Here is a 56931-nt window from a genome sequence, read left to right on the forward strand (position 1 = left end):
AGGTGGAGGTCGAGAGGCTGTCGATGCTGCTCGTGGCCGTGCTCAGGCCGGACGACGTGGACGTCGACAGGCTGCTCACGTTGCTGTTCGTGGTGCTCAGACCCGTCGACAGGCTCGAGATACCGCTGGTTGCAGTGCTCAGACCGCTCGAGGTGGAGGTCGAGAGGCTGTCGATGCTGCTCGTGGCCGTGCTCAGGCCGGACGACGTGGACGTCGACAGGCTGCTCACATTGCTGTTGGTCGTGCTCAGGCCCGTCGACAGACTGTTGATGCCGCTCGCAGCGGTACTCAAACCGGACGACGTGGACGTCGACAAGCTGCTGACGTTGCTGTTCGTGGTGCTCAGGCCCGTGGACAAGCTGGAGATGCCGCTGGTGGCAGTGCTCAGGCCCGACGACGTCGATGTCGACAGGCTGCTCACGTTGCTGTTCGTCGTGCTCAGGCCCGTGGACAGGCTCGAGATTCCACTGGTCGCAGTGCTCAGGCCGCTCGACGTGGACGTCGAGAGACTGTCGATGCGGCTGTTGGTCGTGCTCAGACCCGACGATGTCGAGGTCGACAAGCTACCCACGTTGCTGTTCGTGGTGCTCAAGCCCGTGGACAGGCTGGAGATGCTGCTCGTGGCCGTGCTCAGGCCGGACGAGGTCGAAGTCGACAGGCTGCTGACGCTGCTGTTGGTCGTGCTCAAGCCCGTCGACAAGCTGGAGATGCCGCTGGTCGCGGTGCTCAGACCCGACGACGTGGAGGTCGACAAGCTGCTGACGTTGCTGTTCGTCGTGCTCAAGCCCGTGGACAGGCTCGAGACTCCGCTGGTCGCCGTGCTCAGACCCGACGACGTCGACGTCGAAAGGCTGCTCACGTTGCTATTCGTAGTGCTCAGGCCTGTGGACAGGCTGGAGATGCCGCTCGTGGCCGTGCTCAGGCCGGACGACGTCGAAGTCGACAGGCTGCTGAGGTTGCTGTTGGTCGTGCTCAAGCCCGTCGACAGACTCGAGATGCCACTGGTCGCCGTGCTCAGACCACTCGACGTCGATGTCGAAAGGCTGTCGATGCGGCTGCTGCTGGTGCTCAATCCGGACGACGTGGAGGTCGACAGGCTGCTGACGTTGCTATTCGTTGTGCTCAACCCCGTGGAGAGGCTGGAGATGCCACTGGCAGCGGTGCTCAGGCCAGACGACGTGGACGTCGAGAGGCTGTCGATGCGGCTGTTGGTCGTGCTCAGACCCGACGACGTCGAAGTCGAGAGGCTGCCGACGTTGCTGTTCGTTGTGCTCAGGCCAGTCGACAGACTCGAGATGCCACTGGTCGCCGTGCTCAGACCGCTCGACGTCGATGTCGAAAGGCTGTCGATGCGGCTGCTGCTGGTGCTCAGCCCGGACGACGTAGAAGTCGACAGGCTACTGACGTTGCTGTTCGTGGTGCTCAGGCCAGTCGACAGGCTGGAGATGCCGCTGGTGGCCGTGCTCAAACCGGACGACGTCGAAGTCGACAGGCTGCTGACGTTGCTGTTGGTCGTGCTCAGGCCGCTTGAAGTCGACGTCGACAGGCTGTCGATGCGGCTGCTGCTGGTGCTCAGGCCCGACGATGTGGACGTCGACAAGCTGCCGACGTTGCTGTTCGTGGTACTCAGACCTGTGGACAGGCTGGAGATCCCGCTCGTCGCTGTGCTGAGGCCCGACGACGTCGACGTCGACAGGCTGTCGATGCGGCTGTTGGTCGTGCTGAGGCCGGTCGACGTGGAGGTCGAAAGACTGCCGACGTTGCTGTTCGTGGTGCTCAGGCCGGTCGACAGGCTCGAGATGCTGCTCGTGGCAGTGCTCAGTCCCGACGACGTCGAAGTCGACAGGCTGTTGATGCGACTGCTCGCCGTGCTCAGGCCCGACGATGTGGATGTCGACAGGCTGGCGACGTTGCTGTTCGTGGTGCTCAGGCCCGTCGACAAGCTGGAAATGCCGCTGGTCGCCGTACTCAAACCGCTCGACGTGGAAGTCGACAGGCTGTCCAGTTCGCTGTTCACCGTACTCAAGCCCGTGGACAGGCTCGAGATGCCGCTGGTCGCCGTGCTCAAACCGGTCGATGTGGAGGTCGAGAGGCTGTTGAGGCGGCTGTTGGTCGTGCTCAGGCCGGACGACGTGGACGTCGACAGGCTGCTCACGTTGCTGTTCGTGGTGCTCAGGCCGGTCGACAGGCTGGAGATGCCGCTCGATGTCGAAGTCGACAGGCTGCTGACATTGCTGTTCGTTGTACTCAGCCCTGACGACGTCGAGGTCGACAGACTGTTGACGCGGCTGTTGGCGGTACTCAGCCCCGAGGACGTGGAGGTCGACAGCGACCCCACCGTGCTGGCGACCGAGTACAACTGGCTGCCATTGATCGCATCGGTCGAGGTGGAGGTCACCTGGCCCGCCGCCACATTGGTGATCTGGCGCTCAGCGCCCGCCGAACCAACGCTCACGACACTGGTCGGTGTGGCGCCGGCAAACCCGCCCAGCACAACCCCGTTGACCGTCGCATTGGCAGTCGGAACCGCCGCGGCGGTCACGCTGTTACTACCAAGCGCGACGCTGTTGTCGTTGCCGGCGCTGGCTCCCGTGCCGATCGCCACGGCGTTGGCGCCGGCGCTCTTCGCGCCGCCATCCACCGTCAGGTTGCCGCCGATGGCCACGCTGTTCGTTCCGCTGGCATTTGTCGCCCGGCCGATGGCCACGGCCTGCTCGCCCGACGCGACCGAGCCACCGTTGCCGGTTCCGTCCCCGCCCCCTACCGCGACCGATGAAGTCCCGCTGGCCTTGGCGTCGTTGCCCAGGGCGTAAGCCCCTTTGCCCGAGGCTTTGGCACCAGAGCCGATTGCCGTCGAGCTGTGAGAGCTCGCCTGGGCGTTGTTCCCGATCGCGAGAGAGTAATCAGCAATTGCATACGCACTGTTGTTGCCCGACGTGCCGCTGCCATTGCCATTGCCAATGGCGATGGCATTGGTCACCGAGTTCGGTGCGTACCCGCCGCCGAGCTGATAGGAAGCGTGTCCCCCCGTCGCGACAGCCATGAGCGTCGCCGCGGCGACTGCCGCTCGAACCAGCTTCGATGTGCTCTTCTTTCCCCTCGCCGAAGTGATTTCAGACGCCGCAACCCAGGCCCCCAGGGCTTCATTCCAGATACTTCGGTAAGACTTGTTCATATTCTTCGAGCTCGGTTCACAGAGGGCGGGCGCGGTATCAACGGCGGAGGAAGGCAACGACCGCCCGCGGTTCGTCGCCCCAGCCAGGGTCGTAGTTACCCTGACGTTCACAATGGACGCGGTAATGTACGCAGCCGTTTACATTTGCAGCCATTTCGGTCTACCGGAAACCGTGAAATGATGATTTAGTTCACAAACTTTCACGATTGGCGACAAATCCGGGCGCGGCGATGTCGCTGTGGAACGTCGATCCGAACGCCCCGCCTAGAATCGCCGCCGCTGTCTGTCACAGCGGTTTTCCTCACAAAAGGTGCCCAATGAAGCCGTTTCTCCCCCGTTTCCTGGCCGCATGCACGCTGGCCCTGGCCGGTTCCTGCGCCCTGGCGCAGGACGGCAACTCCGCCGACGAACTCGTCCAGGCGGGCCTCAGCAGCCTCAAGCAGATCGACGAAAACCGGGCAGGAGAGATATGGGATACCGCGTCGGCGTTTGTGAAGACTCGCTTTCCCAAGGCCGAATTCGTTGCCAACACGCAACGCTCGCGCCAGACCGTGGGCGTCGTGGCCCGCCGTGACTGGGCCAGCGTGACCCGCATCCGCTACCTGGACGACAGCACCGGCATCCCTGCAGGCCTGTACGCCAACGTCGACTTCGCCACCCGCCTGACCAACGACAAGACCGTCTTCGAAAAAGTCAGCTTCCGCCTCGAACCCCAAGGCTGGCGCCTGACCGGCTACGTCCCCCGCGAAAACCAATGACCACCGCCTCGGGTGCCGGCCTGCGCATCGGCATCACGATCGGCCTTCACCACGAGGCCGAGACCCTCTGGAACAACGGCATCAAGCAGAACGCCGTGTTCCTGGCAGAGGCGCTGAAGCACTGCCCGAGCGTCGCCTCGGTGGTGCTGGTCAACACCACCGCCACGCCCATCACCCCCGCCCTGCCCTGGGACCAGGCCCGCTGGCCGACCGTGACCTTCGAGGCGGCCAAGGACAGCGTGGACGTGCTGATCGAGCTGGGCGGCCAGATTGACGCCGACCAGACCGATCACCTCAAGCGCCGCGGCGCGCGGCTGGTGTCGTACTGTTGCGGCTTCGAGTACGTGCACGCGATGGAGTCGATGCTGTTCGGCAAGCCGCTGTGGGGCCGCAACCTGTTCATCAACCAGCGCTACGACGACATCTGGATGGTTCCGCAGGTGGCCCACATCAGCCAGCCGTACTTCGAGGTGCTGCGCCGCGCCGAGGCGCGCGCCGTGCCCTTCGTCTGGAGCCCGGTGTTCCTGCAAGAGCGCACCCGCGCCCTGCCCGACGGCGGCGCCTACCAGCCACGCAGCGGCCCGCGGCGGCTCAGCGTGATGGAGCCAAACATCAACGTCGTGAAGTTCTGCGTCTACCCCATCCTGATCGCCGAGCTGGCCTACCGTGCCCGGCCCGACGCGATCGGGCTGCTGCAGGTCACGAACGTGGAGCGCATGGCCAAGGACAGCATGGAGTTCATCACGCTGATGAACCAGCTCGACCTGGTGCGCCAGCATAAGGCGGTCTTCCTGGGCCGGCACGAAACCCCGGTGTTCCTGGCGCAGAACACCGACATCGTGGTCTCCCACCAGTGGGAGAACCCGCTCAACTACTTCTACCTCGAGACCTGCTGGCAGGGCTATCCGCTGGTGCACAACGCCCACCTGTGCGTGGACCTGGGCTACTACTACGCAGAAAACGACGTGGCCGCAGGCAGCGCCCGCGTGCTCGAGGCCATCGACGGGCACGACGCGCAGGCCCAGGCCTACCGCGACCGGCAGCGCGCGCTCATCGCGCGCTACCTGCCCGGCGACGCGGCGGCCACGCAGACCTACGACACCCTGCTGCAGGGCCTGATGCAGCGCCCTGCCCGCTAGCCAGCCCCTCGTCCCACGGAGCCCCCTCGCATGCTCGACCCGTCCGAACTCCGGAACTTCTACCCCGTGATCGTGACGCCGAGCCACGACGGCAAGTTCTTCCAGAACTACGTGGCATCGCTGCTGAACTTCACCGTGAGCGCCGAGCGTGCCGGCATGAAGGTGCAGGTGCTGATGCACCAGGGCGAAAGCCTGGTCACGCGCGCGCGCAACAACTGCGTGGCCCAGTTCCTAGCCAACACCGAGTGGACCCACCTGTTCTGGATCGACGCAGACATCGGCTTCTCGGCCGAGGCGGCGTTCCGCCTGCTGCTGTCGGGCTACGACATCGCCGCCGGCGTCTACCCGCTCAAGCGCGAAGACTGGCCAGCCGGCGGCGTGGCGGCCGGCACCACGCAGCAGCAGTTCGAGGCCGCGTTCACGCGCTACACAGTCAATGCCAAGGCCGAAGAAGGCGCATCGCAGATCGAGCTCGAGGTGCAGCCCGACGGCTTCATGAAGATGACCGAGGCGCCCACGGGCTTCATGGCGATCCGGCGCCAGGTGTTCGAGCGGCTCATGGCCGCCTACCCCGACCTGCAGTACGTGCCCGACAGCATCGGCGAAGCCGACCGCGGGCTGCACTACCGCTTCTTCGACGTGATGGTCGACCCGGTCACGCGGCGCTACCTGTCGGAAGACTACGGCTTCTGCCGGCTGTGGTCGGGGCTGGGCGAGTCGATCTACATCGATGCCAACTCGAACCTGACCCACCAGGGCGCCAAGCTGTACCGCGGCGATTTCGCCCATTCGCTGCAGGCCTCGCTGCCCTACGCGGTGGGCGGCCCCGCCGGCATGGCGATGGTGCTGAAGGGCCAGGAGCACCTGAAGCCGAATCCGCCGCCGGGCTGACACCGACAGCGAACGCCCATGAAAAAGCCCCGCCGAAGCGGGGCTTTTTCATGAGGCCGGCGAATCGCTCGCCGGCTGCAACGACCCTCAGGCCGTGACCGTGTCCGCCACGCCCTTGTAGTCCTCGATCTTGTCGAAGTTCAGGTACTGGTAGATCTGCGCGCTGGACGCGTCGATCACGCCCGTGGCGGCCATGTACTCCTCGCGGGTCGGGATGCGACCCAGGCGCGAGCAGATGGCGGCCAGTTCGGCCGAGCCCAGGTACACGTTCGTGTTCTTGCCCAGGCGGTTCGGGAAGTTGCGGGTGCTGGTCGACATCACCGTCGCGCCTTCGCGCACCTGTGCCTGGTTGCCCATGCACAGCGAGCAGCCCGGCATTTCGGTGCGCGCGCCGGCGTTGCCGAACACGCCGTAGTGGCCTTCTTCGGTGAGCTGCTGCGCGTCCATCTTGGTCGGCGGTGCGATCCACAGCTTGACCGGGATGTCGCGCTTGCCTTCGAGCAGCTTCGACGCGGCGCGGAAGTGGCCGATGTTGGTCATGCACGAGCCGATGAACACTTCGTCGATGGTGGCACCGGCCACGTCGCTCAGCGTCTTCACGTCGTCCGGGTCGTTCGGGCAGGCCACGATGGGTTCGTGGATCTCGGCCAGGTCGATCTCGATGACGGCCGCGTACTCGGCGTCGGCATCGCCCTTGAGCAACTGCGGATCCTTGAGCCAGGCTTCCTGCGCGGCGATGCGGCGTGCCAGCGTGCGGGCGTCGGCGTAGCCTTCGGCAATCATCCACTTCATCAGCGTGATGTTGCTGTTGATGTACTCCTGGATCGGTTCCTTGTTCAGGTGCACCGTGCAGCCGGCGGCCGAGCGTTCGGCCGAGGCGTCGCTCAGCTCGAAAGCTTGTTCGACCTTCAGGTCGGGCAGGCCTTCGATCTCGAGGATGCGGCCCGAAAAGATGTTCTTCTTGCCTTGCTTGGCCACGGTCAGCAGGCCCGACTTGATGGCGTACAGCGGAATGGCGTTGACCAGGTCGCGCAGCGTGACGCCGGGCTGCATCTTGCCCTTGAAGCGCACGAGCACCGACTCGGGCATGTCCAGCGGCATCACGCCGGTGGCGGCCGCAAAGGCCACGAGGCCGGAGCCTGCGGGGAAGCTGATGCCGATGGGGAAGCGGGTGTGGCTGTCGCCGCCCGTGCCCACGGTGTCGGGCGTCAGCAGGCGGTTGAGCCAGCTGTGGATCACGCCGTCGCCCGGACGCAGCGACACGCCGCCGCGGTTGGCCATGAACTCGGGCAGTTCGTGGTGCATCTTGACGTCGACCTTCTTGGGGTACGCCGCTGTGTGGCAGAACGACTGCATCACGAGGTCGGCCGAGAAGCCCAGGCAGGCCAAGTCCTTCAGTTCGTCGCGGGTCATCGGGCCGGTGGTGTCCTGCGAGCCGACCGAGGTCATCTTGGGTTCGCAGTACGTGCCCGGACGCACGCCCTGGCCTTCGGGCAGGCCGCAGGCGCGACCGACCATCTTCTGTGCCAGCGAGAAGCCCTTCTTGGTGTCGACCGGGCTTTGCGGCAGGCGGAACAGCGTGGAGACGGGCAGGCCCAGGGCCTCGCGCGCCTTGGCGGTCAGGCCGCGGCCGATGATCAGCGGAATGCGGCCGCCGGCGCGCACTTCGTCGAACAGCACGTCGCTCTTGACCTGGAATTCGGCGATGACCTGGCCGTCCTTCAGGGCCTTGCCTTCGTAGGGGCGCAGCTCGACCACGTCGCCCATGTTCATCTGCGTCACGTCGAGCTCGATGGGCAGTGCGCCCGAGTCTTCCATCGTGTTGTAGAAGATGGGAGCAATCTTGCCGCCGAGGCAGACGCCGCCGAAACGCTTGTTCGGCACGAAGGGAATGTCTTCGCCGGTGAACCACAGCACCGAGTTGGTGGCGCTCTTGCGCGACGAACCCGTGCCGACCACGTCGCCGGCGTAGGCCACGAGGTGGCCGCGCGCGCGCAGGTCTTCGATGAATTTCACCGGGCCGCGCTTGCCGTCTTCTTCAGGGACGATGCCGGGGCGGGCGTTCTTGTGCATCGCCAGGGCGTGCATCGGAATGTCGGGACGCGTCGTCGCATCAGGAGCGGGCGACAGGTCGTCGGTGTTGATTTCGCCAGCCACCTTGAAGATGCTGACGGTGATGCTCTGCGGCACTTCGGGGCGGCTGGTGAACCACTCGGCGTCGGCCCAGCTTTGCAGCACGCCCTTGGCGTGGGCGTTGCCCTTGTCGGCCTTTTCCTTGACGTCGTGGAACTGGTCGAACATCAGCAGGGTCTTCTTCAGGCCTTCGGCTGCGACAGCGCCGACTTCGGCGTCATCCAGCAGGTCGATCATGGGGCTGATGTTGTAGCCGCCGAGCATGGTGCCGAGCAGTTCAGTGGCGCGGGCGCGCGAGATGAACGCGTTCTTCTCGGTGCCGTGGGCCACGGCCGCGAGGTAGCTCGCCTTGACCTTGGCGGCGTCGTCGACGCCGGCGGGCACACGGTAGGTGAGCAGGTCCAGCAGGAAGGCGCCGTCCTTGGCGTTCGCGCTCTTCAGGAGCTCGATCGCTTCGGCGGTCTGCTTCGCGCTCAGGGGCAGCGGCGGGATACCGAGCGCGGCGCGTTCGGCAACATGATCAACGTAGGCTTGCAACATCTTCTTTTCTCCGGAAACTAGGCTATCGGGCGTGCGCTGCGGTCTCAAGCGGCCAAGCAAGAGCCGCGCCGCACCCCGGGTTCGGTGCTCTTCTTACTTCTTGGCTGCGTCGGCACCTTCGAAAAGGGCCTTCGGCGGGTTCTTCTTCATCTCGTCGGCAAAGGCGACCTGGGCGGCGGTCTGGCATTCGTCGGCAATGCGCAGGCCGGCCTTCTGGTTCATCAGCATCGACTTGTTGCCCAGCTGGAGCCACATGGCGCCGGCACGCGGGTCTTCGAGGCGGATGGCGCCGGTGCGGCTTTCGACCGGGTGCATGCGGTACTTCAGGCCCTTGGTGGTCACGGTGAAGAAGCCGGGCTTCTTCTCGTCGGGCGTGACGGTCACGTCGGCGCCGAGTTCGCACTGGGCCTTGCCGATGGACACGCGCTGCGCCACGGCCAGGTCGGACTCGGACAGCACGATGTTGGTGTCGTCGGCGATCGGCGTGACCTCTTCGACAGCCTTGGCCGCCTTGCGGGTGACCTGGCGCTTCGGCGGGGTCTTCTTGGCTTCGGCCTTGGCCGCGGCCGGCTTGGTGGCGGTGGCGTTCTGGGCCACGGCGGCGAAAGGCAGGGCCAGCGCAACGGCGGCGATCAGTGCAATTTTCTTCATGAGCGGGGTTCCTTCAGGCTGATTCAGTGGGTTTCAGGAGACCGCGATGCAAACCAGGCTTTCGCCTCGGAGGGCAACGCGCGCCCTGTTGCGTGGGCGCGCGTCAGGACCTGCCAGAAGTGGCGGTAGCTCGCGCGGTCGTGCAATGTGCCATCAATTTGTGTCGGTGCCCAATCCGCGTCTGCGGCTTTTGTAATGATTTTTGTGGCAATTTGAATCTGCGCCTCGTCGGGCGCGAAGGCCTCGAGGATCGGCCGGATCTGGTTCGGGTGGATGCTCCACATGCGCGTGTAGCCGAATTCGGTGGCCGCCTTGCGGGCCGCCAGGCGCATCGCCTCGGTGTCGTTGAACTCGGTGACCACGCAATGCGAGGGCACCTTGCCGTAGGCATGCGCCGCCGAGGCCAGTGCCAGCTTGGCGCGCACGACCAGCGGGTGGCTGAACTGCCCCGCCGCGCCCATGCCGTCGGCGGGAATGGCGCCGGCATGCGCCGACACGAAATCCATCAGGCCGAAGCTCAGCGACTGCACGCGCGGATGCGCGGCAATTTCGAAGGCGTTGTGCACCGCCAGGGGCGATTCGATGAGCACGTGCAGCGGCAACGCGGCGGCATCGGCCGCGTCGAGCGCGGCAACAGCCTGACACACATCGGCCACGGATTCGACCTTGGGCATCATGAGGTGGCTCAGCCGCTGGCCGGCGCGTCCGGCGATGGTGACCACGTCGCCAGCGAATGCGGGGTGATCGACGGGATGCACGCGCACGCCGACGCGCATGCCGGGCTTCGCGGCCAGCGCGAGCTCGGTGACGAGCGCGGCATGCTCCGCCTCGCCGCCGACCGGGGCGCCGTCTTCGCAGTCGAGGGTGACGTCGAACACGCAGGCGCCGAACTCCTGCGCCATCTCGGCCTGGAGCGCGAGGCTCTTCTTCATGCGGGCTTCGACGCCGCTGTAGTGGTCGCACACCGGCAGGGTCACGGCGCCGGCCTGTGCGCCGAGCAGCACGTCCGCGGGATGGGCAGCGGCGGTCTTCGTCGTCATGCGTCTTTTTTCTTGTGCGCCACGATGAACATGCGCGGGAATGCAAGCAGGCGCTTGCCGTCGGTGCGCACCGGGTAGGCCTCGTTGACCCGGCGTTCGTATTCGGCGAGATAGCTCGCCTGCAGATCGGGCGGCAACCGGTCGACGAAGGGCTTCAGGCCCGTGCCGCGCACCCATTCGACGATGGAAGCGGCATCGGCCATGCGGTGCTGATAAATGGTGTGCCAGACATCGACGTTGGCCGCCTGCGGCGCCAGCAGGTCGTAGTAACCGCCGAGCGGCAGCAACAAGGTGCGCAGCTTGTCGGCGTCGCCGATGGGCTCAGCCCAGGGCGCTTCGGCCGCCACCGCACGCATCAGGCGGTGCGTGGGCTCCTGGCGGTTGTCGGGCATCTGGACGGCGAGCACGCCGCCCGGGGCCAGCGCGTCGAACAGGCGGGGGATCAGCGTCTCGTGATCCGGCACCCATTGCAGGGACGCGTTGGCATAAATGAGATCGGGCGCTTCTGTTTCACGCGGCGCCCAGGTCGCGATGTCGCTCAACTCGAAGCGCGCCGCCGGCAGGCGCTCGCGCGCGCTGACCAACATGGCTTCGGAGTTGTCGGTGCCCGTGACTTGCGCCTTCGGGAACCGACGTGCCAGCAGCTCGGTGGAATTGCCCGGACCGCATCCGAGGTCGACCACATGGGCGGCCTCGGCAAGCGGGACCCGCGCCAGGAGTTCCTGTGCGGGCCGGGTGCGCTCGTCCTCGTAGCGACGGTAGAGCGCGGGGTTCCAGTCGAGCATGCTGGCGGGTTTGCTTTACAGCAGGTGGGCGACGCCGGCGCGTTCGCCTTCGAGCTCTTCGAGCGTCTTGTTGATGCGCTCCTGGCTGAAGGCGTCGATCTCGAGGCCTTCGACCAGCTTGTACTCACCGTTTTCGCAGGTGACCGGGAAGCCGAACATCACGTCCTTCGGAATGCCGTACTGGCCGTCCGACGGGATGCCCATCGTGACCCACTTGCCGTTGGTGCCCAGGGCCCAGTCGCGCATGTGGTCGATGGCGGCGTTGGCAGCCGAAGCCGCCGACGACAGGCCGCGTGCTTCGATGATGGCCGCGCCGCGCTTGCCGACGGTCGGCAGGAAGGTGTTGGCGTTCCATTCCTGGTCGTTGATCATCTTGGCGACGCTTTCGCCGTTGATGGTCGCAAAGCGGTAGTCGGCGTACATCGTGGGCGAGTGGTTGCCCCAGACGGTGAGCTTCTCGATGTCGGCCACGGCCTTGCCGGTCTTGGCAGCGATCTGGCTGGCAGCGCGGTTGTGGTCCAGGCGCAGCATGGCGGTGAAGTTCTTGCGCGGCAGGTCCGGTGCCGACTTCATGGCGATGTAGGCGTTGGTGTTGGCGGGGTTGCCGACGACCAGCACCTTCACGTTGCGCGAGGCGACGGCGTTCAGCGCCTTGCCCTGTGCCGTGAAGATGGCGCCGTTGACGGCCAGCAGCTCGGCACGTTCCATGCCGGGGCCGCGGGGGCGCGAACCGACCAGCAGGGCGTAGTCGGCGTCCTTGAAGGCGGTCATCGGGTCGCCGTGGGCCTCCATGCCGGCCAGCAGCGGGAAGGCGCAGTCGTCGAGCTCCATCATCACGCCCTTGAGCGCCTTCTGGGCCTTCTCGTCGGGGATTTCGAGCAGTTGCAGGATGACCGGCTGGTCTTTGCCGAGCATTTCGCCGGAAGCGATACGGAACAACAGGGCGTAACCGATTTGACCGGCGGCACCGGTAACGGCAACGCGGACAGGCTTTTTGCTCATGGGAAGACTCCAGAAGGTGGTGAAACGGGTTAGCGCTCTCGTGGGGCGCCGCGGTCCAGCGGGGGGAAGCTTTCCCGCGGCGCGGGACCGGCCAGCATTTTAAGCCGATTCGACAAAGGCCGTCTTATGTCTTATATAAGATATCCTCTGGGGGTCCGCCACGGCGCACCCCACCGCTGCCATGAACACGCCCTCCACCCTCGACGAGCCCACGACGCCGTCCTTCAGTCCGCTCTACCAGCAGATCAAGACCCTGATCCTGCAGAGCCTGCAGGCCGGCGAGTGGAAGCCGGGCGAGCCCATCCCCAGCGAGATGGACCTGGCCGTGCGGTACCGCGTGAGCCAAGGCACGGTGCGCAAGGCGATCGACGAGCTGGCGGCCGAAAACCTGGTGGTGCGCCGCCAGGGCAAGGGCACCTTCGTGGCCACGCATGCCGAGCAGCATGTGCAGTACCGTTTTCTCAAGCTCGTGCCCGACGCCGGCAGCCCGAGCGCCGAAGGCCCGGCCGAGCGCACCATCGTCGACTGCAAGCGCCTGCGCGCCTCGGCCGACGTGGCGCGTGCGCTGAGCCTGCGCACCGGCGACGCCGTGCTGCAGGTGCGCCGCGTGCTCGCCTACGGCGGCGTGCCGACCATCCTCGAAGACCTCTGGCTGCCCGGCGCGCCCTTCAAGGGACTCACGGCCGACCGGCTGCGTGCCTGGCCCGGTCCGATGTACGCGATGTTCGAGACCGAGTTCGGCGTACGCATGGTGCGCGCCGAAGAAAAGATCCGCGCCGTGCTGCCCGATGCCGAACAGGCGCAGCTGCTCGACGTGCCGCTGCAGATGCCGCTGTTGAGCGTGGAGCGCGTGGCGCACACGTACCACGACATGCCGATGGAACTGCGCCGCGGCCTGTACCGCACCGACACCCACCACTACCGCAACCAGCTGGGCTGATCCGATGGCGCCGAAGAACCTCGCCCGCGCGGGCACAAACGCGCACACTCAGCCCGCGCAACGCAGCCTCGAGCCCCGAGCATCCGACTGCCGCAGTGCGTTGACTCCTGCGCGTCCGATGCGCGATGGTGCATTGCAATAGAATTTTGCGTTGTTTGCATTCCGCAGAAGAAACAAAAGCGTTCGCTCTCAGAACAAGCCAACAAGTCACAAAGCCACGAAAGCCATCTCCCTATGACAGAGCTTGCAACTCCCCCCCGGCCGCCGCGTCGCGAATTCCGGAACATCAACGCCTTCACCGATCTCACGACCTACCGGCTGCCGCCGGCCGGCATCGTGTCGATCCTGCACCGCGTGAGCGGTGTGCTGATGTTCCTGCTGATGCCCTTCATCATCTGGATGTTCGACACCTCGCTGTCATCTGACTATTCGTTCGCGAAATTCAAGTCTGCTTTCAACATCGGCGTCGGCTTCGCTCCGGGATGGTTCTTCAAGCTCGTCGCACTGGCGCTCATCTGGGCCTACCTGCACCACTTCATCGCCGGCCTGCGTCACCTCTGGATGGACGTGAGCCACTCCGCCGTGACCAAGGAGTTCGGCCACAGCTCGGCCATCTTCACGCTGCTCGCGAGCATCATCCTCACGCTGGTGCTTGGCGCCAAGCTGTTCGGCCTGTACTGAGAAGGAGCCACCCATGTCTGTGAATTACGGCTCCAAGCGCATCGTCGTCGGCGCGCACTACGGTCTGCGCGACTGGCTCAGCCAACGCATCACCGGCGCCCTGATGGCGCTGTTCACGATCATCCTGCTCGCACAGCTGATCTTCTCGCGCGGCCCCATCGGTTACGACCTGTGGGCCGGCATCTTCGCCGCACAGTGGATGAAGGTCCTGACCTTCTCCGTGATCGTTGCCCTGCTCTATCACGTGTGGGTCGGCATGCGCGACGTGTGGATGGACTACGTCCAGCCTGTCGCCATCCGTCTCGTGCTGCAAGTTTTCACCATCGTCTGGCTTGTCGGTTGTGCGGGTTGGGCCATTCAAGTGCTTTGGAAGATCTGACCCACCATGACCTACACAAAAGAAAACATCACCAAGCGCAAGTTCGACGTCGTGATCGTCGGTGCCGGCGGCTCCGGCATGCGCGCCTCGCTGCAACTCGCCCGTGCCGGCCTCAACGTGGCCGTGCTTTCCAAGGTGTTCCCGACCCGTTCGCACACCGTCGCGGCCCAGGGTGGCGTGGGCGCCTCGCTCGGCAACATGAGCGAGGACAACTGGCACTACCACTTCTACGACACGATCAAGGGTTCCGACTGGCTCGGCGACCAGGACGCGATCGAGTTCATGTGCCGTGAAGCACCGAAGGTCGTGTACGAGCTCGAACACTTCGGCATGCCCTTCGACCGCAACCCCGACGGCACGATCTACCAGCGTCCGTTCGGCGGCCACACGGCCAACTACGGCGAGAAGGCCGTGCAGCGCGCCTGCGCCGCGGCCGACCGCACCGGCCACGCGATGCTGCACACGCTCTACCAGAAGAACGTCGAAGCCCGCACCCAGTTCTTCGTCGAATGGATGGCGCTCGACCTCATCCGTGACGACGAAGGCGACGTGGTCGGTGTCACGGCCCTCGAGATGGAAACCGGCGACCTGCACATCCTGCAGGCCAAGACCGTGCTGCTGGCCACCGGCGGCGCAGGCCGCATCTTCGGTGCGTCCACCAACGCGTTCATCAACACCGGCGACGGCCTGGGCATGGCCGCACGTTCGGGCATCCCGCTGCAGGACATGGAGTTCTGGCAGTTCCACCCCACCGGCGTGGCCGGCGCGGGCGTGCTGCTGACCGAAGGCTGCCGCGGCGAAGGCGCCATCCTGCTGAACAGCAACGGCGAACGCTTCATGGAGCGCTATGCGCCCACCCTGAAGGACCTGGCCCCGCGCGACTTCGTGTCGCGCTCGATGGACCAGGAAATCAAGGAAGGCCGTGGCTGTGGTCCCAACAAGGACTACATCCACATGAAGCTGGACCACCTGGGCGCCGACACCATCCACAAGCGGCTGCCGTCGGTCTACGAGATCGGCATCAACTTCGCCAACGTCGACGTCACCAAGGAACCGATTCCCGTGGTGCCCACCATCCACTACCAGATGGGCGGCATTCCGACGAACATCAACGGCCAGGTCGTCATCCAGAAGGGTGAAGACAACAGCGCCGTGGTCAACGGCCTGTACGCGGTGGGCGAATGCTCCTGCGTGAGCGTGCACGGCGCCAACCGCCTGGGCACCAACTCGCTGCTCGACCTCCTGGTGTTCGGCCGCGCGGCCGGCAACCACATCGTCGAGTTCAACGACAAGCTCAAGGAACACAAGGAACTGCCCAAGGATGCGGCCGACCGCACCCTGCAGCGCCTGAACGAACTCGAAGCCTCCACCGGCGGCGAGTACGCCCAGGACGTGGCCGGCGAGATCCGCGCCGTCATGCAGCAGCATGCCGCCGTGTTCCGCAAGCAGGCCTCGATGGACGAAGGCGTGGTCAAGATCGCCGCCGTGCGCGAGCGCGTCAAGTCGATCGGCCTGAAGGACAAGTCCAAGGTGTTCAACACCGCCCGCATCGAAGCGCTGGAAGTCGACAACCTGATCGAAGTGGCGCAGGCCACCATGGTCTCGGCCGCCGCCCGCAAGGAATGCCGCGGCGCCCACACGGTGGAAGACTACGAGCGTCCCGCGGACGACCCGGTCGCACCGCTTGGCCGCGACGACGCCAACTGGATGAAGCACACGCTCTGGTACAGCGCGGACAACCGCCTCTCGTACAAGCCCGTCAAGCTGCAGCCGCTGACGGTGGCATCCGTGCCGCCCAAGGTCCGCACGTTCTAAGAATATTTACAAGGTCCATACGATGAAGCGCACATTCCAGATCTACCGCTACGACCCGGACAAGGACGCCAAGCCCTACATGCAGACGGTCGAGGTCGAACTCGACGGCCACGAACGCATGCTGCTGGACGCCCTGATGAAGCTCAAGGCGCAGGATCCCACGCTGTCGTTCCGCCGCTCGTGCCGCGAAGGCGTCTGCGGCTCCGACGCGATGAACATCAACGGCAAGAACGGTCTGGCCTGCCTGACCAACATGAACACGCTCAAGGGCACCGTCGTGCTCAAGCCGCTGCCGGGCCTGCCCGTCATCCGCGACCTGATCGTCGACATGACCCAGTTCTTCAAGCAGTACAACTCGATCAAGCCGTACCTGCAGAACGACACCGTGCCGCCCGAGAAGGAGCGTCTGCAGTCGCCCGAAGAGCGTGAAGAGCTCGACGGCCTGTACGAGTGCATCCTGTGCGCGAGCTGCTCCACGAGCTGCCCGAGCTTCTGGTGGAACCCCGACAAGTTCGTCGGCCCGGCCGGCCTGCTGCAGGCCTACCGCTTCATCGCCGACAGCCGCGACGAAGCCACCGCCGAGCGCCTGGACAACCTGGAAGACCCGTACCGCCTGTTCCGCTGCCACACGATCATGAACTGCGTGGACGTGTGCCCGAAGAGCCTGAACCCGACCAAGGCCATCGGCAAGATCAAGGAACTGATGGTGCGTCGCGCCATCTGACGGTTTTTCCGAGAAGCCTTACTTATGTCGACCCCCGCCAACGCCCCCGATACGCTGCTCGGCGAACGTGCGCTGAGCAAGCTCAAGTGGCGTTGCCGGCGCGGCCTGCTGGAGAACGACCTGTTCATCGCCCGCTTCTTCGAGCGGCACGAATCCCACATGACCGTCGGTCAAGCGGGAGCGATGGAGACATTGATGGACCTGTCGGACAACGACCTCCTCGACCTGCTGCTGTGCAGAAAGGAGCCCGAGCCCGCATGGGCCGGGGCCGAGGTGGTCGCATTGCTGCAGCTGATGCGTACCGACGGCGCTCAGCGTCCTGCCATTTTTTCTCCTTCGTCCTGAATCCACCTCTGAAAGTAAACCGAAATGAAAGCATCCGATACCAAGGCCACGCTGTCGTTCAGCAATGGCGGCGACAACGTCGAACTGCCGATCTACAAGGGCACCATCGGGCCCGACGTGATCGACATCCGCAAGCTGTATGCACAGACCGGCATGTTCACGTACGACCCGGGCTTCATGTCGACCGCCGCCTGCCAGTCGGCCATCACCTACATCGACGGTGACAAGGGCGAGCTGCTGTACCGCGGCTACCCCATCGAGCAGCTCGCGACCAACTGCGACTTCATGGAGACCTGCCACCTGCTGCTGTACGGTGAACTGCCGGACGCAGGCAAGAAGGCCAGCTTCACCAAGCTCGTGACCAACCACACGATGGTCAACGAGCAGATGCAGTTCTTCCTGCGCGGCTTCCGCCGTGATGCCCATCCGATGGCCATCATGACCGGCCTCGTGGGCGCCCTGTCGGCCTTCTATCACGACAGCACGGACATCAACAATCCCGAGCACCGCGAGATCGCCGCGATCCGCCTGATCGCGAAGATGCCCACGCTCGTGGCCATGGCCTACAAGTACACCGTCGGCCAGCCGTACATGTACCCGAAGAACGAACTCAGCTATGCAGGCAACTTCCTGCACATGATGTTCGCCACGCCGTGCGAAGAGTACAAGGTGAACCCGGTGCTCGAGCGCGCGCTCGACCGCATCTTCATCCTGCACGCAGACCACGAGCAGAACGCCTCGACCTCGACCGTGCGCCTGTGCGGCTCGTCGGGCACGAACCCCTTCGCGGCCATTGCAGCCGGCGTGGCGTGCCTGTGGGGCCCGGCCCACGGCGGCGCCAACGAAGCGGCGCTGAACATGCTGTACGACATCCAGCGCGAAGGCGGCGTGGAAAAGATCGGCGAGTTCATCAAGAAGGTCAAGGACAAGAACTCGAACGTCAAGCTGATGGGCTTCGGCCATCGCGTGTACAAGAACTACGACCCGCGCGCCAAGTTGATGCAGGAAACCTGCAACGAAGTGCTGACCGAGCTGGGCCTGGAAAACGACCCGCTGTTCAAGCTCGCCAAGGAACTCGAGAAGATCGCCCTGGAAGACGAGTACTTCGTGTCGCGCAAGCTGTACCCGAACGTCGACTTCTACTCGGGCATCGTGCAGCGCGCCATCGGCATCCCCGTGCCGCTGTTCACCGCGATCTTCGCGCTGGCCCGCACGGTCGGCTGGATCGCCCAGCTGAACGAAATGATCGGCGACCCCGAGTACAAGATCGGCCGCCCGCGCCAGCTGTTCGAAGGCTCGCCCAAGCGTGACGTGAAGCCGATCTCGGCTCGCTGATCGACCGGCTGCGGAACCTCCGCTCCCTGAAAAAAGCTGCCTCCGGGCAGCTTTTTTATTGCCCGTTCGGCATGCCCCTCCTCGCCAGCCGGCAGCGAGGTCATCGCGCATCGCGATGGCAAGGGCTTCAAAACAGGAAGAAAATAGCAAACTCATCGCCAAACGCGATGCCCAAGCCCCATGAGCACGTCCGAACGCAACTTTGCCCGCCGCATCGACCTCACGTCGTTGCAGCTGTTCGTGGCCGTGTGCGAGCTGGGCAGCATCGGGCGTGCGGCGGAGCGCGAGTTCATTGCGGCCTCGGCCGTCAGCAAGCGGCTGTCCGACCTGGAGGCCACGCTCGGCACCGCCCTGCTCTACCGCCATGCGCGCGGCGTCGACCTCACGCCGGCTGGCGAGAGCCTGCTGCACCACGCGCGCTCGGTGCTCTACAGCCTCGAGAAGATGCAAGGCGAGCTCAGCGAATACGCCGACGGCGTGCGCGGGCACGTGCGGGTGCACGCCAACATCTCGGCCATCGTGCAGTTCCTGCCGGAAGACCTGGGCGTGTTCTCGCGCGCGCACGAGGCCATCAAGATCGACCTCGAGGAGCACCTGAGCAGCGAAGTGATCCGCGCGGTGCAGGAAGGCGCGGCCGACCTCGGCGTGTGCCACGTGGCCGGCGGCGCGGGCGAGCTGCAGAGCCTTTCGTACCGCCACGACCGCCTCGCGCTGATCGTTCCCGAGGGGCACGCGCTGGCCGCGCACGACACGATCGATTTCGTCGACTCGCTGGCCTTCGACCACGTCGGCCTGCACACCAACAGCTCGATCTACGTGGCGATGCACGAAGCGGCCCTGAGCGCCGGCCGCAGCGTGAAGCTGCGCATCCACGTCACGGGCCTGGACGCCATGTGCCGGATGATCGACAACGGCCTGGGCATCGGCGTGATGCCGCAGCGCGCCTTCGAACTCATGCACAACGGCATCGGCCGCGGCCTCGTGAGCGTGACGCTCAACGACGCCTGGGCGGCGCGCGAGATCCGCCTGGTCGCGCGCGACTTCTCCACCCTGCCGGTGGCGGCGCGCACGCTGGTGAACCACCTGCACGCGGCGGCCGATTCGGCCGACGCCACCGAACGACTCGCGGCCTAGACCGCGTCGACAGACAATCCATTTCCCCACGAAAGACAAGAGACCGACATGGCACGCACGCTCTACGACAAGATCTGGGACGAACACGTCGTCCACACCGAGGAAGACGGCACCGCGATCCTCTACATCGACCGCCACCTGGTGCACGAAGTGACCAGCCCGCAAGCCTTCGAAGGCCTGCGCGAGGCCGGCCGCAAGCTGTGGCGCATCAGCTCGGTCGTGGCCACCGCCGACCACAACACGCCGACCACCGGCTGGGAGCGCGGCTATGAAGGCATTGCCGACCCGACCAGCAAGGAACAGGTCACCACGCTGGACCACAACATCGCCGAGTTCGGCGCCGCCGCGTTCTTCCCGTTCCTGAGCAAGCGCCAGGGCATCGTGCACGTGATCGGCCCGGAAAGCGGCGCGACGCTGCCGGGCATGACGGTGGTCTGCGGCGACTCGCACACCTCCACGCACGGCGCGTTCGGCGCGCTGGCGCACGGCATCGGCACCAGCGAGGTCGAGCACGTGATGGCCACGCAGACGCTGCTGGGCAAGAAGGCCAAGAACATGCTCGTGAAGGTCGAAGGCAATCTGCCTTTGGGCTGCACCGCCAAGGACATCGTGCTGGCCATCATCGGCAAGATCGGCACCGCCGGCGGCACGGGCTACACGATCGAATTCGCGGGCTCCGCGATTCGCGACCTGAGCATGGAAGGCCGCATGACGGTCTGCAACATGGCCATCGAGGCCGGCGCACGCGCCGGGCTGGTGGCGGTCGACGAGAAGACCGTCAGCTACGTGAAGGGCCGTCCGCTCGCGCCCACCGGCGTTGAATGGGACCAGGCCGTAAGCTACTGGCGCACGCTGCAGTCCGACCCCGGCGCGACCTTCGACGCCGTGGTCGAGCTCGACGCTGCGCAGATCCAGCCGCAGGTCACCTGGGGCACCTCACCCGAAATGGTGGTCGAGATCAACGGCCGCGTGCCCGACCCCGACAAGGAAAAGGACGCCAGCAAGCGCAGCGCCATCGAGCGCGCGCTGGTCTACATGGGCCTGGAGCCCAACAAGGCCATGAACGACATCTTCATCGACAAGGTGTTCATCGGCTCGTGCACCAACAGCCGCATCGAGGACATGCGCGAAGCCGCCGCCGTGGTGAAGAAGCTCGGCCAGAAAGTGGCCAAGAACGTGAAGCTCGCGATGGTCGTGCCCGGCTCGGGCGTGGTGAAGGAACAGGCCGAGCGCGAAGGGCTCGATGTGATCTTCAAGGCCGCAGGCTTCGAATGGCGCGAGCCCGGCTGCTCGATGTGCCTGGCGATGAATGCCGACCGCCTGGAGCCCGGCGAGCGTTGCGCATCGACCAGCAACCGCAACTTCGAAGGCCGCCAGGGCGCCGGTGGCCGCACCCACCTCGTGAGCCCGGCCATGGCCGCCGCCGCCGCGGTGCACGGCCACTTCGTCGACGTGCGCACCTTCGCCTGATCTGGAGACATCACATGCAGAAATTCACCGTGCACAAGGGCCTCGTGGCCCCCATGGACCGCGAGAACGTCGACACCGACGCGATCATTCCCAAGCAGTTCCTCAAGTCGATCAAGAAGACCGGCTTCGGCGTGAACCTGTTCGACGAGTGGCGCTACCTGGACGCCGGCTTTCCGGGCCAGGACCCGGCCAGCCGCAAGCCGAACCCCGACTTCGTGCTGAACCAGCCGCGCTACGCCGGCGCCTCGGTGCTGCTGGCGCGCAAGAACTTCGGCTGCGGCTCGTCGCGCGAGCACGCGCCGTGGGCGCTCGACCAGTACGGCTTTCGCGCGATCATTGCGCCGAGCTACGCCGACATCTTCTTCAACAACAGCTTCAAGAACGGCCTGCTGCCGATCGTGCTGCCCGAGTCGCAGGTCTCGCAGCTGTTCGACGAAGCCTTCGCCTTCCCAGGCTATACGCTGACCATCGACCTGGAACGCCAGGTGGTCGTGAAGCCCGACGGCCAGGAGTTCGCGTTCGACGTGCAGGCCTTCCGCAAGTACTGCCTGATCAACGGGCTGGACGACATCGGCCTGACGCTGCGCCACAAGGACAAGATCAAGGCCTTCGAGACCGAGCGCCTGGCGCAGAAGCCCTGGCTCGCGCACACGATGATCTCGTGATCGGCGGCCTTTCCGTTTTCAAAAAAAACTCAGACCAACTTATGAAAATCGCAGTTCTCCCGGGTGACGGCATCGGCACCGAAATCGTGGCGGAAGCCGTCAGGGTGCTCGAAGTCCTCGACCTGAAGTTCGAGATGGAATCGGCTCTGGTCGGCGGCGCGGCCTACGAGGCGCACGGCCACCCGCTGCCCGAATCGACGCTGAAGCTCGCCAAGGACGCCGACGCGGTGCTGTTCGGCGCCGTCGGCGACTGGAAGTACGACAAGCTCGACCGCCCGCTGCGACCCGAGCAGGCCATCCTGGGGCTGCGCAAGAACCTGGGCCTGTTCGCCAACTTCCGCCCGGCCATCTGCTACGAGCAGCTGGTGGGCGCCTCGAGCCTGAAGCCCGAGCTGATCGCGGGCCTGGACATCCTCATCATTCGCGAGCTGACCGGCGACATCTATTTCGGCCAGCCGCGCGGACGCCGCATCGCCACCGACGGCCACTTCCCGGGCGCCGAGGAAGCCTTCGACACGATGCGCTACTCGCGCCCCGAGGTCGAGCGCATCGCCCGCGTGGCCTTCGAGGCGGCCCGCAAGCGCAGCAAGCGCGTGACCAGCGTGGACAAGGCCAACGTGCTGGAGACCTTCCAGTTCTGGAAGGACATCGTGACCGAGGTCGGCAAGGAATACCCCGACGTCGAGCTCGACCACATGTACGTCGACAACGCGGCCATGCAGCTCGTGAAGGCGCCCAAGAAGTTCGACGTGGTGGTCACCGGCAACATGTTCGGCGACATCCTCTCGGACGAGGCCGCGATGCTCACCGGTTCCATCGGCATGCTGCCCTCGGCCTCGCTCAATGCGAGCAACCAGGGCCTGTACGAGCCCAGCCACGGCAGCGCGCCCGACATTGCTGGCAAAGGGGTTGCCAATCCTTTGGCTACAATCCTGTCCGCTGCCATGATGCTCCGCTTCTCCCTCAACCAGCCCGAAGCTGCCGACCGTATCGAGTCGGCGGTCAAGCACGTGCTCGCCTCTGGGCTGCGCACGGGCGACATCTGGTCCGAAGGCACGAAGCGCGTCGGCACCCGCGAAATGGGCGACGCGGTCGTAGCAGCCATCACCAAAAAGACGATTACCGGCTAACCGCAGCCCGCTTCGTCACGCCCTCCCCCGGCCGACGAGTCGGGGGCAAAAAAGACTGATTTTTTCTTTCTTCACTAAGGGCAAACTGAAATGGCGAACGCATCCAAGCAACCTCTGGTCGGCCTCGTGGGCTGGCGCGGCATGGTCGGCTCGGTCCTCATGGACCGCATGCAGGCCGAAGGCGACTTCGGCCTCATCGAGCCGGTCTTCTTCTCGACCTCGAACGCGGGCGGCAAGGCCCCGGCGATGGCCAAGAACGAAACCACGCTCAAGGATGCGAACGACATCGAGGCACTGAAGAAGTGCGACATCGTCATCACCTGCCAGGGCGGCGACTACACCAGCGAGGTGTTCCCCAAGCTGCGCGCCGCCGGCTGGAACGGCCACTGGATCGACGCGGCCTCCACGCTGCGCATGAACGATGACGCGATCATCGTGCTCGACCCCGTCAACCTGCCCGTGATCCAGAACGCGCTCGCCAAGGGCGGCAAGAACTGGGTCGGCGGCAACTGCACCGTCAGCTGCATGCTCATGGGCGTGGGCGCCCTCTACAAGGCCGGCCTGGTCGAGTGGATGACCAGCATGACCTACCAGGCAGCCTCGGGCGGCGGCGCGCAGCACATGCGCGAGCTGCTGACCCAGTTCGGCACCCTGAACGCCGAAGTGCGTGCGCTGCTCGACGACCCGAAGTCGGCCATCCTCGAGATCGACCGCAAGGTGCTGCACAAGCAGCAGAACCTGAGCGCCTCCGAAATCGCCAACTTCGGCGCCCCGCTGGGCGGCTCGCTGATCCCCTGGATCGACAAGGACCTGGGCGACGGCATGTCCAAGGAAGAGTGGAAGGGCGGCGCCGAGACCAACAAGATCCTCGGCCAGGGCGCGGGCTTCGGCACCGCCGCCACGCCGGTGGACGGCTTCTGCGTGCGCATCGGCGCGATGCGCTGCCACAGCCAGGCCCTGACCTTCAAGCTCAAGAAGGACGTGCCGGTGGCCGACATCGAAGCGATGATCGCCGCCGACAACCCCTGGGCCAAGGTCGTGCCGAACACGCGCGAAGCCACCGTGAAGGACCTGACGCCGGTGGCCGTGACGGGCACCATGGACATCCCGGTCGGCCGCATCCGCAAGCTGGCGATGGGCCCCGAGTACGTCGGCGCCTTCACCATCGGCGACCAGCTGCTGTGGGGCGCCGCCGAACCGCTGCGCCGCATGCTGCGCATCCTGCTCGAAGCCTGATGCGGGCAGCTCAGGCCCTTGAAATACAAAAATGTTGCCGAAAGGCAACACAGGATGTCATCGGAAGTATGCGCGCACTGGGTAGATCAGGCGCATTGCCTTGTCAGTGCATGTTGATGATGCTAACGTCCTCTTACAAATTCAGGGCCTGAGCCGCCCCTATCAGCATGACAAGACATCTGTTGCCCGCGGCCCGCCCTTCGGCCGCCCGCCCCGCCCTGCCGTCGAATGGCTGGCGCCTTTCCATCCTGGGTGCCGCTGCGGCCCTGACGCTGGGACTGGCCAGCGCCGACGCCAGCGCCTTCGCGCTGGGACCGCTGCGGGTGCAGTCGGCACTGGGCGAACCGCTGCGCGCCGAGATCGATGTCACTGAAATGGCCGCCAACGAGGCGGAAGGCCTGAAGATCAACATCGCCACGGCCGAAGCCTTCAAGAACGCAGGCATCCCCTACAACGCGGCCCTCGGCGACGTGAAAGCCACGCTGCAGCGCCGCGCCGGCGGCCAGTACGTGGTGCGCCTGGCCGGCAACCGCCCGCTCAACGACCCCTTCATCGACCTGCTGCTCGAAGCCAACGGCGCCTCGGGCCGCATCGTGCGCGACTACACCGTGCTGCTCGATCCGCCGGCCACGCGCCAAGCGGCAGCCGCACCGGTGACGCCCATCGCACCGCAGATCGCCACGCCGGTCGAGCGCCCCGCGCCCGCCCCGCGCGTGCGGCGCGAACCCGCGCCTGCAGTGGCCGCGACGCCCGCACCCGCTGCGACTGCGCCGGCCCCTGCGGCCGCACCGGCTCCTGCGCCGGCACGTGCCGTCGTCGCCGCGCCCAGTGGCGGCAGTGGCGAGCAAGTCACAACGCGCCGTGGCGACACCGCCGGCAAGATCGCCTCGGCCCACAAGCCCGCCGATGTCTCGCTCGACCAGATGCTGGTCGCGCTGCTGAACGCCAACCCCGACGCCTTCGTCGGCGGCAACGTCAACCGGATGAAGGCCGGTGCCGTGCTCGACCTGCCGAACGCCGCCGCAGCAGCCGCCGTGCCGGCCGCCGACGCACGCCGCACGATCACCGCGCAAAGCCGCGACTTCGGCAGCTACCGCCAGCGCCTCGCCGAAAACGCTCCGACCACCAACGTCGCCGCCGCGAGCCGCCAGGCCTCGGGCAAGCTGCAGGCCAGCGTGGAAGACCGCAATGCCGCCGCCAGCGCGCCCGACAAGCTCACGGTGTCGCAAGGCAACGCCGCCGCGCGCGCCGCCGATGAAAAGGTCGCCCAAGCCCGCCAGGCGCAGGACAGCAGCAACCGCGTCGCGGAACTCACGAAGAACATCAACGAGCTGAACAAGCTCAAGGCCGGCACCGGCACGGGCACCGGATCGTCCGCTGCCGCCGCCGCGCCCGCAGCGCCGGCCGCCACGCCCGGCATCGCCGTTCCCGCACCGCTGACTGGTGCCACGACGCCGACGCCAGCGGTCGCGGCCGCTCCTGTGCCCGCCGCGGCCCCTGCCGCCGCAGCCACCGCACCGGCAACGCCGACGCCGGCAGCCGCACCAACCGCTCCCGCTGCAACGGCCCCCGTCGCCGCGGCCTCTGCTGCAGCAGCCGCCGCACCGTCGGCCACCGACGCAGCCGCCCTGCCCGTGGCAGCCGCAGCCAGCGCTGCAGCCGCCGCCGCGCCTGTCGTCGCACCCAAGCCCGTGGTCAAGGCGGCCCCGCCGCCGCCCCCGCCGGAACGCAGCTTCCTCGAGGAGCTGCTCGACAACCCGCTGATGCTCGCGGGCGCCGCGCTGATCGCGCTGCTGGTCGGCTTCCTGCTGTACCGCGTGCTGGGCCGCCGCCGCGAAGAAATGAGCGAAAGCGTGTTCCTCGAGAGCCGCATCCCCAAGGACTCGTTCTTCGGCGCCAGCGGCGGCGAATCGGTCGACACCAAGAACCGCGGCGACTCCACCGTGTCGTCGCTGTCGTACTCGCCGAGCCAGCTCGACGCGGGCGATGTCGATCCGGTCGCCGAAGCCGACGTCTACCTCGCCTACGGCCGCGACCTGCAGGCCGAGGAAATCCTGCGTGAAGCGCTGCGCCTGAACCCGGACCGCACCGCCATCCACCTCAAGCTGCTCGAAATCCACGCCAAGCGCCGCGATGTGCGCGCCTTCGACGGCCTGGCCACCGAAGTGCACAAGCTGACCAACGGCGCGGGCTCCGAATGGAACCGCGTGGTCGACATGGGCAAGGACCTCGACCCGGGCAACCCGCTGTACGAATCGGGCACGGGCACGGGCACCGCGCGTGGCGCCAGCCAGGCCGAAACCGCCGCATTCGCCGGCGCGCTGGCCGCCGCCGCCAAGCCGGCTGCTGTCGCCGCGGCCGCCGTCGTGGCACCGCCGCCCCCGGCCGCACCGCCCGTGGCGTCGGCCCCGCCGGCCTTCATGCCCTCGGTCGCGCCGCTGGACTTCGACCTCGACCTGACCCAGCCGCCCGCACCGGCGCCCGCCCCCGTGGGTGCCAGCCTGCCGAAGTCGGTCTACGCACCGACGGCTGCACCGGCCCCGCTGAGCAACGGCCATGCCGCAGCGCCGGTCGACCTCGAAAACGATTTCGACACGGCCCCCGGCGCGCTGACGGCCCACACGCGCCCCTCGTCGCTGAACGACGCGGAGCACAACACCCGCCCGGCCATGCTGCGCGACACGCTGCCTGCCGACTCGGGCTTCATCGAGTTCGACATGAGCGCCCTCGCCGGCCTGCCGGCCCGCTCCGCCGCCGCCGAAGCACCGCGCTCTGCGGCCGTGGCCACCTCGCCGTCCGCCCTGGACGACGACGGTGACGACAACCCGCACGCCGTGAAGCTCTCGCTGGCCCGCGAACTGCAGGCCATCGGCGACGTCGAAGGCGCGCGCTCGCTGGTCGAGGAAGTCGAAGCCGAAAGCGCCGGCGACCTCAAGTCGCAAGCCAAGCAGCTGCTCGCCGAACTGCGCTGAGCCGGTTGCCGACTGCCCTTCTGATCGCTTCGTGAGGCTGGCACTCGGCATCCGCTACAACGGCCAGGCATACGAGGGCTGGCAGAGCCAGCGCTCGGGCCGCACGGTGCAGGACAAGCTCGAAGCCGCCCTCGCGAAGTTCGCCGGCCTGCCCGCCGGCAGCCGGGTCAGCACGCTGTGCGCCGGCCGCACCGACGCCGGCGTACACGGGCTGATGCAGGTGGTGCACTTCGACACCGACATCGAACGCGATCCGTTCTCCTGGATGCGCGGCACCAATCGCTACCTGCCCGACGACATCGCGGTGCAGTGGGCGCACCCGGTGCCCGACGAATTCCATTGCCGCGCCAGCGCCCTGGCACGCCGCTACGTCTACGTGCTCTCGCAGTCGCCCGTGCGGCCCAGCCTCGACGCGGGCCGGGTCGGCTGGTCGATGTACCCGCTCGACGGCGATGCGATGCGCGCCGCGGCGGCGCTGCTGGTGGGCCGGCACGACTTCAGCTCGTTCCGCGCCTCCGCCTGCCAGGCCCTCTCACCGGTCAAGGACCTGCGGCGCCTCGAGATCACGCGCGTGGGCGACGGCGAACGCTGCCGCTGGCACTTCGAGTTCGAGGCCGATGCCTTCCTGCACCACATGATCCGCAATCTGATGGGCAGCCTGGTGCGCATTGGCCGCGGCGACGAGCGGCCCGAATGGATCACCGAGGTGCTCGAGGCGCGCAGCCGCAAGGTCGCGGCGCCCACCTTTTCCGCCGATGGCCTGTACTTCCTCGGCCCGTTGTACGACGCCAAGTGGGGTCTGCCGGCCGAGGCCACGTTCCAGGGCGAGCGGGCTTCGTATGATGGCCCGCCATGACATCTCCCGCCCCCCTCGCCCCGCGCACCCGCATCAAGATCTGTGGCCTCACGCGTGAGGCCGACGTCGACGCGGCGGTCGAGGCCGGCGCCGACGCGATCGGTTTCGTGCTCTACCCGAAGAGCCCACGCGCCGTGAGCGTCGAGCGCGCCGCCGAACTGGCCTCGCGCCTGCCGCCCTTCATCACGCCGGTGCTGCTGTTCGTGAACGCGGACGCCCCCGAAGTCCTGGCCTCCCTGGCCCGCGTGAAGGGCGCCATCGCGCAGTTCCACGGGGAAGAAACGCCCGAACAGTGCGAGGAAGCCACCGGTCCGGGACGCTTTCGTTACATGCGCGCCGCCCGGATTCCACTGGGGGCTGCCGGGGCCGGCTTCGACCTCGTAAAATACGCGTCCGATTACTCCCGCGCCCAGGCCATCCTGCTCGACGCCCATGTCGAAGGTTATGGCGGAGGCGGCAAGGCTTTCGATTGGTCACTTCTTCCACCCGCCGTCGACGCTCACCTCGTCTTGAGTGGTGGGCTCACACCTGCAAACGTGAGCGATGGCATTCACAGCCTGCGGACGCGCTGCAAGACGCTGTCCGTTGATGTGAGCTCGGGCGTCGAAATCGACGGTCCCGGGCACAAGGGCCTCAAGGACGCCGGAAAGATCCGGGCATTCGTCGCCGCCGTGAGAGCCGCAGATGCGGCGAACACTGTCAAAGCCTCGGCAGCCGACGCTTCGTCCTTCTCCAGTTAGCCGCCGCACCCGATCGCACTCGGGCTGCGGCCCATCGATCGAGAACCATGCAAAGCCAATTCCAGGACTACCAGCAACCCGACGCCAGCGGCCATTTCGGCCCCTACGGCGGCACCTTCGCGAGCGAAACGCTCACGCACGCGATCAACGAGCTGCGCGACGCGTACGCCAAGTTCAAGGACGACCCGGCCTTCCTGGCCGAGTTCCACTACGAGCTGAAGCACTTCGTCGGCCGCCCCTCGCCGATCTACCACGCCGCGCGCACCAGCCGCGAAATGGGCGGCGCGCAGATCTACCTGAAGCGCGAAGACCTGAACCACACCGGCGCGCACAAGATCAACAACGTGATCGGCCAGGCGATGCTCGCGCGCCGCATGGGCAAGCCCCGCGTGATCGCCGAGACCGGCGCCGGCCAGCACGGCGTGGCCACGGCCACCATCTGCGCGCGCTACGGCCTCGAATGCGTGGTCTACATGGGCAGCCAGGACGTGAAGCGCCAGAGCCCCAACGTCTATCGCATGAACCTGCTGGGCGCGACCGTCGTGCCCGTCGAATCCGGCAGCAAGACGCTGAAGGACGCGCTCAACGAGGCCATGCGCGACTGGGTCACCAACGTCGAAAACACCTTCTACATCATCGGCACGGTGGCGGGCCCGCACCCCTACCCGACGATGGTGCGCGACTTCCAGAGCGTGATCGGCACCGAGTGCATCGCGCAGATGCCCGCCATGCTGGCGGCCGACGGCATCACCGGTGAAGCCGAGGGCAGGCAGCCCGACGTGGTGGTCGCCTGCGTGGGCGGCGGCAGCAACGCGATCGGCATCTTCCACCCCTACATTCCGTTCGCGGGCACGCGCCTCATCGGCGTGGAAGCGGCCGGTGAAGGCCTGGACAGCGGCAAGCACGCCGCCTCGATCCTGCGCGGCAGCCCCGGCGTGCTGCACGGCAACCGCACCTACCTGCTGCAGAACGACGACGGCCAGATCACCGAAACGCACAGCGTCAGCGCCGGCCTCGACTACCCGGGCGTGGGCCCCGAGCACGCCTACCTGGCCGACATCGGCCGTGCCGAGTACGTCGGCATCACCGACGTCGAGGCGCTCGAAGCCTTCCACTACCTGTGCCGCACGGAGGGCATCATTCCCGCGCTCGAATCCAGCCACGCCATGGCCTACGCCCTGAAGCTCGCCAAGACCATGCGCCCCGACCAGTCGATCCTCGTGAACCTCTCGGGCCGCGGCGACAAGGACATCGGCACCGTCGCCGACCTGTCGGGCGTCGATTTCTACGACCGCCCCTCGATGCGCGGTCTGAGCGTGAAGGGAGGCAAGTGATGAGCCGCATTGCCGCCAAGTTCCAGGCCCTGCAAACGCAAGGCCGTCGCGCGCTGATCCCTTACGTCACCGCCGGTTTCCCCTTCGCCGACATCACGCCTGAACTCATGCACGGCATGGTCGAGGCGGGCGCCGACGTGATCGAGCTGGGCGTGCCCTTCTCCGACCCGATGGCCGACGGCCCCGTGATCCAGAAGGCCGGCGAGGCCGCGCTGGCGCTGGGCGTCGGCATGAAGCAGGTGCTCGCCATGGTGGCGGCCTTCCGCGCCAAAGACACGACCACGCCGGTCGTGCTCATGGGTTACGCCAACCCGGTCGAGCGCTACGACCTCGTGCACGGCAAGAAGGCCTTCATCCGCGACGCGGCCGCGGCCGGCGTCGATGGCCTGCTGGTCGTCGACTACCCGCCCGAGGAATGCGAGGACTTCGCCGCCGACCTGAAAGCCGCCGGCATCGACCTGATCTTCCTGCTGGCCCCCACCAGCACCCCCGAGCGCATGGCTCAGGTGGCGCGCATCGCGAGCGGCTACGTGTACTACGTGTCGCTCAAGGGCGTGACCGGCGCCGGCCACCTCGACACCGAGGCGGTCGGGCGCATGATCCCGCGCATCCGCGAGCACGTGAGCATCCCCGTCGGCGTGGGCTTCGGCATCCGCGACGCGCGCACGGCGCAGGCCATCGGCTCGGCGGCGGACGCCGTGGTCATCGGCACCAAGATCATTCAACTCATCGAAGACCAGCCCCGCGACAACGTGGTGCCCACGGTGCGCGAATTCCTGGCCGGCATCCGGGAGGCGCTCGACGCGCTGCCGGCCGCCACGGCCAAGAACGCGGCTGGTCGATAATCACTGCCCTCACAAGGAGCCCCCATGAGCTGGCTTGAAAAACTGCTACCCGCCAAGATCGCACAAACCGACCCGTCCGAGCGCCGCCAGGTGCCCGAGGGCCTGTGGATCAAATGCCCGGCCTGCGAGACCGTTCTGTACAAGACCGACCTCGAGCACAACCAGAACGTCTGCCCGAGCTGCAGCCACCACCACCGCATCGGCGCCCGCGCGCGCCTGGATGCCTTCCTGGACGCCGAAGGCCGCTACGAAGTCGGCCAGGAAGTGCTGCCGGTCGACGCCCTGAAGTTCAAGGACAGCCGCAAGTACCCCGAGCGCCTGAAAGAAGCCCTGGAGAACACCGGCGAGACCGACGCGCTGGTCGTCATGGGCGGCTCGGTCCACAGCATCAGCGTGGTCGTGGCCTGCTTCGAGTTCGAGTTCATGGGCGGTTCCATGGGCAGCGTGGTCGGCGAGCGCTTCGTGCGCGGCGTCGAGACCGCCATCGAGCAGAAGGTGCCGTTCATCTGCTTCACCGCCACCGGTGGCGCGCGCATGCAGGAAGGCCTGCTCTCGCTGATGCAGATGGCCAAGACCAACGCCGCGCTCACGCGCCTGGCGAAGAAGGGCCTGCCCTACATCAGCGTGCTGACCGATCCGACCATGGGCGGCGTGAGCGCCGGCTTCGCCTTCGTGGGCGATGTGGTGATCGCCGAGCCCAAGGCGCTGATCGGCTTTGCCGGCCCGCGCGTGATCGAGTCGACCGTGCGCGTGACCCTGCCCGAAGGCTTCCAGCGCGCCGAGTTCCTGCAGACCAAGGGCGCGATCGACTTCATCAGCGACCGCCGCGAACTGCGCAAGACCATCGCCAGCACGCTGGCCATGCTGCTGCGCCAGCCGGCCGACGCGGTGCTCTGACCTTCACCGTAGCTCAGGCTTCGGCCTGAACGCCCGCACGCCGAAAGGCGGTGCGGGCGTTTTGCTGTCTGGGGTCCCCCGACGCGTCAGGCGCCGAGCCGGAACGCAAAGACCAGCAGGTTGCCCAGCACGATCGCCACCACCTGCAGCACCACGATGGCGGCCAGCGGCGACAGGTCGACACCGCCGATCAGCGGAATGAAGCGGCGGAACGGCCGCACCAGCGGCTCGGCCAGGCGCGAGATCAGGTCGAGCAGCATCGGCGAAGCGCCGGGAATCCACGACAGCACCGCGTACACCACCAGCAGCGCCGTCAGGCCCGACACCGCCAGCTGCAACAGGCCGACCAGCGACACCAGCGGCAGCGCCGTGATCCGCGCCAGGCTGCCGGCCAGCAGCCACAGCACCAGGAACTTGAGCATCACCAGCAGCCAGGCCGCGATCAGGCTCGCGAGGTCCCAGCGCTTCACCGCGGGCACGATGCGCCGCAGCGGCAGCACGATCCAGTCGGTGATGGCGAACACGAAACGCCCCAGCGGATTGCCGAAGGGCACGCGGTGGTATTGCATGTACAGGCGCAGCAGGCAGGCGCCGCCGAGCAGGCCGACGATCACGTCGAGAAGAAACGAGGGTATCTGGTACAACATGTCGGATGGGCAGGGAGGTGCGCACGCGCGCGACTGCTCCGATTCTGGACCACAAGCCTCGCCCCCGGCCACACCGCCCTACGGAACCCCATGCCTTTGCTCAGCGTCGTGCTCCCCACCTTCAACAGCGGCGAGTTCCTCATCGAGACGCTGCCGTCGCTGCAGGCACAGACCTTCACCGACTTCGAGCTGCTGGTCATGGACGACGCCAGCACCGACGGTACCTGGGAGCGCCTGACCGCCTTCGACGACCCGCGCATCCGGCGGCACCGCAACGCCTGCAACGTCGGCCTGCCGGCCAACATGAACCTCGCGATGGCGATGGCCCGGGGCACCTACCTGGCGCGCGTCGACCACGACGACTGCGCCACGCCGGAGCGCTTCGCCAAGCAGGTCGCGTTCCTGGAAAGCAACCCGTCGGTCACCGTCGTCGGCAGCCAGCTCGAGCACTTCCAGGACCAGGCCGGCGTCACCGGCCTGCCGCTGGACGACGCGACGATCAAGGCCCGCATGGTGGAGGGCTACGACTACCTCGCGAACCAGAGCACGACCGGGCGGCTGGACTTCTACCGCGCCCACGGGCTGCAGTTCGACCCCAACCTCTACGCCGTCGACGACCTCGGGTTCTGGGTCGACTGCATGCTGCACGGCGCGCGCTTCGCGAACCTGCCCGAGCCGCTGACGCGCTACCGCATCCACCCGGGCATGACCTCCCGCACCTTGCCGCGCGACCGGCTCTACGCCTCGAAGGACCGCATCTACCGGCGCCTGCTGCCGCTGGTCTTCCCGCGCCTGCGGGGCCGCGAGTGCGAACAGCTGCTCACGCTCTACCGCAACCCCGGCGACATGCCCCAGACGCTGGCCCACCTGGTCGACCTGCATCGCGCGGCGCACAGCGCCCTGTCCGAGGTCGACACGCGCTGGGGCCAGAGCGCCGGCGAGTGCCAGCAGTCGATCCTGAACCTGCTCAACCACGCGCGCCACGCGTTCCAGATGCAGGGGATACTGCGGCCCGAACACGCGACCGTCCTCAACCTGATCCTTCAACCCAGCTGACCGCGGCGACTGGCCCGGCCCTTTCAACGTGCGCATTCCTCTCTTTCCGCTCGGTACGGTTCTGTTTCCCGGCGGCCTGCTGCCGCTGCGTGTCTTCGAGGTCCGCTACCTCGACATGGTCGGCAAGTGCCGCAAGGCCGGCACCCCGTTCGGCGTCGTCAGCCTGACGAGCGGCGCCGAAGTGCGCAAGGCCGGGGCCGAAGCCGAAAGCTTTGCCGCCGTCGGCACGCTCGCCGACATCCGCACCTTCGACGCGCCGCAAAGCGGCCTGCTGCAGATCGAATGCGTCGGCACGCAGCGCTTTCGCGTGCGCAGCAGCGAGCTGCAGAAGCACGGCCTGTGGATCGCCGAGGTCGACGCCGTCGCCGACGATGTCGACCTCGAGATCCCCGACGACCTGCGCCACACCGCCACCGCGCTGCGCCGCCTGATCGACACCCTCGAAGAGCGCCGCCACGCGCAGGGCGACACCGTGCGCCTGCCGATCGGCGCGCCCTACCGCCTCGACGACTGCGGGTGGGTGGCCAACCGCTGGTGCGAGCTGGTGCCGATGCAGCTGGAACTCAAGCAGCGCCTGATGGAACTCGACAGCCCGTTGATGCGCCTGGAGCTGGTCAGCGACCTGCTGGCGCGCACCGGTATCACCGACTAGACACGGCCCGCTGCGAGATGAGCCCGGCGCCGGTCCGCTTCCACTCGATCCTGCTGCGCGCAGGCGCGGAGGCCTTCGCAGAGAATCACCGCGCCTACTGCGCCCGCTGGGGCTACACGCACCGCCTGCACGCCATCGGCACGCCGCACAACAGCGCGCGCACGCTGCTGGTCTACAAGTACAGCGTGGTGAGCGCCGCGCTGGCCGATGCGCCCGATGACACGCTGCTGGTCTTCGCGGACGACGACGCCGCCTTTCTCGCGCCCCTGCCGGCCCCCGCCGTGATCGGCGACGCGCCCTACTGGATCGCCGAGAACGAGCACCACCACCGCCCCGAAGGCAGCTGCTTCATGCTGCGCGCGGGCCCCGAGGCGACGGACCTGGTGGCCCAAGTGCTCGAACGCCTGCGCACCGCGCCCGACGCAGGCACCGACCGCTGGGCGCACCGGGAGCTCGAAGGCTTGGCGGCCCATCCGCACCACCAGCTCATCGACGGCCGGCACTACCCCAACCTGCTGTTCGCCCGCTTCGGCCACTACCTGCCGGAGGTCTCGGCCTTCGTGCTCTCGTTCAATCCCGCGGTCCACATCGATGTCCAGGACATGCGGGTGCGGGGCCTCTTCGTCGCGCACCTGAACACGGTGCTCGCGCGCGACGGCCAGCTCTACGACGATCTGCCGCCGGCACCCACGGGCCAGCCGGACTACGAAGTGCGCAACCCCGGCCGCCCCGTCGCCTTGCTGACCAGCTACACGCCCAACATCGCCGGCTATGCCACGCTGTCGGAGCGCAACATCGCCGCGTACGCCGACCACCACGGCTACACCCACCACGTCTACCGGGACCTGCCCGCCGAGCTGCGGGGCCGGGTGGCCGGCAACTGGATCAAGCCCCGGCTGCTGCTCAAGCACCTGGCCGAACACGAGCAGGTCGCGTGGGTCGATGCCGACATCCTCATCCACGACCGCGCACGGCCGCTCGCGTCCCTGCTGCGTGGCCGGCCGGTGGCGCTGGCGCGCGACGTGTCGGGCTACGAGTTCAACAGCGGCTTCATGGTCTTCACGAACACGCCGGCCTGCATCGCCTACTTGGAGCGCGTGCAAGCGCTGATCGACGCCGTGCAGGACAAGCGCGGCGTCTACGCCTCGGGCGGTGACCAGGCCTTCTTCGTCGCCGCCTGGGCCGAGGCCGGTGGCGACGCGGCCATGCCGCGTTCCGACGGCGTGTCCTTCAATTCGCACCCCGCGCTGTACGACGGCGACAGCTTCATGCTGCACTACATGGGCTACCCGGATCGTCTGCGCACGCTGGTGATGCAGCACGACGCACAGCAGATCGCGGGCCGCCACGCAGACGCGCCAGACGCCACGACACCGCCGAACGGCTGAAAACGCTGAGGGTAATGCTCCACTTTTGATAGCAACCCTCACAGAACTGACGGGCGCTTCAGGCCGATTCCGCTCAAGGCCGATGGGCTAAAATGCACGGCCCGCGCACCCCCTCCCTCTTCTTGCTGCGCCCCCACACGCCTCCCATGTCCGACGAACAACTGCCCTCCTCTTCTCCCACGGCCACGGCCGACGACAACCAGCTCATCGTCGAACGCCGCGAAAAGCTCAAGCTGCTGCGCACCGCGCAGACCGAAGGCAAGGGGGTCGCGTTCCCGAACGACTTCAAACCCGGCCACCGCGCCGCGGCGCTAGTCGAACAGCATGGCGGCACCGAGCCCGAGGCGCTCGAAGCACAGGCCGTCGCCGTCAGCGTGGCCGGCCGCATGATGCTCAAGCGCGTGATGGGCAAGGCCAGCTTCGCGACCGTGCAGGACGCCACCGGCCGCATCCAGCTGTACGTGACGCGCGACGCCATCGGCGAAGAGGCGTACGCCGACTTCAAGCGCTGGGACCTCGGCGACATCCTCGGTGCCGAAGGCACGCTCATGAAGACCAAGACCGGCGAGCTGTCGATCAAGGTCAGCCGCCTGCGCCTGCTCACCAAGAGCCTGCGCCCGCTGCCCGACAAGTTCCACGGCATGGCCGACCAGGAGCAGAAGTACCGTCAGCGCTATGTCGACCTGATCACCGACGAGTCGGCCCGCGTGCGCTTCACCGCGCGCAGCAAGGCCGTGAGCGCGCTGCGCGAGTTCATGGTGGCCAACGACTTCCTCGAAGTCGAGACGCCCATGCTGCACCCGATCCCGGGCGGTGCGAACGCCAAGCCCTTCAAGACGCACCACAACGCGCTCGACCAGGAGATGTTCCTGCGCATCGCGCCCGAGCTGTACCTCAAGCGCCTGATCGTCGGCGGCTTCGAGCGCGTGTTCGAGATCAACCGGAGCTACCGCAACGAGGGCATCTCGGTGCGGCACAACCCCGAGTTCACGATGATGGAGTTCTACGCGGCCTACTGGAACTACCGCGACCTGATGGACTTCACCGAGACACTGATCCGCACCATCGCCGACAAGGCCGTGGGCACGCAGCAGCTCACCTACGGCGGCAAGGCCGTCGACCTCACGCAGCCCTTCGAGCGCCTGACGATCCGCGAAGCGATCCTCAAGCACACCGATGCCGGTGATGGCGTGGACGACACCGCCTGGCTCATCAACGCCCTGCGCAAGCTCGGCCTGAGCGAAGAAAAGGACAAGCTCTCGCAGCGCAGCCTCGCCGGCCTGCAGGTGATGTACTTCGAGGAGACCGTGGAAGAGAAGCTCTGGCAGCCGACCTTCATCATGGAGCACCCGACCGAGATCTCGCCGCTGGCACGCGCCAACGACGAGCGCCCCGAGGTCACCGAGCGCTTCGAGCTGTACATCACGGGCCGCGAGTTCGGCAACGGCTTCAGCGAGCTGAACGACGCCGAAGACCAGGCCGCGCGCTTCAACGCGCAGGTGGCCGCCAAGGACAGCGGCGACGACGAAGCCATGTTCTACGACCACGACTTCGTGCGCGCCCTCGAATACGGCATGCCGCCCACCGGCGGCTGCGGTATCGGCATCGACCGCCTGATGATGCTGCTGACCGATTCGCCGAGCATCCGCGACGTGATCCTGTTCCCGGCGCTGCGCCGGGAAGGCTGACCCACCCGACGGGGACGCTGTCCGTGACCGACTTTCTCTGGCAAGACCGCGACAAGAAGGAATACGTCTACCCGTTCAACCCCAGGCCCGAGTGCCTGGACATGATCCAGCGTCCTCCCACGGTCGCCCTCGACATCGGTTGCGGCTCCGGTGGCGTGGGCCACGAACTGCGCCGGCGCCACCCCGGCTGCGAACTCTGGGGCTGCGAGTTCAACGCCTCGGCGGCGCAGGTGGCGCGCGAACATTTCGACAAGGTCGTCGAGCAGGACGTGGAAACCGTCGACTTCGCCGCGATGGGCCTCACGCGCCCCTTCGACCTCGTGTGCCTGTTCGACGTGCTCGAGCACCTCGTCAATCCGTGGCAGCTGCTCAGCGGCCTGAAGCGCATCGTCGCGCCGGATGCGCAGATATTGGTCAGCCTGCCGAATGCGTCCAACCTGCCGATGCTGTACGACGCCATGCGCGGGCATTGGCGCTACACCCATTGGGGCCTGCTCGACTTCACGCACCTGCGCTTCTTCACGGACTTCGACGCGCGCAAGATGTTCTACCAGACGGGCTTTCGCGTGATCGACCACCGGCTCGACTACCTCGGCGAAGGCCGCGGCATCTACGAGCGCCACCAGGCAGAGCCCTTCCCTCTGGTGCTGACGCTGGGCGGGCTCTCCCTGCAGGTCGCATCGGCCGACGACCTGGCGCGGCTGTGCGCCGACCGCAACCTCTACCTGCTCAGCCCGCACCACGGCGACTTCCGCGACGACAGCGAGCGCGAGATGGCGTCGAACAGCTACCCCACGACCTACACCTTCGGCGGCTGAAGCGCGGCGCGTGCCGCCCGCTCAGCCCAGGCGCTTGGAGCGCGCGTCGACGTCCGCCATGTACACCGACCGGTAGGGCTCCCCGAGCCCCACGAAGTGCACCAGCAGGCTGTCGTCGCCCGCCAGGTGTGGCGGCGTGTTGATGCTCAGCAGGTCGGTCACGACCGCATCGCCGATCAGGCCGTGTTCGCCCAGCACCACGTTCGTGTAGTACTGGTCGCCCTGGCTGGCGTACACGGTCGACTTGTCGTCGACGCCGGTGATGCGCTCCCACAGCTGCGTGAGCAGTTCGAGGTTGCGCTCGGTGTGGCGGAACCCCATCACGCCCGAGTTGACGTCCCACGCGCCGATGTCCTTGGCGAACAGCAGGTCGCGGCCTTCGAGCAGCGGCTCGATGCGTTGGGTCTGGTTGACGAACAGCGTGTCGGCGTCGATCCACACCACCCACTGGTGCTGCGCGAGATGCCGCTTCACGAGCCAGCTCTTCACCCAGGCGCCGCTGATCGACGGATCGAGCTCGCCCGGGATCGCGCGGTAGACGTGGTAGCCGTACCCGTGCCGCTCGCAGTAGCGCCGCACGTTGTGCTCCGACACGCGCGCATAGTCATTGATGTGGTGCGTGTAGAGCGTGACGAAGGCGATGGGCGCCTGCGGGTTGACGCATGAATAGGCGTCTTCCGAGATCGCCGGGTAGGCCGGCGGTGGCAGCACGGGCTCGCCGTCGATCAGCGCCGCGTTCACCCGGCGCACCAGCAGGCGCTGCAGGTTCGCGTCGTGCAGCAGCTCTTCCACCACCCGGCCCTCGGCATCCAGCTCCACCAGGGGCGCCAGGTGCACCACGAAGATGCGGGCGGTGAACCAGTTCGCGATGCGCCACGAGACGTTCACGTAGCAGTCGCCGATGAGCCCGTTGCACGACAGCATGCCGGCCGGCTGCAGCAGCGCCGCGGCGTCGAGGCGGGGCGTGACGCGCGCCACCACCTGGCTGGCCGCCCGGATGAGCGCATGCAGCAGCGCGCGGTTGGCCGCCGTGTTGCGCAGGATCATCAGGTTGACGAGCGGCAGGCCCTTGGGCCCGTCCACCACGAGCAGGTCGCGGCCTTCCAGGAGCGTGTCGACGGCCACCGGGTGGAACACCACCGAATCGCCGTCGAGAAAGAGCAGCCAGTCGCCTTCGTCGAGCCCGCGCAGGCGGCGCAGCATCTCGGCGTACTTGGCGCAGTCGCGCAGCGCGGGATGCCCGGCACGCTCGCTCTCCACCCAGGCATGGGGGTAGCCGAAACGGCGGCAGTAGTGGCCGTGGTTGCGCAGCACCGGCTCGTCGAGCCGGTCGAAGAAGGTCAGGCACAGCGGCATCGACGGCGTCCGGGTGGGGTGGTCATTGGGGCGCAGTCTATCGCGCGCTCCGGCCGACCCTCTACACTCTTGGGCCCTCCGATTTCCTGCTTGAATGAATCCCCTACGCACCCCGGCCATCGGCATCGATTTCGGCACTTCGAATTCCGCGGTTTCCTTTGCCTCCCCCGGCGAGGCCGCGCGCCTGCTGCCCATCGAGGGCAGCGCCACCACGCTGCCGACCGCCCTCTTCTTCAACGCCGAGGACCGCAGCACGCACTTCGGCCGCGACGCCATCGCGCTGTACCTGTCCGGCGTCGAAGGCCGGCTCATGCGCTCGCTCAAGAGCCTGCTCGGCAGCCCGCTGATGCAGGAGAAAACCGCCGTCTACGACGGACTGGTCAGCTTCGAGGACATCATCGCGCGCTTTTTGCACGAACTGGTGACGCGCGCCGAACGCGAGCTGGGCCAGCGCCCCGAGCGCGTGGTCATCGGCCGCCCGGTGCACTTCGTCGACGACGACGCCAAGCGCGACCAGCGCGCCGAGGAAAGCATGCGCCACGCCGCGCGCGCCGCCGGCCTGCGCGACGTGTCCTTCCAGTACGAGCCCATTGCGGCGGCCTTCGACTACGAGCAGCGCGTCACGCGCGAGTCGCTGATCCTGATCGTCGACATCGGCGGCGGCACCTCCGACTTCACCGTGGTGCGCCTGGGCCCCGAGCGCATGGCGCGCGCCGACCGCGCCGACGACGTGCTGGCCACCAGCGGCGTGCACATCGGCGGCACCGACTTCGACCAGCGCCTGAACCTGGAGCGCGTGATGCCGCTGCTCGGGCTGCGCCACCTCGGCCCGAGCGGGCGCGAGGTGCCCAGCAAGGTGTTCTTCGAGTTGTCGTCCTGGCACCTGATCAACTGGCTCTACGCCCCGAAGGCCGTGCGCCAGGCGCGCGAGCTGCGCACCAGCTACAGCGACCGCCAGCTGCACGACCGCCTGATGACGGTGCTCGAGGAGCGCCACGGCCACCGCATCGCCAGCGAGGTCGAGCAGGCCAAGATCAACGGCTCGGTCAGCGACGCCGAGGTGCAGATCGACCTGTCGTGCATCGAGGCGGGGCTGGCCTCGGCGCTGACGCCGACCGACATGGCGCAGCAGCTCGCGGCACCGCTGGAGAACGTGGTGGCCTGCGCCCACGCCTGCGTGAAACGCGCCGGCCTGCGCAGCGGCGACCTCGACGCCATCTACCTCACCGGCGGCTCGTCGGCCCTGCGCCCGTTCCAGCGGGCGCTGCGCGCGAGCTTCGCCGGCGTGCCGCTGATCGAGGGCGACCTGCTCGGCGGCGTGGCGGCCGGGCTCGCCTATTCGGCACGCACGGCGGGGTGAGCCACCGATGAAGTACCTGTCCGCGTACCCGCCCGCGCTGCTGGCGCAGGTGAGCGAGCTGATGGCCGCCGACAAGCTCGGCGCCTTGCTGCGCGGACGCTACGCCGGCCTGCACGACATCCGCACCGACCGCGCGCTGTACGACTACGCCTGCGAGCTCAAGGGCGAGTACATGCGCAAGGCCGAGCCGCTGGCCAAGGCCGTGTTCGACAACAAGCTGCACGTGGTGCGCCATGCGCTGGGCACCCACACCACCATCGCGCGCGTGCAGGGCAGCAAGCTCAAGACCAAGCGCGAGATCCGCGTGGCCAGCCTGTTCAAGACCGTGCCGCTCGAATGGCTGCGCATGATCGTCGTGCACGAGCTGGCCCACACGCGCGAGAAGAACCACGACAAGCCCTTCTACGCGCTGTGCACGCACATGGAGCCCGAGTACCACCGCTTCGAGTTCGAGTTGCGCCTGTACCTGACGCACCTGGAGGCGGGCGGTGCGCCTCTGTGGCCCGCGGCGGTGGGCGCGCCGGCCGCGGACTGACCCGGTACAGTCGTCGCCCATGACCCTGCCACGGCTGCACTTCACGTCCCTGTCCGAAGACGCGGTCTGCGGCGACATCGTGCGGACCTACCGCCTGGCGGCCGAGCGGCTGGGCTACCCGACGAGCTACACGCCGGCGAACATCGATCCCGGCGCGATCAACATCCTGTTCTTCTTCTGGAACTTCCCCTGGAAGAGCCTCGAGCCGTTCCACCCGAATTGCATCGTCGTCAACTTCGAGCCGATGGTCGAAGGCACGCATGCCTGGAACGACCGCTACCTCGACCTGCTCCCGCGCTGCTACCTGTGGGAGTACAGCAAGACCAACTTCCATCGCCACCGCGAGCTCGGCTACCAGAACGCCGACTACGTGCCGCTGGGCTGGGAGCCCGACGCGGCCCGCATCCTGCCGTTGTCGGAAGTCCTGCCCGAGGAGGAGCGCGACATCGACGTCTGCTTCTTCGGTTCGTTCACGCAGCGCCGGATCGACGTGCTCGAGGCGCTGATGGCGCGCGGCCTGCGCGTCGAGATGACGCGCGGCGGGTTCTGGACCCAGGCCGAGCGCGAAGACCGCATGCGCCGCGCCAAGGTCATGCTGAACCTGCACAACTGGGAAGCGTCCCGCGTGGTCGAGACGCCGCGGCTGTCGATCCTGCTGCGCCATCGCAAGGCCGTGGTCTGCGAGCTCTACCCCGACAGCGAGATCGACCCCGCCTTCCGCGATGCGGTGGTGGGCGTGCCCTACGACCAGCTGGTCGACACCGTGGTCGCGCTGGTCGCGGATGCGCCGCGCCGCGCGCAGCTCGAACGCGACGGGCTCGGCACGCTCGAGCGGGCCTTCGCGCCGCCGGACATCGGCCCCGCGCTCGAACGCTACTTCGCCTGGCGCGCCCAGCAGCCCGACCGCGTGCCACCCGTGGCGATGCCGCGTGTGACGGTCTGCCTCACCGTCAGCGTGGTACCCGACGGCAGCCGTGACGACTGGCTGCAGGACCTGCGCGACTGGGCCGCACAGGCCGATGTGGCGCTGGAGCTGGTCGTGGTGGCGGCGGGTCTGCCTGCGTCAGCTGAAAGCGAGGCGCGCGCCATCGCCCCCGACCTGCGCTGGATCGCGCTGCCCGTGCCCTGCGACCGCGCCACCTTGCGCAACCTCGCGCTCGCGCAGGCCACCGGCGATCACGTCGTCTTCGCCGATACGGGCGACCGCGCCCTGCCCGGTCGCCTGCAGCGGCAGGCCGCGCTGCTCGCCGCCTGCCCGGACCTGGACATCGTCGGCTGCTGGAGCGAAACGGCGGCCGGGCCGCTGAAGTACGCCCAGCGGCACGACGAGATCGTGGCCGAAGCGCTGGGCCCCGAGCCGCTGCGGCTGTCGGCCTGCCTGGTGCGCCGCCGCTTCCTGGAACGCACCGGCGTGCGCCACGACCCCGAGTTCGCTGTCCATGATGCGCTGCAGATGCTGTGCCGCTGCATCGTGGCCGGTGCGCGCTTCGCGGTCATTCCCGAGCTGCTGCACCGCGCGGCACCGGTCGCGCCGCCGACTGACCTGGCGTACGCCGCTTCGCTCGCCATGCGGGCGCGGCGCGCGGTGCTGCGTCACTTGTTGCCGCGCAGCCGTGTGGAAGACATCGACCTCATCGCCCAGCTCTACGCGCACCTGTGGCCGCCGCAGCGCGACTTTGCCGAACAGTTGCTGCGCACCGTGGCGCAGGCCTGCGCGGCGCTTGCGCCCGTCGGCACGCCGCGGATCGACGCTGAAATGCTGACGCGCGCGCTGCGCACCGAAACCCTGCGGCTGCTGCAGGTGTTCTTCCAGGCCGGCCTGGCCGACAAGCCCTGGCTGGAATCGCTGTTCGAGACGCCCGAGGTGGCCGCCTTGCTCGGCCCCGCGGCGAATCAGTTGCCGGTACGGCCCTTCCGCGACTGAGCGCCGGCCAGCAGGCGCTGCGCCTGCGCGTAGCGCGACGAGGCCGTGAGCGCCTGCCAACCCAGCGCTTCGTCGCCCGGCAGCAGCGACCGGCGCCGCGCTTCGCTGGCCGCATCGCCCTGCCAGCGCCCGTCGGCCGCCGCGGCGGTGAAGCCGTCGAGCATCTCGTCCAGCGGCCGGCCTTCGCCGATGCTCTGGTTGCACAGCAGCGCCAGGTCGCAACCCGCTGCAAGGGCCGCCAGCACGCCGTCGGTGTAACTCAGCAATTGGCCATCGATGTAGCGCCCGGCTTCCATGCTCAGGTCGTCGCTGAACACCACGCCGTCGAACGCAAAGCGCTGGCGCAGGATGTCCTTCAGCCATTTCTCGGAGAAACCCGCCGGCCGCTTGTCGACCTTCGGGTAGATCACATGCGCGGGCATCACGGCCGCGAGCGTGCCGCCCAGCCAGTCGTAGGGTCGTGCGTCGTCGGCCAGGATGGCTTTCAGGCTACGCCGGTCGACCGGAATTTCGACGTGCGAATCGGCCTGGACGAAGCCATGCCCCGGAAAGTGCTTGCCGCAGTTGCGCATGCCCATCTGCAGCATGCCGTGCATCACGCTCTTGGCGAGCAGCGCGACCACGCGCGGGTCGCGGTGGAAGCTGCGGTCGCCGATCACGCTGCTGCCGCCGTAGTCCAGATCGAGCACCGGCGCGAAGCTGAAGTCGACGCCGCAGGCGCGCAGTTCGCCGGCCAGCACCTGCCCGGCCGCAGTGGCGACCTGCGTAGCGCGCAGGGCATCGTGCATCCACAGCTCGCCCAGGCTGCGCATCGAGGGCAGCCGCGTGAAGCCGTCGGTGCGAAAGCGCTGCACGCGGCCGCCTTCGTGGTCGACGCAGATCAGCAGGTCGGGCCGAATCGCCTTGATCTCGGCGTTCAGCGCGGTCATCTGCGCGCGGTCCTGCCAGTTGCGGGTGAAGTGGATCACGCCGCCCACATGCGGGTTGGCGAGGCGCCGGCGGTCGGCGGCGGTGAGTTCGGTGCCGGCCACATCGATGAGGAGCGGCGCGTGGGTCAGTTCGGTCATGTCGGTCGGTCGATCAGTCGGCGTGGCGCCGGGGGTCGTTCAGGCCTTTTCCACCACCACGAAGCTGGCGGCGTACTCGGTTTCGTCGGTAACGGTCACGTGTGCCGTCAGGCCCTGCGCCTCGAACCAGTCTTTGAGTTCGCCGTGCAGGACGATCACCGGCTTGCCGCTGCGCAGGTTGGCGATCTCGCACAGGCGCCAGCTCATCGGCATGCGCATGCCCAGGCCGATGGCCTTGCTGAAGGCTTCCTTGGCGGAAAAACGCGTGGCGAGGTAGCTCAGGCCGCGCTTGGGCCAACGCGCAGCGCGGGCCTGCCAGATGGCGAACTCGGCGTCGCTCAGCACCCGGCGGGCGAAGCGTTCGCCCTGGCGCTCGAAGGTGGCCGCGATGCGGCGCACATCGCAGATGTCGGTCCCGATGCCGTAGATCATGCGGCGTCGGCGATGCAGCGCAGGTAGTCGCGCGTGGTCGCGGCGTACCCGAGTTCGAGCGCATCGGCGACGAAGGCATGGCCGATCGACACCTCGTGCACGCCGCGCACCGCGCGCAGGAACGGCGTGAGGTTGTCGCGGCTCAGGTCGTGGCCAGCATTGACGCCCAGTCCCGCCGCATGGGCGGCCTGCGCCGCGGCCACGTAGCGCGCGAGCACGGCGGCTTCCTGCGGCGTGCCGCGCGAGGCGGCGTAGCCTTCGGTGTAGAGCTCGACGCGGTCGGCGCCCACGGCCTTGACCGCGGCCATCATCTCGGGGATCGGGTCCATGAACAGGCTCACGCGCACGCCCAGCGCCTTGGCTTCGGCGATCAGCGGGCGCAGGCGCTCGGCGTCTTCCGGGAAGCTCCAGCCGTGGTCGCTGGTCGACTGGGTTTCGCTGTCGGGCACGAAGGTGGCCTGGTGCGGCTTGAGCTCGCGCACGAAGTCCATCAGGTTGTGGAAGGGGTTGCCTTCGATGTTGAACTCGATGCCCGGCCAGTCCTTGGCGAGCAGTTCCGACAGGTCGCTCACGTCGTGCGCGCGGATGTGGCGCGCGTCGGGGCGCGGGTGCACGGTGATGCCTTGCGCGCCTGCGGCCAGGCAGGCCTGGGCGGCGCCCACCACGCTGGGGATGCCGAGGTGGCGCGTGTTGCGCACCAAGGCCACCTTGTTGAGGTTGACCGACAGGGCCGTGGTGGTGCGAGGGAGGGAGGACGAGGTATCGCTCATGGACGCAATCGCTTTCTTCTCTTCGTTCATGCGCCGCCCGCGCCGGCCCGAAGGTCGTCGGTGGGGGTGACGGCAAGCCAGTGACAGTAGCCGCCGAGCGTCGTCCTGTCGATGTCGCCGGGCGCCATGTGGTCGTAGGCGCCGGCACGGAAATGATGCTTGGACCAGTACTGGTCGGTGTGCCAGCCGTGGATGTGCAGCACGTCGCCGCCCAGCCTGCGGTCGGTGTACGGCAGGTGGTCGAGCAGGCCCAGCGAGCAGCGCTGGGGGTAGGTGCGCCGCAGCGCCAGCTCGCCGGCGTACATGGTGAGCACGTTCTTGCACCAGCCGGGCCACTCGCCCTGGAAGTCGCGAAACTCTTCGTCGAGCAGCTTGTGGCAGTAGTCGAGTTGGGCTTGCACGAAGTTGCCCACGAACTCGGTCGGCCCGAGCACCGAGGCGCCCACGTTGTGCAGCCCCGAATGCGGAAAGCCCCAGCGCGCGCTGCACTCGGACAGCTTGCGGCGCACCTCTTCCTGGTACGCATAGGCGCCGAAGCCGAAGCACAGGCCGGTCGGCTCGAAGCTGGCCAGCGCCGGCGTGACGAAGGTGTCGCAGTCGGTCTTGAGGATCGCGTCGTAGTTGCGGCACACGGCGAGCACCGCCGGGTCGCACAGGTTCGCGATCGAATTGATGTAGCCGTAGCCCGCCCATTCGGCGTGCTGGTCGGCGTAGGGCAGGCCCGGAATCACGACGATGCGGTCGTCGGCGGGCAGCTGCGCGATGACGTTCGGGTGGCACACCGCGATCAGCTCGCCGCCGCGCGCGAAGACGCCGGAGACGATCATGCTCCGGTACAGCCAGTGGAACTCGTCGACGATTTCTTTCTTGTCGTCGACGTAGACGAGGACACCCAGACGCATGGCTTCGGTTCTCAGGTTGGCGTTTCGATCGATCGTGCGCCGGGCTAGAGCGCTTGCAGGTCTCTCATCATTTGCCGCGTGCGCAGCGTGGTCACGCCGCAATGGTAGTTGAGCAAGGCCCGCAGCTGGTTGCGCAGGGCACTGTTGCTGCCGGCGCTCATCGTCGCGACCTCGCGCAGGGTGGCGGTGAACGGGGTGCGGTCGTCGAGCACGCTCTGCAGCACCTGCCAGTCGGCGCCGGGCAGCGCGGCCTCGTCCTTGGCCGCCTGGCGCAGGCCGGCTTCGGGCACGAGGGTGTAGCGCGTGCGGGCCGCCAGCGGCTCCAGGGTGAGCGTCTGCACGTCGAGCGAGGGCAGCAGGCCGACCGAACGCAGCAGCAGCAGCTCGAAGGCACGCAGCGCGGCGGCCTGCGTCGCGGCCTGGGCGCCCGCGTGGTCGCCGGCCAGCACCTGCACCACGCCGGCGTAGGCGTCGAACAGCGCCTCGTGCGCGTCGTCGCGCGCCAGCAGGCGCAGCAGGAGTTCGTTGACGTAGTAGCCCGAGAGCAGCGCCTCGCCGGTCGGCATGACGTGGCCGCCCATCCATTCAGCGCCTTTCAGCGTGCGGATCTCGGCGTCGCCGCCGTAGTTGAGCTGCAGCGGCTGCAGCGGCAGCAGCACGGGACGGAAATTGGAACTCGGCCGCTTCGCCCCCTTGGCCACGAGCGCGATGCGCCCATGGTGGCGGGTGAAGACCTCGAGGATCAGGCTCGACTCGCTCCAGTCGTAGCGATGGAGCACGTAAGCCGGTTCATGCGAAACGCGATGAGCGGCAGCCACTTCATTCGTAGCCGAAGGAGCGCACGCGCGCCTCGTCGTCGGCCCAGCCCGAGCGCACCTTCACCCACAGCTCGAGGAACACCTTGGCGTCGGCCAGCTTCTCGAGCTCGACGCGGGTTTCCATGCCGATGCGCTTGATGCGCTCGCCCTTGTCGCCGATCACCATGGCCTTGTGGCCGTCGCGCTCGACCACGATGGTGGCGGCAATGCGCAGCAGGCGCTTCTGGCCCTTCTTCTGGGGCGGCTCTTCCTCGAACTTGTCGATGATGACGGTCGAGGTGTAGGGCAGCTCGTCGCCCGTGAGACGGAAGAGCTTTTCGCGCACCAGTTCGCCGGCGAGGAATTTCTCGCTGCGGTCGGTGAGCTCGTCTTCGTCGTAGAACCAGGGCTGCTCGGGCAGGTATTTCTCGCAGATGCCGAACAGGCGCTCGACGTCCTTCGAGTTCTTGGCCGACATCGGCACGAACTCCGCGAAGCTGTGCTTGGCCTGCATCGTCTGCAGCCACGGCGCGATGTCGCCGCGGCGGTGCACGTTGTCCAGCTTGTTGGCCAGCAGCACCGTGGGGATGCCCTTGCCCAGCAGCTTGAGCACGCGCTCGTCGGCCGGCGTGAAGCTGCCGGCCTCGACCACGAACAGGATCAGGTCGACGTCGCCGACCGCGCCCTGCACGGTCTTGTTGAGCGACTTGTTGAGCGCATTGGCATGCAGGGTCTGGAAACCCGGCGTGTCGACGAACACGAACTGCGTGGCGCCCAGCGTGCGCATGCCGGTGATGCGATGGCGCGTGGTCTGCGCCTTGCGCGAGGTGATGCTGATCTTCTGGCCGACGAGCGCATTGAGCAGCGTCGACTTGCCCACATTGGGCTTGCCGACGATGGCGATCAGGCCGCAGTGCTGCGGCCCGGTGGCAGGCGTGTCGCCTGCGGTGTCTTCGGGTCCCGCTGCGGGATTGGTTACATCGTTCATTCTGATTTCACGCGGCGCCGCGTGCCTTGAGCCGGATCAACATGGCGGCCGCGGCAGCTTGCTCGCCGGCGCGGCGCGAGCCGCCGATGCCGCGCTCGCGAAGGCCCAGCTCGGGCACCTCGCACTCGACATCGAAGGTCTGCTTGTGCGCTGCACCCAGCGTCGCTGCCACGCGGTACACCGGCAGCTTCATTTTGTGGCCCTGCAGCCATTCCTGCAATTCGGTCTTCGGGTCTTTCGCGGCGGCTTCCATGCGCGGATTGATCTCGACCGCCTCGTAGAGCCGGTGCACCAGCGCCTGCGCGGCGGCGAAGCCGGCGTCCAGGTAGACCGCGCCGATCAGCGCCTCGAGCGCGTCGGCCAGGATGGAAGGCCGGTTCGGGCCGCCCGAGCGGGCTTCGCCTTCGCCCAGGCGCAGCAGCGGCGACAGCGCCAGCCCCAGCGCGAGCCGGTGCAACGTGTCCTGCTTGACCAAGTTGGCCCGCACGCGCGACAGGTCGCCCTCGGGCAGTTCCGAGAGACGGATGTACAGCAGGTGCGAGACGGCCAGGTTCAGCACCGAGTCGCCGAGAAACTCGAGGCGCTCGTTGTGGTCGGCCGAGAAACTGCGGTGCGTGAGCGCGAGCTGGAGCAGGCGCGGGTCCGAGAACGTGTACTGAAGGCGCGCCTGCAGCGCGACGAGGCTGCCGTCCACCTTCTTGTTCGACACCGCGGTCAGCGGGACGCGCCCTTGTATTTGAGCGTCAGGTAGGCCGGCCCGAACAGGGGGATCTCGCGCTCGTACGCATACGACACGACGACCTTGTCGCCCACCTTCTTGATCTCGAGGTCCCGGCCGCTGACCGACTTGAAGTCGTCGATGGCCTGGGCGCGGTCGAAGATCGCGCGGATCTCGGGCACCGTGGCGCCTTCCTTGGCCTTGTTGGCGGCCTTGTCGATCGCCTGCCATTCGATCAGCGTCGGAATGACCTGCGCGACGACAACGCCCACGCAGCCCAGCACCGCCGCGACGAACACCAGGCCGATGAACGAGATGCCGCGCTGGTGCGCGGCACTGCCACGGACGGACCGACTGTTGGTTCTCATGCCCTCTTACCCCTCGAACAGTAACGTTGACTGTTGATTAATTATTGAAACGGACCGATGCGACCGAGATCGCCGAAGTTCATCCAGACGAAGAAGGCCCTGCCCACGATGTTCTTGTCCGGTACGAATCCCCAGAAACGGGAATCGGCCGAATTATCGCGGTTGTCGCCCATCATGAAGTAGTTGCCTTCGGGCACTTTGCACACCACGCCCTCGACCGAGTAGCGGCAGTTCTCGCGGAACGGGAAGTCGCTGGCACCCGGCACGAAGGCGGGGGCGTTCTCGTCGTTGAGGATCTTGTGCTGCTTGCCGCCCAGGTCTTCGTCGAATTGCTTCAGGATGCGCATCGACTCGCCATCGAGGTAGTCGGCGATCGGGGCCTTGCCCACCGGCTGGCCGTTGATCGTGAGCTTCTTGTTCAGGTAGGCCACCTCGTCGCCCGGGATGCCGACCACGCGCTTGATGTAGTCCATGCTGGGCTTGGGCGGGTAGCGGAACACCACCACGTCGCCGCGCGCCAGCGGCGTGCCGTCGGTGAGCTTGGTGTTGACGACCGGCAGGCGCAGGCCGTAGGTGAACTTGTTGACCAGGATCAGGTCGCCGGTCAGCAGCGTGGGCATCATCGAGCCCGAGGGAATCTTGAAGGGCTCGTACAGGAACGAGCGCAGCAAGAACACCACCAGGATCACGGGGAACAGGCCCGCCGTCCAGTCGAGCCACCAGGGCTGCATCAGCAGGCGCTCGCTGGCCTTGGCGTCGGTGGTGTCGACCTGGGTGATGCCCTGCCCCGCCAGCCGCGTGTTGCGTTCGGCGATGGAGCTCTCGAGCGTGGCGGCGGCGCGTTCGCGCTGCGGCAGGAAGTAGAAGCGCTCGGCCAGCCAGTAGACCCCGGTGACCACCGTGGCCACGAACAGCAGCAGCGCGAAGTTGCCTTCGAGCGCGCCGAAATACCAGGCGCCGACGTAGCTGGCGAACGCCGCGAGAACCAGGGTGGTGAGGTATGCCATGTTCGTGGTGATCAGTCTTCGACTTGCAGAATCGCGAGGAAGGCCTCTTGCGGGACTTCGACGGAGCCGATCTGCTTCATTCTTTTCTTGCCCGCTTTCTGCTTCTCGAGCAGCTTCTTCTTGCGGGAGATGTCGCCGCCGTAGCACTTGGCGAGCACGTTCTTGCGAAGCGCCTTGATTGTCTCACGCGCAATGATCGTGACCCCGATGGCCGCCTGGATCGCCACGTCGTACATCTGGCGCGAAATGATCTCGCGCATCTTCGAGACCACGGCACGGCCGCGGTACTGCGACTGGCTGCGGTGCACGATGATCGACAGCGCATCGACCTTGTCGCCGTTGAGCAGGATGTCGACCTTCACCACGTCGGAGGCGCGGTACTCCTTGAACTCGTAGTCCATGGAGGCGTAGCCGCGGCTCACCGACTTCAGCTTGTCGAAGAAGTCGAGCACGATTTCGCCCAGCGGCATCTCGTAGGTCAGCATGACCTGGCGGCCGTGGTAGGCCATGTTCAGCTGCACGCCGCGCTTCTGGTTGGCCAGCGTCATGACGGAGCCGACGTATTCCTGCGGCATGTACAGGTGCACGGTGACGATGGGCTCACGGATCTCCGCCATCTTGCCGACGTCGGGCATCTTGGACGGGTTCTCGACCATGATCACTTCGCCGTCGTTGCGCACCACCTGGTAGACCACGCTCGGCGCGGTCGTGATCAGGTCCTGGTCGAACTCGCGCTCCAGACGCTCCTGCACGATCTCCATGTGCAGCAGGCCCAGGAAGCCGCAGCGGAAGCCGAAGCCCAGCGCCTGGCTCACTTCGGGTTCGTAGCGCAGCGACGAATCGTTGAGCTTGAGCTTCTCGAGCGCGTCGCGCAGCGAGTCGTACTCGCTGGCTTCGGTCGGGTACAGGCCCGCGAACACCTGCGGCTGGATCTCCTTGAAGCCGGGCAGCGCCTCGGTGGCCGTGGCGGCGGCGCCACCGGTGCCGGGCCGGATCAGCGTGACCGTGTCGCCGACCTTGGCCGCCTGCAGTTCCTTGATGCCCGCGATGATGTAGCCCACCTCGCCGGCTTCGAGCGACGCGCGCGCTTCGTTGGCGGGCGTGAAAACGCCGATGCTGTCGGCGTTGTACATCGCACCCGACGCCATCATCTTGATGCGCTCGCCCTTCACAAGGCGACCGTCGACCACGCGCACCAGCATCACGACGCCGACGTACGGGTCGAACCAGCTGTCGATGATCATCGCGCGCAGCGGACCGTCGGGATTGCCGCGCGGTGCGGGCATGCGCGCGACGATGGTCTCGAGGATGTCGTCGATGCCGACACCGGTTTTTGCGGAGCACGGAATCGCGTCGGTCGCGTCGATGCCGATCACGTCTTCGATTTCAGTGCGCGCGTTGTCGAGGTCTGCGTTCGGCAGATCGATCTTGTTGAGCACCGGGATCACTTCGACGCCGAGGTCGAGCGCGGTGTAGCAGTTGGCCACCGTCTGCGCTTCGACGCCTTGCGATGCATCGACAACGAGCAATGCGCCTTCGCATGCGGACAGCGAGCGGCTCACTTCGTACGAGAAGTCGACGTGGCCCGGCGTGTCGATCAGATTGAGGTTGTAGACCTGTCCATCGCGTGCCTTGTAGTGCAGCGCGGCGGTCTGCGCCTTGATGGTTATCCCACGCTCTTTTTCGATGTCCATCGAGTCGAGCACCTGCGCTTCCATCTCGCGTTCCGCGAGGCCACCGCAACGTTGGATCAAACGGTCTGCGAGCGTCGACTTGCCATGATCGATGTGCGCAATGATCGAAAAATTTCTGATGTGATTCATCAACGGGAACGCTTAAGTACTTGAATTGGCTCGGGCGCCGAGGGGCGGGGCCAAGAAAAAAGGGCGCGTCTTCTGGAGACGCGCCCTGAACCAACAAGCAATGGCAACTGCAGTAGTTGGAACTTCATTGTAGGCAAAAAGGGAAGCACGTACATCCGGGAACAGGGTCCAAAGGGCTCGTTGCAGGTCCACAACATCAAAGATACTCACAACTTATCAACAGGATCGGTGGAGCAGTAGCTGAACAACTTGTGGGCGATCTGTGGAGCACCGGTGGACGGCTGTGTGACATCTCGCATCGTGAAGGCCATCGCCCTCTTTATGCGCTGACTGGCCGCCAGGAGCTGTCTATTCTACCGAAATTCGTCCTTAGCCCTTTTATAAGTTAGTGAACGCAAACAAATCTTGTCGTTTTCGAGGCCCCGGATTTTTTTAGAGGCCGGCGCCGAAGCGTCGTAAACACCTCGAAAAAATGGCCCCAAACCCGACTGCCGGGTGGGGCCACTTGACGCCGCCGCCGTATCAGCGTGCGGGTCGGATCAGGGCGTACTGCGCCCAGTCGCCCCGGCGGTAGAGCACGCTGAGCGACTTGGCCTTGTCCGCCTTGGTGACCGCCGCCTCGAATTCGCGGGCATTCGCCACCTCGAGATTGCCCACCGCGAGGATGACGTCACCCTCACGCAGGCCGGCCCGTGCCGCGGCGTCGTTGGCGGCATCGACCTTCACGCCGCCCTTCAGCTTGAGCTCTTTCTTCTGCGCATCGCTGAGGTCGCTGACCGCGAGGCCGAGCGACTTGAGGGCCGCGGAAGCAGACGGCTTCGCAGCCGGCTCATCGCGGTCGGTTGCGCGCTTGGCGGGCTTGTCGGGCTCGATCTCGGCGATGGTCACGCTGAGGTCGCGCGAGCTGCCACGGCGGAACACGGTCAACGTGCTCTTGGTGCCCGGCTTGGTGTTGCCCACAAGGCGCGGCAGGTCGCTCGGCTTTTCGATCGCCTTGCCGTCGAACTTGGTGATGACGTCGCCCGGCTCCACACCGGCCTTCTCGCCCGGCGACCCGGCTTCGACGCCGCGCACCAGCGCGCCCTGCGCCTTGCCCAGGCCGATGGCTTCGGCCACGTCCTTGGTGACCTGGTCGATCTGCACGCCGATGCGCCCGCGCGAGACGCGCCCCGAGGTGCGCAGCTGCTCGCTGACGCGGATCGCCTCGTCGATCGGGATCGAGAACGAGATGCCCATGAAGCCGCCCGAACGCGAATAGATCTGGCTGTTGATGCCCACCACTTCGCCGCGCATGTTGATCAGCGGGCCGCCCGAGTTGCCGGGGTTGATGGCCACGTCGGTCTGGATGAACGGCAGGTACTCGCCCGTGTCGCGCTGCTTGGCGCTCACGATGCCGGCCGTGACAGTGTTCTCCAGGCCGAAGGGCGAGCCGATCGCCATCACCCACTCGCCGACACGCAGCTTGGAGATGTCACCCACCTTCACCGCGGGCAGGCCCGTGGCTTCGATCTTCACCACGGCCACGTCGGTGCGCTTGTCGGCACCGATGATCTTGGCCTTGAACTCGCGCTTGTCGGGCAGCGTGACCAGCACCTCGGAGGCGTCTTCCACCACGTGCGCATTGGTCATGACGTAGCCGTCGCCCGTCAGGATGAAGCCCGAGCCCACGCCGCGCGGACGCTCTTCTTCCTGCTGCGGACGGTTCGGACGCGGCCCCTGGCGCGGCGTGCCCGGCAGCGGCTGGCCGAAGAAGCGGCGGAAGAACTCCTGCATCTCCTCGTCCATCTCGCCGTTGCCGCCGCCGCGCTGCGCGACCTTCTCGACGGTGCGGATGTTGACCACGGACGGACCGACCTGGTCGACCAGGTCGGTGAAGTCGGGCAGTGTGCGCGTCTGCGCATGCACCGACTCGACCGGCAGAAAAGTGGCGCCGGCCGTCAGTGCAAGCGCAAAGGCCAGCAGACCGGAACGAAGCTTGTGTCCCTCGACTTTGAACATCATCGGTTGTCTTTCAAAAAGAACAGAGCTGCAAATAACGACAGAGGCTATGAGTACCCGGCGCCGGCTTGGTTCAGCCCGAACGCCTGCACGGCGTCAGCCCATCGCCCGTCAGCGCGTGCGCGCGAGGCTCTGGGCAAAGGCATTGAGCGTTTGCTGCGGCACCTCGCCGACCGCGGTCAGCCACCAGTCGCTGGCCGGCGCGGGCAGTCGCCGGCGGATCGCGTTGGTGGCACCGATGGTCAGCACGCCATCGCCTGGCGTGCGCGCGGGGTCGTAGCGTTCGATGAAGAGCGAGACCGTCGCCAGGCCGTCGGAGAAGGTCCACTGGACGGTGGTTGCCTCGGGCTTGGGCGGCTTGCCGTCGCCGGCGGGCAGCGCGGGGCGTCGGAAGAAGCTTCGGGGCTTGAATCCGGCCACGGGTGTGCGCAGCATCCAGCCTTCGTCCTGCGCCGTGCTGCGCTCGAGTTCGAGCTTCTCGATGCGGTAGCCGCTCGTGTTGGCCATCATCTGCGCCAGTGCCTGCGCCTTCACGGGCGCATCGAGCTGCAGCTCGGAGAACGCCGACTGCTCGACCACGCGGGTGTCGCTGTCGACGGTCTGGAGCTTCACCACGAGGCCGGAGCGGCGTTCGCTCCAGATGCGGTAGCCGAAGCGCAGGCCGTCGCGCGGCACCAGCTGCACCACGTCGGCATCGAAGCCCGCGACGCGGTCCTTGCCGATGGCGCGCACGTCGTAGTAGTCGCCCACCGACGAATCGGGCTTGTCGGGCAGGTTGGGGAAGAGGTCGAGGTTCTCGCGCTTCTCGACCTTCACGACCTTTGCCTCGGGCAGAAAGGTCATCACGTTGCGGTTGCGCCGAAAGGTCGAGCGCGGCGGGCCCGACAACGCTTCGATGCGCTCCAGCTGGTGATCGCCGTCGCGCACATGCCAGATGCGCGCGCTCGACAGGTCCCCGCCCGGGGCCGACACCACGAAAGTGCCCACGTAGCTGCGCTGCCGCGCGCCCGCATGCATGCGCTGCAGCCACTCGGTCACGCCCATGGCCGGCGGTTCGTCGGTCTGCGCCGAGGGCACGCTCTTCGTGTTCGCCGCGCCGTAGCGGGTCTGCGCGGTGGCCATCTGCCCCAGGCAAAGAACAGCAAACGCGAGCACCAGGGTGCGTGCGGAAATCGGCATGTGAACAACGGTCATTGCAGGCGGCGACGGTCGCGCAATCAGCGCGTGGGGCCCTCGAAGGTGGCGTTGCGCAGGAAACCGGACGGCATTTGCGATGCACCACCGGCCTGCTGGTGGGCTTCGAGCAGCTGGTCAAGGCGCGGATCGCGCAGCATGACCTGCGGATTGCCATTGCCGACCAGCACGCGGGTCGGCGTCAGAGCGCCGCTGCCGGGCGCCGCGCTGCCACCGGCTGCGGCCGCCAGCACCGAGTTCGCCACGGGCGGCTGCACCGCGGCCAACTGGGCACCGCCGTTCGGCACCGCGGCACCATTGCCGACCAGCGTCCAGCTGATGGCCGCCACGGCCATCAGCGACGCAGCGCCGGCCACCAGCTTCCAGCGGAACACCGGCTCGTTGGCCGCCTCGGCGCGTTGCCGCACAGGCATCGCGGCCGGCACGGCGGCGAGCGGTGCCACGGCCGCAGGAGGAGCGATCACGACCGGCTCTTGCGCCAGCCGCTGCTGGAAACGCGCCAGGAAGGCCGAGGTGTCGCTGCAGCGCGAATGCGCCGACGAGCGCAGCACGTCGCCCACCACGTGGTACGCGTGCCAGGCGTCGCGCGAGTCTTCCTCGGCGCAGACGGATTCGATCGCACGCGCGAACGCCTCGCCCTGCAAATGGCCGTCCGCCAGCGCGGACACCTGTTCCCGAACCGTCATCGTCTGATTCATGTCATTCACCTGCTGATCTACCAACGCTTGCCGGACTGGTTGTCCAGCAGCGGCTTGACCCTGGCCGAAATGGCCTCGCGCGCCCGGAAAATACGCGAGCGCACCGTGCCGATCGGACAATCCATGACCTCGGCAATCTCTTCGTAACTCATCCCCTCGATCTCGCGCAGCGTGACCGCCTGGCGCAGCTCGGTGGGGAGCGCTTCCATGGCAGCCTCGACGGCACTGGCGATTTCGTTCGCCGCCATGACCGATTCGGGGGTTTCATCGCTGGTTGGTTCGTTTCCAGGACGGTAAGTTTCATCTTCGTCGTCCGAGGACGAACGCAGTGCGCTTTCGGAGACGGTCGGATCGCGCTTCATGTCCACCAGCGCCTTCTTGGCGGTGTTCACCGCGATCCGGTACAGCCAGGTGTAGAACTGGGCCTCGCCGCGAAACTGGTGCAGCGCGCGGTAGGCGCGGATGAAGGTTTCCTGGGCGATGTCCTCGATCAGGTCGACATCGCGCACCATGCGCCCGATCAGCCGTTCGATGCGGCGCTGGTACTTGATGACCAGCAGTTCGAACGCCTTCTGGTCGCCCGCGACGGTGCGCTGGACCAACTGGAAATCGACCTCACCCGGGCGCGGCGCCTGCGCCGCCTCATCGGGCAGCGCGGACTCCGGAGGCACGGGAGGCAAGGAAGTGGTCATCGAAACGGATCAGGGCGCGTCGGCCGGAGCGGTCGCGCGCCAGGGGTCGCCGGCCACCTCGGCGACCGGGGGCCGCGCGTAGACCGCACGGCGCACGTCGCGCCAGCGCTCGGGCATGGCCCGCTGCTCGAGCCAGACCCAGCGGGCCGCGCGGCCGGGTTCGGCTAGGCGGATGAGCAGCAGCGACTGGAAATCGAGCGCCACCACGGCGCGCGCGGCGAGCACGCCGCGCGTCGGATCGGCACCGGTCAGCGACCAATGCGATCCATCGAAATGCAGCGTCGCCACCCCGTCGCGCCGCAGGCCGAAACCTGCCGCGACACCGGAAAAGACGACGCTGAGGAGCAGCAGCAACTGGCGCCAGCCATTGCTATCGAACAGATAGCAGGCCGCGCCGGCGCAGCAGACGCCCAGGGTCCAAAGAACCAGAAGAATCCGGGT

General features: G+C 67.1%; 51 protein-coding genes and 2 pseudogenes (1 of these 53 cut by a window edge). 29 read left to right on the forward strand and 24 right to left on the reverse strand.

Annotated elements, in window-relative coordinates; all coding sequences use genetic code 11:
* Both AC1RAA_RS15320 and AC1RAA_RS15325 read right to left on the reverse strand, forming a co-directional pair.
* Positions 1–3088, reverse strand: a pseudogene (locus tag AC1RAA_RS15320) (hypothetical protein); the annotation flags it as partial.
* A gap of 6 nt (positions 3089–3094) precedes the next feature.
* Positions 3095–3175 (reverse strand): annotated as a pseudogene (locus AC1RAA_RS15325) (ESPR domain-containing protein); the annotation flags it as partial.
* A 317-nt stretch (positions 3176–3492) separates the two neighbouring features.
* Here AC1RAA_RS15325 and AC1RAA_RS15330 point away from each other — a divergent pair.
* Genes AC1RAA_RS15330 through AC1RAA_RS15340 form a run of 3 tightly spaced genes read left to right on the forward strand, consistent with a single transcriptional unit; the run spans position 3493 to position 5963 of the window.
* Positions 3493–3933 (forward strand): DUF4019 domain-containing protein, encoded by a 441-nt coding sequence (locus tag AC1RAA_RS15330; RefSeq protein WP_159275661.1) that lies wholly within the window; start codon positions 3493–3495, stop codon positions 3931–3933.
* The gene (locus AC1RAA_RS15335; RefSeq protein WP_492732065.1) at positions 3930–5072 is read left to right on the forward strand and encodes a DUF2827 domain-containing protein; all 1143 of its coding nucleotides are present in this window, start codon (positions 3930–3932) and stop codon (positions 5070–5072) included. The genes AC1RAA_RS15330 and AC1RAA_RS15335 overlap by 4 nt, the downstream gene beginning before the upstream one ends.
* Positions 5073–5102: 30 nt before the next feature.
* Complete coding sequence (locus AC1RAA_RS15340; RefSeq protein WP_492732063.1) at positions 5103–5963, forward strand: hypothetical protein; 861 nt, start codon at positions 5103–5105, stop codon at positions 5961–5963.
* Positions 5964–6050: 87 nt separating this feature from the next.
* On the opposite strand, the gene AC1RAA_RS15345 is transcribed toward AC1RAA_RS15340, so the two are convergent.
* The 5 genes from AC1RAA_RS15345 to AC1RAA_RS15365 form a co-directional block, all read right to left on the reverse strand.
* The gene (locus AC1RAA_RS15345; RefSeq protein ID WP_139702450.1) at positions 6051–8636 is read right to left on the reverse strand and encodes a bifunctional aconitate hydratase 2/2-methylisocitrate dehydratase; all 2586 of its coding nucleotides are present in this window, start codon (positions 8634–8636) and stop codon (positions 6051–6053) included.
* Between the two features lie 93 nt (positions 8637–8729).
* A complete protein-coding gene (locus AC1RAA_RS15350) occupies positions 8730–9287 on the reverse strand; it encodes a hypothetical protein (RefSeq protein ID WP_062479718.1) in 558 nt (185 codons plus the stop codon).
* Positions 9288–9310: 23 nt separating this feature from the next.
* Positions 9311–10327 carry an HpcH/HpaI aldolase/citrate lyase family protein gene (locus AC1RAA_RS15355; RefSeq protein ID WP_492732061.1) on the reverse strand — a complete coding sequence of 339 codons (1017 nt, stop codon included), beginning with the start codon at positions 10325–10327 and terminating at the stop codon, positions 9311–9313.
* Positions 10324–11112 (reverse strand): trans-aconitate 2-methyltransferase, encoded by a 789-nt coding sequence (tam, locus tag AC1RAA_RS15360; RefSeq protein WP_492732059.1) that lies wholly within the window; start codon positions 11110–11112, stop codon positions 10324–10326. Before tam ends, AC1RAA_RS15355 begins: the two co-directional genes overlap by 4 nt.
* A 15-nt stretch (positions 11113–11127) precedes the next feature.
* On the reverse strand, positions 11128–12114 hold the full coding sequence (locus AC1RAA_RS15365) for a malate dehydrogenase (RefSeq protein WP_042578072.1): 987 nt from the start codon (positions 12112–12114) through the stop codon (positions 11128–11130).
* A gap of 181 nt (positions 12115–12295) precedes the next feature.
* Here AC1RAA_RS15365 and AC1RAA_RS15370 point away from each other — a divergent pair, with 181 nt between their 5' ends.
* From AC1RAA_RS15370 to accD, 18 genes are all read left to right on the forward strand, one after another.
* Positions 12296–13054, forward strand: a complete 759-nt coding sequence (locus AC1RAA_RS15370) for a GntR family transcriptional regulator (RefSeq protein ID WP_070062271.1) — start codon at positions 12296–12298, stop codon at positions 13052–13054.
* 234 nt (positions 13055–13288) lie between these two features.
* Positions 13289–13735: a succinate dehydrogenase, cytochrome b556 subunit gene (gene sdhC, locus AC1RAA_RS15375; protein WP_492732057.1), complete on the forward strand. Its 447-nt coding sequence runs from the start codon at positions 13289–13291 to the stop codon at positions 13733–13735.
* A gap of 13 nt (positions 13736–13748) precedes the next feature.
* Positions 13749–14114, forward strand: coding sequence for a succinate dehydrogenase, hydrophobic membrane anchor protein (gene sdhD, locus AC1RAA_RS15380; RefSeq protein ID WP_062479708.1), 366 nt, complete (start codon positions 13749–13751; stop codon positions 14112–14114).
* Positions 14115–14120: 6 nt separating this feature from the next.
* The gene (gene sdhA / locus AC1RAA_RS15385; protein ID WP_056572028.1) at positions 14121–15929 is read left to right on the forward strand and encodes a succinate dehydrogenase flavoprotein subunit; all 1809 of its coding nucleotides are present in this window, start codon (positions 14121–14123) and stop codon (positions 15927–15929) included.
* Positions 15930–15951: 22 nt separating this feature from the next.
* Positions 15952–16653, forward strand: coding sequence for a succinate dehydrogenase iron-sulfur subunit (locus tag AC1RAA_RS15390; RefSeq protein WP_062479706.1), 702 nt, complete (start codon positions 15952–15954; stop codon positions 16651–16653).
* A 24-nt stretch (positions 16654–16677) separates the two neighbouring features.
* A complete protein-coding gene (locus AC1RAA_RS15395) occupies positions 16678–16998 on the forward strand; it encodes an FAD assembly factor SdhE (RefSeq protein WP_062479704.1) in 321 nt (106 codons plus the stop codon).
* A gap of 24 nt (positions 16999–17022) precedes the next feature.
* Positions 17023–18333: a citrate synthase gene (gene gltA / locus AC1RAA_RS15400; protein WP_062479703.1), complete on the forward strand. Its 1311-nt coding sequence runs from the start codon at positions 17023–17025 to the stop codon at positions 18331–18333.
* 180 nt (positions 18334–18513) lie between these two features.
* Complete coding sequence (locus AC1RAA_RS15405; RefSeq protein ID WP_492732055.1) at positions 18514–19467, forward strand: LysR substrate-binding domain-containing protein; 954 nt, start codon at positions 18514–18516, stop codon at positions 19465–19467.
* Positions 19468–19515: 48 nt separating this feature from the next.
* The gene (gene leuC / locus AC1RAA_RS15410) at positions 19516–20937 is read left to right on the forward strand and encodes a 3-isopropylmalate dehydratase large subunit (protein ID WP_492732054.1); all 1422 of its coding nucleotides are present in this window, start codon (positions 19516–19518) and stop codon (positions 20935–20937) included.
* 14 nt (positions 20938–20951) lie between these two features.
* A complete protein-coding gene (gene leuD, locus AC1RAA_RS15415; RefSeq protein ID WP_062479700.1) occupies positions 20952–21602 on the forward strand; it encodes a 3-isopropylmalate dehydratase small subunit in 651 nt (216 codons plus the stop codon).
* Positions 21603–21643: 41 nt separating this feature from the next.
* Positions 21644–22732 carry a 3-isopropylmalate dehydrogenase gene (leuB, locus tag AC1RAA_RS15420; protein ID WP_062479698.1) on the forward strand — a complete coding sequence of 363 codons (1089 nt, stop codon included), beginning with the start codon at positions 21644–21646 and terminating at the stop codon, positions 22730–22732.
* Between the two features lie 90 nt (positions 22733–22822).
* Positions 22823–23968: an aspartate-semialdehyde dehydrogenase gene (asd, locus tag AC1RAA_RS15425; protein WP_062479697.1), complete on the forward strand. Its 1146-nt coding sequence runs from the start codon at positions 22823–22825 to the stop codon at positions 23966–23968.
* Between the two features lie 167 nt (positions 23969–24135).
* Positions 24136–26940, forward strand: coding sequence for a FimV/HubP family polar landmark protein (locus AC1RAA_RS15430; protein ID WP_492740599.1), 2805 nt, complete (start codon positions 24136–24138; stop codon positions 26938–26940).
* 31 nt (positions 26941–26971) lie between these two features.
* Complete coding sequence (truA, locus tag AC1RAA_RS15435; RefSeq protein WP_070062263.1) at positions 26972–27796, forward strand: tRNA pseudouridine(38-40) synthase TruA; 825 nt, start codon at positions 26972–26974, stop codon at positions 27794–27796.
* Positions 27793–28536, forward strand: a complete 744-nt coding sequence (locus AC1RAA_RS15440; protein WP_139702441.1) for a phosphoribosylanthranilate isomerase — start codon at positions 27793–27795, stop codon at positions 28534–28536. Before truA ends, AC1RAA_RS15440 begins: the two co-directional genes overlap by 4 nt.
* Positions 28537–28583: 47 nt before the next feature.
* On the forward strand, positions 28584–29870 hold the full coding sequence (trpB, locus tag AC1RAA_RS15445; RefSeq protein ID WP_487848984.1) for a tryptophan synthase subunit beta: 1287 nt from the start codon (positions 28584–28586) through the stop codon (positions 29868–29870).
* Positions 29870–30715, forward strand: coding sequence for a tryptophan synthase subunit alpha (trpA, locus tag AC1RAA_RS15450; RefSeq protein WP_159275647.1), 846 nt, complete (start codon positions 29870–29872; stop codon positions 30713–30715). Before trpB ends, trpA begins: the two co-directional genes overlap by 1 nt.
* 24 nt (positions 30716–30739) lie before the next feature.
* Positions 30740–31612 (forward strand): acetyl-CoA carboxylase, carboxyltransferase subunit beta, encoded by an 873-nt coding sequence (gene accD / locus AC1RAA_RS15455; RefSeq protein WP_056572057.1) that lies wholly within the window; start codon positions 30740–30742, stop codon positions 31610–31612.
* An 86-nt stretch (positions 31613–31698) separates the two neighbouring features.
* Here the strand turns inward: accD and AC1RAA_RS15460 are convergent, their stop codons facing one another.
* Complete coding sequence (locus tag AC1RAA_RS15460; RefSeq protein ID WP_056572059.1) at positions 31699–32259, reverse strand: YggT family protein; 561 nt, start codon at positions 32257–32259, stop codon at positions 31699–31701.
* Between the two features lie 90 nt (positions 32260–32349).
* Here AC1RAA_RS15460 and AC1RAA_RS15465 point away from each other — a divergent pair, with 90 nt between their 5' ends.
* From AC1RAA_RS15465 to AC1RAA_RS15485, 5 genes are all read left to right on the forward strand, one after another.
* Entirely contained in the window at positions 32350–33315 is a 966-nt protein-coding gene (locus AC1RAA_RS15465) for a glycosyltransferase family 2 protein (protein WP_492732048.1), read from the forward strand.
* Positions 33316–33343: 28 nt separating this feature from the next.
* Positions 33344–33967 (forward strand): LON peptidase substrate-binding domain-containing protein, encoded by a 624-nt coding sequence (locus tag AC1RAA_RS15470; protein WP_223301401.1) that lies wholly within the window; start codon positions 33344–33346, stop codon positions 33965–33967.
* Between the two features lie 17 nt (positions 33968–33984).
* Positions 33985–35355: a glycosyltransferase family protein gene (locus AC1RAA_RS15475; RefSeq protein ID WP_492732046.1), complete on the forward strand. Its 1371-nt coding sequence runs from the start codon at positions 33985–33987 to the stop codon at positions 35353–35355.
* 146 nt (positions 35356–35501) lie between these two features.
* Entirely contained in the window at positions 35502–37043 is a 1542-nt protein-coding gene (lysS, locus tag AC1RAA_RS15480) for a lysine--tRNA ligase (RefSeq protein ID WP_492732044.1), read from the forward strand.
* 23 nt (positions 37044–37066) lie between these two features.
* A complete protein-coding gene (locus tag AC1RAA_RS15485; RefSeq protein ID WP_062475502.1) occupies positions 37067–37861 on the forward strand; it encodes a class I SAM-dependent methyltransferase in 795 nt (264 codons plus the stop codon).
* Between the two features lie 21 nt (positions 37862–37882).
* On the opposite strand, the gene AC1RAA_RS15490 is transcribed toward AC1RAA_RS15485, so the two are convergent.
* Positions 37883–39217, reverse strand: coding sequence for a glycosyltransferase family protein (locus AC1RAA_RS15490; RefSeq protein ID WP_307694806.1), 1335 nt, complete (start codon positions 39215–39217; stop codon positions 37883–37885).
* 94 nt (positions 39218–39311) lie between these two features.
* Between AC1RAA_RS15490 and AC1RAA_RS15495 the strand changes: the two genes are divergently transcribed.
* The 3 genes from AC1RAA_RS15495 to AC1RAA_RS15505 are packed head-to-tail and all read left to right on the forward strand — an operon-like array spanning position 39312 to position 43036.
* The gene (locus tag AC1RAA_RS15495) at positions 39312–40577 is read left to right on the forward strand and encodes an Hsp70 family protein (protein WP_095746459.1); all 1266 of its coding nucleotides are present in this window, start codon (positions 39312–39314) and stop codon (positions 40575–40577) included.
* A 7-nt stretch (positions 40578–40584) separates the two neighbouring features.
* Complete coding sequence (locus AC1RAA_RS15500) at positions 40585–41112, forward strand: YgjP-like metallopeptidase domain-containing protein (protein WP_062475511.1); 528 nt, start codon at positions 40585–40587, stop codon at positions 41110–41112.
* Between the two features lie 19 nt (positions 41113–41131).
* Positions 41132–43036 carry a glycosyltransferase family A protein gene (locus AC1RAA_RS15505; protein WP_492732042.1) on the forward strand — a complete coding sequence of 635 codons (1905 nt, stop codon included), beginning with the start codon at positions 41132–41134 and terminating at the stop codon, positions 43034–43036.
* On the opposite strand, the gene nagZ is transcribed toward AC1RAA_RS15505, so the two are convergent.
* The 15 genes from nagZ to AC1RAA_RS15580 form a co-directional block, all read right to left on the reverse strand.
* Complete coding sequence (gene nagZ / locus AC1RAA_RS15510; protein WP_492732040.1) at positions 43006–44103, reverse strand: beta-N-acetylhexosaminidase; 1098 nt, start codon at positions 44101–44103, stop codon at positions 43006–43008. The two genes, AC1RAA_RS15505 and nagZ, sit on opposite strands and share 31 nt — an antisense overlap.
* 39 nt (positions 44104–44142) lie before the next feature.
* Positions 44143–44535: a holo-ACP synthase gene (acpS, locus tag AC1RAA_RS15515; RefSeq protein WP_056572075.1), complete on the reverse strand. Its 393-nt coding sequence runs from the start codon at positions 44533–44535 to the stop codon at positions 44143–44145.
* Complete coding sequence (locus AC1RAA_RS15520; RefSeq protein ID WP_354342759.1) at positions 44532–45305, reverse strand: pyridoxine 5'-phosphate synthase; 774 nt, start codon at positions 45303–45305, stop codon at positions 44532–44534. The genes acpS and AC1RAA_RS15520 overlap by 4 nt, the downstream gene beginning before the upstream one ends.
* 26 nt (positions 45306–45331) lie before the next feature.
* On the reverse strand, positions 45332–46207 hold the full coding sequence (locus AC1RAA_RS15525; protein ID WP_095746463.1) for a DUF7164 domain-containing protein: 876 nt from the start codon (positions 46205–46207) through the stop codon (positions 45332–45334).
* Positions 46208–46251: 44 nt separating this feature from the next.
* Positions 46252–47025 (reverse strand): DNA repair protein RecO, encoded by a 774-nt coding sequence (gene recO, locus AC1RAA_RS15530; protein ID WP_492732037.1) that lies wholly within the window; start codon positions 47023–47025, stop codon positions 46252–46254.
* Between the two features lies 1 nt (position 47026).
* Positions 47027–47992: a GTPase Era gene (gene era, locus AC1RAA_RS15535; RefSeq protein ID WP_139702430.1), complete on the reverse strand. Its 966-nt coding sequence runs from the start codon at positions 47990–47992 to the stop codon at positions 47027–47029.
* A 7-nt stretch (positions 47993–47999) separates the two neighbouring features.
* Positions 48000–48686: a ribonuclease III gene (gene rnc / locus AC1RAA_RS15540; protein WP_056572447.1), complete on the reverse strand. Its 687-nt coding sequence runs from the start codon at positions 48684–48686 to the stop codon at positions 48000–48002.
* A gap of 20 nt (positions 48687–48706) precedes the next feature.
* Complete coding sequence (locus AC1RAA_RS15545; protein ID WP_062475531.1) at positions 48707–49078, reverse strand: DUF4845 domain-containing protein; 372 nt, start codon at positions 49076–49078, stop codon at positions 48707–48709.
* Between the two features lie 41 nt (positions 49079–49119).
* Positions 49120–50085, reverse strand: a complete 966-nt coding sequence (gene lepB, locus AC1RAA_RS15550; RefSeq protein ID WP_062475534.1) for a signal peptidase I — start codon at positions 50083–50085, stop codon at positions 49120–49122.
* Between the two features lie 11 nt (positions 50086–50096).
* Positions 50097–51908, reverse strand: a complete 1812-nt coding sequence (gene lepA / locus AC1RAA_RS15555; RefSeq protein ID WP_070062248.1) for a translation elongation factor 4 — start codon at positions 51906–51908, stop codon at positions 50097–50099.
* Positions 51909–52430: 522 nt separating this feature from the next.
* Positions 52431–53909, reverse strand: a complete 1479-nt coding sequence (locus AC1RAA_RS15560) for a DegQ family serine endoprotease (protein ID WP_492732035.1) — start codon at positions 53907–53909, stop codon at positions 52431–52433.
* A gap of 108 nt (positions 53910–54017) precedes the next feature.
* Positions 54018–55085, reverse strand: a complete 1068-nt coding sequence (locus tag AC1RAA_RS15565; protein ID WP_223301400.1) for a MucB/RseB C-terminal domain-containing protein — start codon at positions 55083–55085, stop codon at positions 54018–54020.
* A gap of 38 nt (positions 55086–55123) precedes the next feature.
* On the reverse strand, positions 55124–55798 hold the full coding sequence (locus tag AC1RAA_RS15570) for a sigma-E factor negative regulatory protein (protein ID WP_492732033.1): 675 nt from the start codon (positions 55796–55798) through the stop codon (positions 55124–55126).
* Positions 55799–55815: 17 nt separating this feature from the next.
* Positions 55816–56490, reverse strand: a complete 675-nt coding sequence (gene rpoE / locus AC1RAA_RS15575) for an RNA polymerase sigma factor RpoE (RefSeq protein ID WP_235926394.1) — start codon at positions 56488–56490, stop codon at positions 55816–55818.
* A gap of 9 nt (positions 56491–56499) precedes the next feature.
* Positions 56500–56931: the 3' portion of a hypothetical protein gene (locus tag AC1RAA_RS15580; RefSeq protein ID WP_492732031.1), read on the reverse strand. It continues 51 nt past the right edge of the window; only the last 432 of its 483 coding nucleotides appear in the window; the start codon falls outside the window, past its right edge — the gene reads right to left on this strand; the stop codon is at positions 56500–56502.

The organism is Variovorax sp. GW823-FHT04F07 (assembly GCF_058795995.1).

Bases quoted from the DNA above. Each gene is read 5' to 3' on its own strand.
- AC1RAA_RS15330 (WP_159275661.1), top strand. From the start codon at position 3,493: ATGAAGCCGTTTCTCCCCCGTTTCCTGGCCGCATGCACGCTGGCCCTG.
- asd (WP_062479697.1), top strand. From the start codon at position 22,823: ATGGCGAACGCATCCAAGCAACCTCTGGTCGGCCTCGTGGGCTGGCGC.
- AC1RAA_RS15340 (WP_492732063.1), top strand. From the start codon at position 5,103: ATGCTCGACCCGTCCGAACTCCGGAACTTCTACCCCGTGATCGTGACG.
- leuD (WP_062479700.1), top strand. From the start codon at position 20,952: ATGCAGAAATTCACCGTGCACAAGGGCCTCGTGGCCCCCATGGACCGC.
- AC1RAA_RS15460 (WP_056572059.1), bottom strand. From the start codon at position 32,259: ATGTTGTACCAGATACCCTCGTTTCTTCTCGACGTGATCGTCGGCCTG.
- AC1RAA_RS15430 (WP_492740599.1), top strand. From the start codon at position 24,136: ATGACAAGACATCTGTTGCCCGCGGCCCGCCCTTCGGCCGCCCGCCCC.
- AC1RAA_RS15390 (WP_062479706.1), top strand. From the start codon at position 15,952: ATGAAGCGCACATTCCAGATCTACCGCTACGACCCGGACAAGGACGCC.
- AC1RAA_RS15370 (WP_070062271.1), top strand. From the start codon at position 12,296: ATGAACACGCCCTCCACCCTCGACGAGCCCACGACGCCGTCCTTCAGT.
- AC1RAA_RS15500 (WP_062475511.1), top strand. From the start codon at position 40,585: ATGAAGTACCTGTCCGCGTACCCGCCCGCGCTGCTGGCGCAGGTGAGC.
- trpA (WP_159275647.1), top strand. From the start codon at position 29,870: ATGAGCCGCATTGCCGCCAAGTTCCAGGCCCTGCAAACGCAAGGCCGT.
- nagZ (WP_492732040.1), bottom strand. From the start codon at position 44,103: ATGACCGAACTGACCCACGCGCCGCTCCTCATCGATGTGGCCGGCACC.
- AC1RAA_RS15565 (WP_223301400.1), bottom strand. From the start codon at position 55,085: ATGCCGATTTCCGCACGCACCCTGGTGCTCGCGTTTGCTGTTCTTTGC.
- AC1RAA_RS15475 (WP_492732046.1), top strand. From the start codon at position 33,985: ATGAGCCCGGCGCCGGTCCGCTTCCACTCGATCCTGCTGCGCGCAGGC.
- tam (WP_492732059.1), bottom strand. From the start codon at position 11,112: ATGCTCGACTGGAACCCCGCGCTCTACCGTCGCTACGAGGACGAGCGC.
- trpB (WP_487848984.1), top strand. From the start codon at position 28,584: ATGCAAAGCCAATTCCAGGACTACCAGCAACCCGACGCCAGCGGCCAT.
- AC1RAA_RS15560 (WP_492732035.1), bottom strand. From the start codon at position 53,909: ATGATGTTCAAAGTCGAGGGACACAAGCTTCGTTCCGGTCTGCTGGCC.
- AC1RAA_RS15365 (WP_042578072.1), bottom strand. From the start codon at position 12,114: ATGAGCAAAAAGCCTGTCCGCGTTGCCGTTACCGGTGCCGCCGGTCAA.
- lysS (WP_492732044.1), top strand. From the start codon at position 35,502: ATGTCCGACGAACAACTGCCCTCCTCTTCTCCCACGGCCACGGCCGAC.
- AC1RAA_RS15355 (WP_492732061.1), bottom strand. From the start codon at position 10,327: ATGACGACGAAGACCGCCGCTGCCCATCCCGCGGACGTGCTGCTCGGC.
- AC1RAA_RS15520 (WP_354342759.1), bottom strand. From the start codon at position 45,305: ATGAGCGATACCTCGTCCTCCCTCCCTCGCACCACCACGGCCCTGTCG.
- AC1RAA_RS15350 (WP_062479718.1), bottom strand. From the start codon at position 9,287: ATGAAGAAAATTGCACTGATCGCCGCCGTTGCGCTGGCCCTGCCTTTC.
- AC1RAA_RS15570 (WP_492732033.1), bottom strand. From the start codon at position 55,798: ATGAATCAGACGATGACGGTTCGGGAACAGGTGTCCGCGCTGGCGGAC.
- AC1RAA_RS15395 (WP_062479704.1), top strand. From the start codon at position 16,678: ATGTCGACCCCCGCCAACGCCCCCGATACGCTGCTCGGCGAACGTGCG.
- AC1RAA_RS15525 (WP_095746463.1), bottom strand. From the start codon at position 46,207: ATGCGTCTGGGTGTCCTCGTCTACGTCGACGACAAGAAAGAAATCGTC.
- era (WP_139702430.1), bottom strand. From the start codon at position 47,992: ATGAACGATGTAACCAATCCCGCAGCGGGACCCGAAGACACCGCAGGC.
- leuB (WP_062479698.1), top strand. From the start codon at position 21,644: ATGAAAATCGCAGTTCTCCCGGGTGACGGCATCGGCACCGAAATCGTG.
- sdhD (WP_062479708.1), top strand. From the start codon at position 13,749: ATGTCTGTGAATTACGGCTCCAAGCGCATCGTCGTCGGCGCGCACTAC.
- AC1RAA_RS15505 (WP_492732042.1), top strand. From the start codon at position 41,132: ATGACCCTGCCACGGCTGCACTTCACGTCCCTGTCCGAAGACGCGGTC.
- AC1RAA_RS15495 (WP_095746459.1), top strand. From the start codon at position 39,312: ATGAATCCCCTACGCACCCCGGCCATCGGCATCGATTTCGGCACTTCG.
- sdhA (WP_056572028.1), top strand. From the start codon at position 14,121: ATGACCTACACAAAAGAAAACATCACCAAGCGCAAGTTCGACGTCGTG.
- AC1RAA_RS15335 (WP_492732065.1), top strand. From the start codon at position 3,930: ATGACCACCGCCTCGGGTGCCGGCCTGCGCATCGGCATCACGATCGGC.
- AC1RAA_RS15345 (WP_139702450.1), bottom strand. From the start codon at position 8,636: ATGTTGCAAGCCTACGTTGATCATGTTGCCGAACGCGCCGCGCTCGGT.
- accD (WP_056572057.1), top strand. From the start codon at position 30,740: ATGAGCTGGCTTGAAAAACTGCTACCCGCCAAGATCGCACAAACCGAC.
- gltA (WP_062479703.1), top strand. From the start codon at position 17,023: ATGAAAGCATCCGATACCAAGGCCACGCTGTCGTTCAGCAATGGCGGC.
- acpS (WP_056572075.1), bottom strand. From the start codon at position 44,535: ATGATCTACGGCATCGGGACCGACATCTGCGATGTGCGCCGCATCGCG.
- AC1RAA_RS15465 (WP_492732048.1), top strand. From the start codon at position 32,350: ATGCCTTTGCTCAGCGTCGTGCTCCCCACCTTCAACAGCGGCGAGTTC.
- AC1RAA_RS15545 (WP_062475531.1), bottom strand. From the start codon at position 49,078: ATGAGAACCAACAGTCGGTCCGTCCGTGGCAGTGCCGCGCACCAGCGC.
- leuC (WP_492732054.1), top strand. From the start codon at position 19,516: ATGGCACGCACGCTCTACGACAAGATCTGGGACGAACACGTCGTCCAC.
- sdhC (WP_492732057.1), top strand. From the start codon at position 13,289: ATGACAGAGCTTGCAACTCCCCCCCGGCCGCCGCGTCGCGAATTCCGG.
- rpoE (WP_235926394.1), bottom strand. From the start codon at position 56,490: ATGACCACTTCCTTGCCTCCCGTGCCTCCGGAGTCCGCGCTGCCCGAT.
- AC1RAA_RS15405 (WP_492732055.1), top strand. From the start codon at position 18,514: ATGAGCACGTCCGAACGCAACTTTGCCCGCCGCATCGACCTCACGTCG.
- lepA (WP_070062248.1), bottom strand. From the start codon at position 51,908: ATGAATCACATCAGAAATTTTTCGATCATTGCGCACATCGATCATGGC.
- AC1RAA_RS15440 (WP_139702441.1), top strand. From the start codon at position 27,793: ATGACATCTCCCGCCCCCCTCGCCCCGCGCACCCGCATCAAGATCTGT.
- AC1RAA_RS15490 (WP_307694806.1), bottom strand. From the start codon at position 39,217: ATGCCGCTGTGCCTGACCTTCTTCGACCGGCTCGACGAGCCGGTGCTG.
- lepB (WP_062475534.1), bottom strand. From the start codon at position 50,085: ATGGCATACCTCACCACCCTGGTTCTCGCGGCGTTCGCCAGCTACGTC.